Here is a 57,671-nt window from a genome sequence, read left to right as displayed (position 1 = left end):
TACGTTCCGGCATCGTCATCGGTGCAGGTATCGCCGCAATTGTCACTGTCTTCGAAGAAGGCGGGCGCTTCCACGAAATGCCCATCACCATCACCGTGGCCACTCTGCTGGGCTTCTTGCTCATGTACTCCGCCGGCTTTATGCGCTTGAAGCAGAAGTCGCCGATGTGGCGCTACATTGGCAACCTGGGAATCCTGCCGTCCATTATCTTGGCCATCGTTCTGGCTCCCCTAGTGGGCGAGGCCGCATGGCCGAACGTGGAATGGGGATTCTCCCAACCTGACTTCATGGGCGTGTGGGAAGGCTACACCGTCTTCGGTGTGGGCCTACCACCGGCGCATATGTTCTTCACCGCCATCCCGACGATGCTGGCTGCCTACATCGTGGTTTTCGGCGACGTGCTGCAGGCCAAGGCGATCCTCAAGGAAGCCGACCACATCCGTACGGACGAGGGCGTCGTGTACGACGAGAACCGTGCACACCTCCTGTTCGGTGGCCGCAACGCGTTCATGTCCATCGTGGGGCCCGACGTGGCCATGTGTGGCCCGCTGTGGGCCGCTATGCAGGTCATCATCGTGGAGCGCTACAAGCAGGGCAAGAAAGCCATGAAGTCGGTCTTCGCCGGTGTCGGTTCGGTGCGCCTGGGCGCGATCACGGGCTTGTGCTTCCTCCCGGTGGTCACGCTGGTGCAGCCCATCCTGGCCGTCGGCCTGGCCATGACGCTCATCATGCAGGGCTTCGTCTCCGTGCGCGTGGGCGTGATGGAGGCGAAGAACCAGAAGGACCTCGGCATCGCGGGCGTCGTCGCCGGCGTGCTGGTCACCCAGGGAGCCGCCTGGGCCTTTGCCGTCGGCATCCTGCTGCTGGTGCTGCTTTATGACAAGGACATGTTCAAGGACATGCCGGACGGCACGCTCAAGCCGCTTTAGTGCAGCAGTTTCACAAGCTTGTCGTGGTGGGCCGGGGGTAGAACCTCCGCGTCCACCACTTTTTTAGCCGCCGCCTTGTCTCCCATCTTGGCGGCAAAAGCCATGCCCATGGTGACGCCGTGATCGGGGGCAGGCTCAAAGGTCAGCGGTGCGTCGCGGCGGATGCGCCCGGGTTCACGGACGCGCAGGTAGGCCCCGGCGTCGCCACGCTGGGTAAAGGTTTTGACCCAGCCCTTCTCCCCCATCCAGCCGCTGAACGTGGCGCACGGCGAGCGCGGAACCGAGACCTCCAAGAGTGCACCGCCGACCCGCACGCGCTGGTTGATGAGCACGTCCTTCCACACCACGCCGCCGGTGGTGAGGTTCTCCCCGAAGTGACCCGACGGGAGTTCGCGGTGCAGGCGTTCTTCCCACCAGTCGAGTTCCTCGCGCGCGAAGGCGTAGACGGCTTTGTCGGCGCCGCCGTGGTGTTCGTGATCCCCGATGCTGTCCCCTGCCACCCCCGAGGCAGAGTCTGAGAGAGGCTTCTCGACGTCGAGGTAGGCCTCCGGCCGCTTATCAATGCCGGTGTAGGCGTGGCGGCCGGAAGGATCATCGCGGCGAAAAGCAACGTTGGTGGACACAACCAAACAAGTCATGCCCACCAACGTACCGCGAGATAGCTTTTACATGAACTGCTTGAGCAGCTTGTCAATCGCCTTGTTGTCGATCTTCACCAGGCCGGAGCCGAATGCGCAAGTGAAAGAAAGTGCCTGGTGTGCGGCCGGGTCTGCGGGACGGCCGGGGAAAATCGATTAGATTCAATGAAAGTTTGTTGACAGTTGCCCCGAAGACTAGAGGAAACCAGAATGCTCACTACCCTGTCCCGCCGCGCCGGTGCCGTGCTGGCTGCGGTTGCGCTCGTCCTGCCAGCAACGCCCGCCGTGGCCGCGCCCGCTGACAAACAGGTGGTCATCTTTGGCGATTCCTTCTTTGCTAACCCCACCTACCGGCAGGTCGGTGCTCTCCGGGCGAAGACGTCCAGCGACGTCAACCGCTGGGGCAAGCCCGGCCGCCCGTCCCCGCAGGACTGCCCGCAAGGCGCCAGCAGCGTCGGCGCGGAGCTAGAGACCTACCCTGGGGTGTCCGTGCGCGACTACTCTTGCTCCGCAGCGCGGGCGGCCGGCGGCTCGCACCGTCCGGACTTCGGTGAGCAGTTGGCCCACGCCAAGGCCACCGGCCGTCTCAACCGCGGCACCGACGTGGTGTTCGTGCAGTTCGGTGCCAACGACGCCGCCTCCCTCGCGCCGGGCGGGGCATCGTCCGAGGCCACCTACTCCGCGGTCATGACAAAGTACCTGCGGAGCATCCGCCGTACCGCGCCGGGTGCCCGCGTGGTTGTGGTCTCCTACCCATCCGTTTCCGCACCCAACGGCGCGATGTGCCCGGTGCGCACTGGCGCCAACCGCGGGGTGGGCGTGAACCTGGATGTCCTGTCCGTCATGCGTAACGTGGAAAACTTCGCGTTTCAGGAGATGCGTGGCGCCGCCCGCCGCGGCGGCGCCGAGTTCTACAACTTGCGCGCCAAGACCAAGTACCACAACATGTGCGCCCCCGAGCGCGAACGCTGGATTTCCGGTGTCTTCGAGTACGCCGCGCCGCACAACCTGTACAACCATTACACGCACCGGGGAAACCGGGGCGTCGCCAAGCTGCTGTACTCGGACATCGTCCGCCACTCCTAATGGCCCGCGGCTCACCTGTGGCTATTACACTGGTGAACCATGACTAACCCGAGCGAGTCCTACCGTTATACGCCGCAGCTGGCAAATGAGATTGAGAAGACCTGGCAGGCCTACTGGAACGAGCATGGCACCTTTCATGCGCCGAACCCCGTCGGTGACCTAGCCACGGACTCGCCCCTGCCTAAGGACAAGCTGTTCGTCCAGGACATGTTCCCCTACCCCTCCGGCGTGGGCCTGCACGTCGGCCACCCGCTGGGTTACATCGCCACGGACGTCTTCGCCCGTTTTAACCGCATGCTGGGCAAGAACGTCCTGCACACCCTCGGCTACGACGCCTTTGGCCTGCCCGCGGAACAGTACGCCATCCAGACTGGTACGCACCCGCGCACCACGACCATGGCGAATATTGAGAACATGCGCCGCCAGATCGGCGCGCTGGGCCTAGGCCATGACATGCGCCGCTCCGTGGCCACCACGGACGAGGACTTCTACACCTGGACCCAATGGATCTTCCTGCAGATTTACAATTCTTGGTTCGACGAGGAGCAGCAGAAGGCACGCCCGATTGCAGAGCTTATCGACGAACTCTCGTCCGGCCAGCGCACCGCCAAGGACGGCCGCACCTACGCCGACCTCTCCCCCGCCGAGCAGCGCGCCGCGGTGGACGAGCTCCGCCTGGTGTACCTGTCTAACTCCACGGTGAACTGGTGCCCGGGCCTGGGCACCGTGCTGGCCAACGAGGAGGTCACCGCGGATGGCAAGTCCGAGCGCGGCAACTTCCCCGTCTTCCGTAAGAATTTGAAGCAGTGGATGATGCGGATTACCGCCTACTCCGACCGCCTGCTCGAGGATCTTGAGGATCTGGACTGGCCGGAGAAGGTCAAGTCCATGCAGCGCAACTGGATCGGCCGCTCCCGCGGCGCCGAGGTGGATTTTGCCTGCGAGGGCCACGACATCACGGTGTTCACCACCCGCCCGGACACCCTGTTCGGCGCCACCTACATGGTGCTCGCGCCTGAGCACGAGCTTGTCGACGCCATCGTCTCCCCCGTCCCCTACGACGCCGACGTCGACGAGCGCTGGACCTATGGCCACGACGACCCCAAGGAGGCCGTGGAGGCCTACCGCGCCGCCATCGCCGCTAAGTCCGACCTGGAGCGCCAGGAAAACAAGGACAAGACCGGCGTCTTCCTGGGGGTGTACGCCACCAACCCGGTTAACGGCGCGCAGGTGCCCGTGTTCATCGCGGACTACGTGCTCACCGGCTACGGCACCGGCGCCATCATGGCGGTCCCGGCACACGACGCCCGCGACTACGAGTTCGCTACTGAATTCGGCCTGCCCATCCAGGAGGTCGTCTCCGGCGGCAACATCGCCGAAGCGGCCTTCACCGAGGACGGCACCCTGGTCAACTCCGCCAACGATTCTGGCTTGGACCTCAACGGCAAGAACAAGGCCGAAGCCAATGCGGAGGCCATTGATTGGCTCTCCCAACAGAACCTGGGGCAGGAAAAGGTGCAGTACAAGCTGCGCGACTGGCTGTTTGCCCGCCAGCGCTACTGGGGCGAGCCCTTCCCTATCGTCTACGACGCTGAGGGTGTGCCGCATGCCCTGCCGGAGGACATGCTGCCCGTGCAGTTGCCGGAGGTTCAGGACTACAAGCCGGTCTCCTTCGATCCGGAGGACTCCGATACGGAGCCGCAGCCGCCGCTGGCCAAGGCCAACGAGTGGGTCGAGGTGGAACTCGATCTTGGGGACGGCCCACAAACCTATTATCGTGACACCAACGTCATGCCGCAGTGGGCAGGTTCCTCCTTCTACCAGCTGCGTTACATCGACCCGACTAATTCCGAGAAGGTCGTGGACATCGAAAACGAGCGCTACTGGACGGGGCCGCGCTCTGACAACGATCCGGGTGGCGTCGACCTCTACGTCGGCGGTGTCGAGCACGCCGTGCTCCACCTGCTTTACGCCCGCTTCTGGCACAAGGTCCTCTTTGACCTCGGCCACGTCACCTCGCGCGAGCCGTACCGCCGCTTGTACAACCAGGGCTACATCCAGGCTTATGCCTACACCGACGCCCGCGGCGTCTACGTCCCGGCCGAAGAGGTTGAGGAGAAGGACGGCACGTTCTTCTACCAGGGCGAAGAGGTCAACCAGGAGTACGGCAAGATGGGCAAGTCGCTCAAGAACTCCGTCTCCCCCGACGACATGTGCCGCGACTACGGCGCGGATACCCTCCGCGTCTATGAGATGGCCATGGGCCCGCTGGATACCTCGCGGCCGTGGGCGACCAAGGACGTCGTCGGCGCGCAGCGCTTCCTGCAGCGCCTGTGGCGCCTCATCGTCAACGAGGACACCGGTGCGCTCGCTACGTCCGACGCCGCGCTGACGGACGAGGACACCAAGGCCCTGCACCGCACCATCGCCGGCGTGCGCGATGACTACGAGCACCTGCGCGTCAACACCGTGGTGGCTAAGCTCATCGAGTACGTCAACTACCTCACCAAGACCTACTCCAACCAAGCCGTGCCTGCCGACGCCGTGACTCCCCTGGTCATCATGGTCGCGCCGGTCGCCCCGCACATCGCCGAGGAGCTCTGGCGCCGCCTGGGCCACGACGACACCGTGACCTACGAGGCGTTCCCCACCTTCGACGAGAAGTGGCTCACCGACGACGAGGTGGAGCTGCCGGTGCAGATCAACGGCAAGGTCAAGGCCCGCATCATGGTGCCTGCCGACGCCGCCAAGGACACCATCGCCGAACTCGCCAAGGCCGACGCCCGCGTCCAGGAACTCACCCAAGGCAAGACCATCGTCAAGGAGGTCGTGGTCCCCGGCCGCATGGTGAACCTGGTGGTCAAGTAAGGGAATCTCGACGTATGGGGCGTGATCGATCTCACTGAGAAATAGCTGTCTATTTCGTGGCCGCGCCCTGAATTTCAGCGTATGCTCAAACACGAGAATTGAACCTCAGTAAGGCTCTGCCTCGCTTGCAGGGCTGAATGCTCCGGCCGGCACCTTCGGGTGCCGGTCTTTTTTCTACCCGAAGGGACTGTCTTGATGGATCCACGCCGTTATGTTGTCGGTATTGACGTTGGTAGCTACTCCATTGGCTTTGCTGCCGTGGAGTTGGATGACCAAGACCAGCCAACTGAGCTGCTGAGCATTGTGTCTCATCTCCATGATTCGGGGTTGGACCCTGACCAGCAAAAAACTGCTACCACGCGACTCGCATCATCGGGTGTCGCGCGTCGTACTCGGCGTCGTTACCGCCGCATCAAGAAGCGTATTCGCCGTCTTGAGACCTTCCTCAATGACCAAGGCTGGAAGACACTGCCCAACGAGTACTACGAGGATCCCTATTTCCCGTGGAAAGCCCGCATTGAGCTGGCCAAGCAACGTGTCGCCGATCCCGCGCGTCAGGGCGAGCTATTGTCAGTTGCAATCCGTCACATTGCTCACCACCGCGGCTGGCGTAATCCTTATCAGCGGGTACAGTCCCTTTATTCACCTCAAGGAACCAGCGATGCTTTCAAGGAAATCAAGGCTGGCATCGAGAAGGCTAAGAACGTTAAGTTGCCTGACGACGCAACCGTTGCACAGCTTATCGCCGTCGCCGATTTCGGCGAAGACCGCATCCGGGGCGGCGGAAAAAACAAGGACAAGAAGAAGGAACCAGAGCAGGTCAAGTCTGCACTCATAAGCGCGCGGCTTCAGCAGTGCGACCACGCCCTGGAAATCAACAAGATTTTCGAAGTCCAAGGACTCGATGATGCGCTCCGCAAGAAAGTTATTGACCTAGTTTTTGAAGCCGAATCCCCTAAGGGCGCTCAGGTAGGTCGCGTGGGCAAGGACCCCCTACAACCGAACAAGTACCGTGCTCTCAAGGCTTCCGACGCGTTCCAGCGGTATCGCATTGCTGCGCTCTTGGGCAACCTTCGCATCCGTGAAAACAACGAGTCTAAGCCACTTAATCCCAACCAGTTCAAGGTGCTGTTCGACTACCTAGTTTCGTTGCCTGCTAAGACCGAGCCGGAGTGGATCCTGGTAGCTGAGCAGTTGGATATCGACCGTGGCCAGCTGCAAGGTACCGCGACCATCACGGACGACGGTGAGCGCGCCGGCGCCCGGCCACCAGTCCACGACACTAACCGCATCATTGAAGGTTCGAAGGCAAAAGAGCTTGCCAAGTGGTGGAAGGCCGCGCCGCAGGAGCACCGTGACGCCATGCTCAAGGCGCTCTCCAATGCTGACAACATTGACTTAGATTCGCCGGAGGGCGCGGTTGTTCAAGCGTTCTTTGTTTCTGTATCCGAAGAAGAGCATGAGAAGCTCGACTCTCTTCACCTGCCGTTCGGTCGCGCAGCGTACAGTGAGGACACTCTCCGTCGACTCACTAAGCGCATGGTCAGCGAAGGAGTCGATCTTTACACGGCGCGCCGTCAGGAGTTTGGAATCCCCGAAGATTGGGCGCCGCCAGCACAACCTGTTGGCGAACCAGTGGGCAACCCGGCTGTGGATCGCGTCCTGAAGGAAGTCGCTCGGTGGTTAGATGCCGCCGCCGACGAATGGGGTGCTCCACAGTCAGTGGTCATCGAGCACGTACGTGACGGTTTCTCGTCCGAGTCCGTGGCCCGCGAAATCGACCGCGAAAACAACAAGCGTGCCAAGCGGAACAATGAGCTGTTCAAGGAACTCAACGACAAGTTGGGGACCACAGGAAAGCGTTCCCGTGCCGACCTGTGGCGGTACCAGTCCGTACAACGTCAGAATAGCCAGTGTGCCTACTGTGGTTCACCGATTACCTTCCAGAATTGCGAGATGGACCATATCGTCCCGCAGAAGGGCGAAGGCTCCACGAACACGCGGGACAACTTGGTCGCCGTCTGCCATCGTTGCAATCTTTCAAAGTCCAATGCCGTATTCTCCGTGTGGGCGAAGCAGTGCAATATTCCTGGCGTGAGCCTCAAGGAAGCCATTGATCGCACGCGGCATTGGAATCACGATCCTGGACAATCCTCCAAGGACGCAAAGAAGTTCACCCAAAAGGTTATCGAACGTCTGCGTCGTACGACTCAGGACGAACCTTTGGACGCTCGTTCAATCGAATCGGTGGCCTGGATGGCCAACGAGTTGCGGTCCCGCATAGCGTTCCGCTTCCAGGACACTGACACTAAGGTCAACGTCTATCGTGGCGCCATTACTGCGCAAGCACGCATGGCAGCCGGGATTTCCGACAACTTGCGCTTCGTCGATGGCACCGGAAAATCCCGTTTTGATCGACGTCACCATGCTGTGGATGCGGCCGTAGTGAGCCTCTTGACACCATACGTTGCACAAACACTCGCGTTGCGTTCAAACATGAAGCGTGAATCCGAACTTAAGCGAACTCCTCCGCAATGGAAAGAGTTCACCGGTTCCGATGCCGCTCACCGTGCCGCCTGGGCACGCTGGCAGCCGCGCATGCACAAGCTTGGCCAACTACTCCAGGATGCACTTACCAACGACCGCATCCCAGTGAAAACAAACCTGCGTTTGCGCATCGGTAATGGGCGTGCCCACGAAGACTCCATCGGCGCACTGGCGACGCTGAAAGTGTCATCCGCAATACCGGTTGAAGTCATTGATCGTGCTGCCTCCGAAGCTTTGTGGTGTGCCTTGACCCGCGAGCCTGACTTCGATTGGAAGGACGGCCTCCCCGCAAACCCGGAGCGTTCAATCCGCGTCAACGGCACGCATTTCGGTCCCGACGACGAGGTCGAGTTCTTCCCGGTTGCTGCTGGCGCCATCAAGGTGCGTGGTGGTTACGCAGAGATTAGCCGCTTCCACCACGCACGCATCTATCGCATTGACGGTGGCAAAAAGCCAGCGTTTGCTATGCTCCGTGTCTACTCACATGATGCTGCGAAGTTCCGCAATGAGGACGTCTTCACCGCCGAGCTGACTCAACAGACCATCTCCATGCGCCAAGCAGAGCCCAAATTGCGTAAGGCTCTACGCGAAGGCACTGCCACATATCTTGGTTGGATCGTCACCGACGACGAACTCCACATCAACCCCCATCCCTTCAACTCCGGCCAAGTAGGCAATTTCCAGCAGGAGATTGGCCCGACGACCCGCTGGCGGGTTGATGGATTCTATTCGAATTCGAGGTTTCGCTTGCGCCCGTTGCAGCTAAGTGCGGAAGGCCTAAAAGATAAGAATGGTGTGTTGAAATACCATGCGGATGTTGCAAAAGTCGTGGATAGTCGTGGGTGGATCACGGCCGTCAATGTGCTTTGGGGGGCCGGTGACGTCGTCGTTGTTCGCCGCGATGCGCTTGGTCGGGTTCGGCTGCGTTCGGCAGCGCACCTGCCAATTACCTGGAAGGCATAACAATGAATACAGGATGGCGGGTTATTGACTGCTCGGCACTCGAGGGAAGCATTCGATATAGGAGGGGTCGACTCGTCATCCAAAAGGGGCCCGATGAGTTTGATGTCCCACTGGCTCAGGTCGCCGTACTACTCATCGGAACTAAGACCGGGATTTCAGGAGCGGTACTCGCCAAGCTTAGTGAACTTGATGTTGCTGTTTTAGTGTGTGATTGGCGAAGCATTCCCGTTGCCGGTGCATTGCCATGGCGTGAGCATACGAGAGTCGGCGCGCGCCAACGAGCACAGGCAGAATTGGCGCTTCCCAAAAAGAAGGCCGCCTGGAAGGCCATTATTAAGGCCAAGATATACGGTCAGGCTAGAGCTGCTGACGCTATAGTGCCTGATACAGCACATCAATTGGCAGAGATTGTCAAGTCCGTACGTTCAGGAGATACGGACAATTGTGAAGCTCAAGCTGCTAGGATTTATTGGTCGCTTCTCCGCCGAGAAGGATTTTCAAGTCGTAATCCTGGGTCCCGCAGCGGAATCAATGGTGGCCTTGACTATGGTTACACTTTGTTGCGTGGCTATGGAATCCGCGCTGTTACTTCCGCCGGACTTGCCGGTTCCTTAGGTGTTTTCCATCGAGGGCGTGGAAACGCTTTTGCGTTGGTGGATGACCTTATTGAGCCATTTCGGCCGATGGTGGATTACATTGTTTTCCGAGAATGGGGAACAAGCGAAGAACTTACTAAGGAACTCAAGACTCAGATTGCAGCTGGTTTTGAACGGCCTTTCTCTCGTAGCGGCAAAACAATTCCAACGGTGTTTGTCGAGTTCGCACAGCTTTACGGAAAATATGTCGAGTTGGATGTGCCAACATTAGATGTTCCCAAATGGGATGGCGAGCTCAATGCCAGCGAAAGGTAAAGAGCCAGTGTGGTGCATTGTAATGTTTGATTTACCAGTAGGTACCAAACGTGAACGATCGGAAGCCACTCGATTTAGGAACCAATTGCAAGACCTTGGGTTCGGTCGCGCACAATTCAGTGTCTATGTCCAATACTTCCCACTCGCTGCAAGGGTCGCAAACGTAGTTAAGATACTCAAAACGCAGCTCCCGCGCGGCGGCGACATCCGAATTATCAGCGTCACTGACGTTCAGTGGGCAAAAGCGATTCGCTTTTCTCGTGCGCAAGAAGCCAAAACGGAAGAAACTCCAACACAAATGACCATTTTTTGACGAAGGGACCCCGAAAAGACCCCAGTTAAAGGCGATTTTTCGACTTAACTGAAGTCTATCAGGGGTTTCGAGAATTGAACCCCAGCATGCATCAACCCTTGGCGGGATGCAGATGAAGTCTATCAGGGGTTTCGAGAATTGAACCCCAGCGTAGAAAAATCTTCACGCACCTGCACCCGAAGTCTATCAGGGGTTTCGAGAATTGAACCCCAGCTCCGAGTCTGTGACGGCTGGCCCGTTTGGAAGTCTATCAGGGGTTTCGAGAATTGAACCCCAGCTCCGAGTCTGTGACGGCTGGCCCGTTTGGAAGTCTATCAGGGGTTTCGAGAATTGAACCCCAGCAGTTGCCGGAGCTTGCGGCGGCGGAAACGAAGTCTATCAGGGGTTTCGAGAATTGAACCCCAGCACAGAAAAGGAGACAACCGTGACTAACAGAAGTCTATCAGGGGTTTCGAGAATTGAACCCCAGCAGAGCGAGCAGCTCGCGGTAACGCATCCGAAGTCTATCAGGGGTTTCGAGAATTGAACCCCAGCAGTACCAGGAGATTAACCTGGACGAGAAGAAGTCTATCAGGGGTTTCGAGAATTGAACCCCAGCGTTCCAGCTCCATCCAGATGCGATGGTCGAAGTCTATCAGGGGTTTCGAGAATTGAACCCCAGCAGTCCGTGACGATGAAGATTCCTTTCCCGAAGTCTATCAGGGGTTTCGAGAATTGAACCCCAGCGCACGCAGGATGGCAAGGATACGGGTGTGAAGTCTATCAGGGGTTTCGAGAATTGAACCCCAGCTCGTGTGGGGTCATGGTTCTAGTGCTTTGAAGTCTATCAGGGGTTTCGAGAATTGAACCCCAGCGATGAGGGGCAGTGGGTAGGTGTCCTGGGAAGTCTATCAGGGGTTTCGAGAATTGAACCCCAGCCTGCCGCACCGCGGTATGTCGCTGAACTGAAGTCTATCAGGGGTTTCGAGAATTGAACCCCAGCGGTTGCCCTCCGTTATCCCAGGCCATGCGAAGTCTATCAGGGGTTTCGAGAATTGAACCCCAGCGCTGGTAGCGAGCGCGCCGGTCAGCCAGGAAGTCTATCAGGGGTTTCGAGAATTGAACCCCAGCATGGAAAAGGGCTTGTTCCGTCGCCGACGAAGTCTATCAGGGGTTTCGAGAATTGAACCCCAGCCTCGGTGACGCGGGGGTGAAACTTCATGGAAGTCTATCAGGGGTTTCGAGAATTGAACCCCAGCCATCGACGCACTCAACGCGGGGGACACCGAAGTCTATCAGGGGTTTCGAGAATTGAACCCCAGCCTTCACGGGCGCGGTTCCACACGTTCGCGAAGTCTACCAGGGGTTTCGAGAATTGAACCCCAGCCCTCTAGCTCATCTGCGATGGCTGGGAGGAAGTCTATCAGGGGTTTCGAGAATTGAACCCCAGCACGTCGCCCAGTACTCGTGGATGCGGCGGAAGTCTATCAGGGGTTTCGAGAATTGAACCCCAGCTCCACCTGGACTCACGCAACTCTAAGTTGAAGTCTATCAGGGGTTTCGAGAATTGAACCCCAGCTGATGCAGTGATTCGTCTGGTGCGTAACGAAGTCTATCAGGGGTTTCGAGAATTGAACCCCAGCATGGGCCGAAGGTTGGGATCATGGGGCGGAAGTCTATCAGGGGTTTCGAGAATTGAACCCCAGCCGGTGCGTGGATGATGGGCGTATCCCGGGAAGTCTATCAGGGGTTTCGAGAATTGAACCCCAGCATGTACCAGGACGCGGTTCCCCGCGGTGGAAGTCTATCAGCGGTTTCGAGAATTGAACCCCAGCGATGAGTCTGGGTTGCTGGCGCGGCTTAGAAGTCTATCAGGGGTTTCGAGAATTGAACCCCAGCTGAGGACGCGGGCGTACTGGTCACGATTGAAGTCTATCAGGGGTTTCGAGAATTGAACCCCAGCGGATGACCGTGATGCTGTTGCTCGTAAGGAAGTCTATCAGGGGTTTCGAGAATTGAACCCCAGCTGGTCCGCGATGACGGCCATCTCACCTGTGAAGTCTATCAGGGGTTTCGAGAATTGAACCCCAGCCTAGATAGGGAGCGGGACGATGAGTAGAGAAGTCTATCAGGGGTTTCGAGAATTGAACCCCAGCTGGTGGTTGACGGGTGGTTGGTGTTCATGAAGTCTATCAGGGGTTTCGAGAATTGAACCCCAGCAGAGGTATTTACGGCGGGGCTTCCCGGTGAAGTCTATCAGGGGTTTCGAGAGCTGACCCCCGGTGTTCTCTCCGTTTTCGTAGCCCTGCGTGCTTGGAGTGATTGGGTCTCGCGGAACCGGCTAAGCAGCGGAGCGGTCCTGATGGTTCGCTTGTTTTGGTGAGAGTTGGAAATGATTCTTCAGTGGGAAAACGCCAAAAATGGATTCCAAGTGATGCAGTTGACAAGGGAAAATAGTGGCCTGACCTCTACTGTTGTTCTCAGTGGGAATTGAGAAAGCTCAGTGGGAATCTTGTTGTAAATTCCCACTGAGTATTACAACTCTGCACATGAAGGTGCCACTGAGGGTGTAAGTGAGTCCTAATGACCGAACGCGCCCAGGGCTTCGCCGACGCGCTTGCCGGAGTGGATGCAGCCGCCGAGGAAGGTGCCTTCCAGGGCGTTTTTGCCGTGCATGCCTCCGCCGCCGAAACCGGCGGCCTCGCCGCAAGCGTACAGGCCGGGGATGGGTTGGCCGGTGTCAGTGAGGCACTGGCCGTCCAAGTCAGTCTCAATGCCGCCCAAGGTTTTGCGAGTGAGAACCTTGAGTCGAACGGCGATGAGGGGACCGTGGGCGTCGTCAAGCAATTTGTGTGGGGGAGCGCAACGAACGATCCTATCGCCGAGGAAGCCGCGGGCGGTGCGGATGTAGTTGACTTGGATGTCCTTGCTGAACGGGTTGTTCAGCTGGCTGTCGCGATCCTCAACAACCGTGCGGAGTGCGGCCGGCTCGATGGAGGGGGCGTCGGCAGGCGCCAGATCGTTCATCTGTTGGACGAGGTCATCGAGGTTCTCAGCGATGCACCAGTCGATGCCGTTATCCATGAACGCGCGGATGGCCACGTGGGTGCCGGGGGAGAGCTTGCCCGCGAGCTTACGGAACGACTTGTCCGTCAGATCCGGGTTTTGCTCCGAGCCGGAGAAGATGAACTCCTTGTCCGCGATGGTCTGGTTGAGCAGGAACCACGAGTAGCCGTGCCCCGTGCGGCCGATGTGGGACAGCGCGGCGAGGTTGTCGGAGCCGGGGAAGAGGTTGGTGGGAAGGCGCGTGCCGGAGGCGTCCAGCCACAGCGACGACGGGCCGGGGATGATACGAATGCCGTGGTCAGGCCAGATGGGCGACCAGTTGGTCATGCCTTCGGGGTAGTGCCACATGCGGTCGGTGTTGACTAGGTGGGCGCCGGCAGTGGCGGCGACGTCGATGCCGCGGCCGTCCACATGCGCGGGCACGCCGCGGACGAGCTCCGGCGGGCAGGTGCCCCAGCGCTGCGTGGGCCAGGAGGCGCGGACTTTGTCCAGGTTACCGCCGATGCCGCCGGTGGCAATGACCACGGCGGCGCCGCGGAGTTCGAAGTGCTTGACGACGCCCCGTGGGGAGGCGGCGCCGCGCTCCAGATCGTCGCAGGGCTCGAGGACGGAGCCCTTGACGCCGGTGATGCGATGATGGGTGGGGTCAACGATCAGCTCGTCCACCTGATGGCGAAAGTGGAACTCGACGCGACCCTGGCGCTCGAATTCCTCCAGCGGCTCACGGAAGACGCGGACAACTTCGGGCCCGGTGCCCCAGGTCAAGTGGAAGCGCGGGACGGAATTGCCGTGCCCGGAGGCGTCGCCGGCGCCGCGCTCGGCCCAGCCCACCGTGGGCAGGACGTTGAGGCCTAGGTTTTTGAGGTAGGGGCGCATCTCGCCGGCGGCAAAGCGGACGAACTCCCGGCCCCAGCGGCGCGGCCAATCATCGTGCGGGGCATCGTCGTACGCAGCGGAATTCTCCCAGTCGCGCCAGGCCAGCGCCTCGGAGTCGGTGATCCGCATGAACTTCTGCTCGGGCGAGGCAACGTAGAACAGGCCGCCGAGGGACCAGAAGGCCTGGCCGCCAAGGTTGGCGCGGTTCTCCTGGTCGAGGAAGATGACATGCTTGCCTGCGCGGGCGGCCTCGTAGCCCGCGACCAGGCCGGCCAGGCCGGTGCCGACGATGATAATAGAGTGTTCGTTCACGCCTATTAATCTACGGCATTATTGGTATGAATTCAGCGCTGGCGCTGGTCGCAGTGGGGGAGTGCTGCCTAACTCACACTCACTCCGGACGAGGCGGGGGCACCGGAGCGCCCTTGGGGGGAAGCACCTTCGGGTAGCTGCCCGAGGTGCGTACTGGATCCTTGGGCGCGTTCCCGGTGGCATCGGCAGGTACGGTGCTTGCATTCGTTGCCTCGCGCCATGGGGTCGGATCCCAGTTGGTGGCAACCAGCTTGGTCTGCGAGAACCAACCGAGAGCAAGTACTGCGAGGCCGACGAGGGCGATCAGCACGAGGCCCACGGCGCCGTCGGCACGCGATGCCCAACCGATGAGCATGCCGAACCAGCCGAAGTCCGCATCACCGAAGGTGGTGTTGGCCTCACCGAAGGAACCCAGCACGCCCAGTAGGAACGCGGGAAGGAACGTGATGAGGAGACCATTGGCGAGGCCACCAAAGATGGCGCCGCGGCGACCGCCCGTGGCGTTGCCGTACACGCCTGCCGCGCCGCCGGTGAAGAAGTGGGGAACGAGGCCCGGGAGGATGAGGGCTACGCCAAACGCCGGGTTGAGCCACGAGCTGAGGATAGCCAGGCCGATAAGGCCGCCGGTGAACGACGTAATAAAGCCAATGAGCACGGCGTTTTGGGCGTAGGGGAAGACGATAGGGGCGTCGAGTGCGGGGATAGCGCCGGGAACAACCTTCGCCGCGATGCCTTGGAAAGCCGGGACGAGCTCACCCAAAATGGTGCGGACGCCGAACAAGATGACTGCCACTGCTACGCCGAATTGCAGGCCTTGGGTGAAGGACTGCATGAGGTAGTTGCCAACGTTGGTGGCCCCACCTTCGAAAGCCTTGAAGGCCTCTTCCGTGCCAGCACGAGCAATAAAGAGCAGCGCCAAAACGATGTACATCAACGCCATGGACAGTGCGGTGGCAACCATGGAATCGCGGAGGAACCGCAGGCCCTCCGGAAGCTTGAGCTCCTCGGTGGAGGGCGACTGCTTTGGCCCCTTGCCACCGACGAGCTTGCCGACGGCGCCTGCCGCAACGTAGCCCGCGGTGCCGAAGTGGCCGATGGCGATAGAGTCATCGCCGGTGACGCGCCGGGTCCACGGGTGGGCGATGGCGGGCAGCGAGACCATGAGGATGCCCAAAAGGACCGCGCCGAGCCCGATGACGACCCACGGGGAGTAGCCTGCAGGCGCCATGACCATCGTGAGCATGGTGGCCATGAAGAGAACATGGTGGCCGGTCAAAAAGACGTAGCTCATCGGGGTAAACCGAGCCAGGACCAGCGACACGACGAAGCCGAGGATCATGATCCAGGCCACCTGAGAACCGAACTGTTCCTGGGCGATACCCACGATGGCCTCGTTGGTGGGCACCACACCCTGCGCGCCGGTGGCGCCTTGAATCATCGTGCCGAGTGGTTCCAGCGAGGCGACGACGAGGTTGGCGCCGGCGCCGATGAGGAGGAATCCGAGCGTCGCCTTGATAGCGCCACCCAGCACCTTGCCGGTTCCGCGTTTCATGGCGGCCAGGCCCACGGCGGTGATGATGCCGATGAGGAATGCCGGAACGGAAAGAATCTCGTTGACGAGGAAGTTTGCGATTGAAATGAGAATGTCCATGACTGTTCCTTAGACGTCGTAGAGCTCGCGCAGGGCGGCATCGACTTCGATGTGAGACGTGAAATCTTTGATGACATAAACTGGAACGCCAACGTCACCTAGCGTGGCAGCAATCTCTCCGGAGGTGAGGAGGAAATCAGCTTCCTTTGCTCGGCCTTTGGCGGAGATAGTGTCTGTTGCTTCGACGTTGATGAGCGGGCCCCAGCCCCACTCGTCCAAGACCTGTTCCAGGGTGTTCTTGAGGAATAAGGAAGTGCCGAGGCCATTGCCGCAGACGGTGAGTACCTTTCCTTTGGATTCCACGGAGTCGGCAGCGGTGTCATGGTGCGCGTCTACGCTTGCGGTGGCGGCGGTAGACGCAACGGACTTCTTGCGTGCTTGCTCTTCGAGCAGATCGCGGAGTTCATCTTCTGAAGTCACCGAATCAAGACGCTGCCGAATCGCGGGTTTGCCCAAGAGTCGGGCGAGTTCCTTCATGGCAGCCAAGTGCGTGGAAGCGTCTTCGGCAGCCAGGGCGACGACGAGCGTGACCGGATCATTGGAGTCGTGCCCGAACTCGACTGGGGAGTCCACGCGGAGCCAGGACATGGCGGTGCGATGAACCGCTTCCGATGGGCGGGCATGTGCAAAAGCGAAGCCGGGCGCGACGACGATATAAGGTCCGTTTTCTTTGACTGACTGGATCATCGCAGTGGTGTAGTCGCTGGAAATTGCGCCAGATCGTTCGAGCAGGTTTCCAGCAGTAGAAATAGCTTCCTCCCACGTCGCCGCGGAGCCGTGCAATTCAACGGCTCCTTGGGCGAGCAGGTCATTCAAGGTGGACATAGGCGGTCCTTCCTAGTGGTAGGGGCCGGTGCTTGTTATTACCGGGTTGTTACTAATGGTATTACCACTGTGGAGCCCAATGTCAAAGCAGGTCAGTTAATTAAGTGTGGGCTAGGGCCTGAGTGTAGAGCGGAGTGATTCAAAGTCTTTCAAGTGCGAAAGCCCGTTTTCTCCAGTCCGATCGGCAGCTTCTTCACATAATGCCTCTACAAGCGCCATTGCTGGAACCAGGGTGTCTGAGGGCCCGTGGGCTGCGACTCTCGCTGAAAGGACTACATCAGCAAAGGTTGCGATAGGGGAAAGCCACCTATCAGTCACCAATACTACTTTTGCATTTCGGTCTTTTGCGAGCTTCGCACGCCGTTCTGTCGCCACATCGTAGCGCCGGAAATCAAAGGTAACCCACAAGGTTTTTGCCGAAATTCCATTAATCACCGCGGTAGCCGCGACATCGTTACTTGGCAGAGTGACCACTTGCGCCCGGAAAAGGGAGAGTTGCGCGGTGAGGTGATGAGCCAGGAGTTTAGAAAAGTCTCCGCCATCAGCGATAATGGGCATCTTTGAATTTGAAAGCCATTCGATGGTCTGGTGGACTTCGGACTTTCGCAGATGTTCGAATGTAGCTTTAATGCCTTCGATGTAGCTATCGAGTGATTGCCCGAGAATTGAGTCCTCGGTTCCTGGTGGCTCGACATCGTCAGTGTGGGAGTTCCCTAGCGTCGCAAGCGAGGCAGCAGAATTTTGCCTTTCCTGCAGTTCTTCTTTTATTTCCTGTTGGAATTCTCGAAAGCCGCCATATCCGAGGGCTTGCACGAAACGTACCGTTGTCGCTGAACTAACTCCGGCGGAATTGGAAAGATCATTGACACTTTCCAAAGCCGCAAAAGGGTAGTTTGTGAGCAGTGAACGTGCAACACGCTTTTCAGAGGAAGACAACCCTTCAAAGGCTTGATTAATCTTTTCTGTGACACTTGGCTTTTCGATCATGAAGGCTTTATCTCTATCCGTTTATTGCAGTGCCTCGGCAGCAGCCGCGTAGCCAGCGATAAAGCACTGCGCAGTTCTAAGAACAGCTTCCTCTGGGGGAAGGAACTTGGCATCGTGAAGCGAAGGAATATTACCCGTTTGTGTCCCTACAAAACACATCAGGCTGGGAACTAGGTCGCCGTAGTAAGAAAAGTCGTCAGCGCCCAGTGAACGCATCGGCTCGAACGTTGAGAGGCCGATTGCATGTGCAGTGTGCACGAAATGGTCTGCGAGATTGTCGTCGTTAATTAAGGCAGGCTCCCCGGGTGAATATTCGACATTGGCAGCACAACCAAAAGCTTTAGCCGTGGCGCGAGAGAAGTCCTCAACGGCCGATACTATAGCCTGATTGGTCTCCCTATTAGGCCCACGAACAGTAGCGAGAATAGTACCTTGTCCAGGCAGGACATTCGCGGCGCCGGAACCGACATTTATTGACCCGATGCTCACGAGGGCGGGAAGCATAGGATCAACCGTTCTACGAACAATCTCGGCGATAGCCGTAGCTATCTGTGCGGTGCAGACCGCGACGTCGTTTGCTTTGTGAGGGTAGGCCCCGTGCCCGCCTTGTCCTTGTACAGAAATCGATAATTCACCAGCGGCAGCATTGACGAACCCGCCACCTGAAGAAACAGAACCCAGCGGAACGGCGGGATGAACGTGCGCTCCTATTGCGCGTTTGACGCGGTAGGCGTCAAATACCCCAGATTCTTTTATATCTAGGGCCCCAGAGGGGTAAGTCTCTTCACGCGGTTGAAGGAAGGGAACAAGGGTATAAGGGAGCGCGAGCTTCTTCGCCGCACGCACCACCGCAGTAAGTGCAGCTAGATGTACGTCGTGACCGCAGGCATGCATCGCGCCATTGATGGACTTCCACGCCACAGGCGTTTCTTCCAAGACCGGAAGGGCGTCTAGTTCCGCACGCACTGCGATGGCGGGGCCGTCTGATGGCCCAAGCGCGGCAATCGCGCCCGTCCCCGCGACAGTCTCGAAGGTGAGCTCCATTGCTTCCGTGACAAGGTCGGTTGTTGTTTGCTCTTGTCCACTAAGACATGGTGACTGGTGGATAGTCTGTCGCAACAAGTTAGCGCGATCGAGCTCGGCGTGGAGATGAACATTCCATTGTTCAATGAGTGTACTGGTTTCAATCTTCATTCAATTCCGCCTAACAGGGATCAACCAATGGGAAGGAGTGGTTTTGGCTCAAAGGAGTAAACGCGCGCAGCATTGTGGGTGGCGATTAGATCGGCGACCCTTGTGCATTCTTCTAAGGGCCATCCTGAATGGACATGAAACTGACTTAGGGCTCTAGTCAAGCCTTCTCTAAAGAGGGCGGTGCCTAAGTAATACAGTTCGGGCAGGCCAAATGCATCGGTGCTGAAAAGGATTTTTCCGAATGGAGCCGTTTCGAGTGACTCAGCGATAATCGCGGCAGAGCGGGCACCGGTGTAGTTAATCGCAAGTCCCACGTCAAAATAGACATGGGGGAACACGTCAGCGAGATACCCCGCCTCTCGGTGGAACGGATAGCAGTGCAGAAGGGTGAATTGCGCCCCAGATCCAATTGTTTGACGTAAGAGCGTAGTCAGGTGGAGAGGATTGCAGCGAAGCAGATCCACGTCATCGTCACCGTAACCGATGTGGAACTGAATCACCTTCTGCCGGTCGATGGCGAACCATAAGAGATAACGAATCAAATCTGGTTCAGACAGGCGAAATTGGCCTTCGGTTTCCAAGAATCGATGTGTTGCGTTCTTTACATCCTCTACTCGTGGGCGAGAGGGATCAAAATCCAATCCGATGCGGTACGCCGCGATTGACTTGACGCCAAACGAGTCGTTGATGCGCGATTCAAGAGTCTCGTCCAGCTGGTTGATGTAGTAGTCAACCACTTCGTGGTCGATGGTCTGGCCAGGGGATTGGGTCCTGAGGCGTTCTGCGACTTCTTCTGCAGTTCGTTCTAGTCGCACAATTTCGATACATCGATTATCAGTAAGAACATTGAAATCCTGAAAACTGGTAATCATATCGCCTGCGTGGCCGGTGTCTACTCCGTAGGCAGATATCTTGCTCGCTTCTAAGAACTTGCGATTGACAGCTTCGCTACCGGCAGCTTTTCGCGCTTCAATGTATTCGTCCGGAGAACTAAACGGTGGCAATCCCAAAAGAGGCGAGCATTGAGCCCTGATGCTAAAACCAATCTGTGAATCGAATCTAGTGGTACCCGGAGTGGGTGGACTTGAAGATTCCGAGATCAATGCTTCAAAGTTGGTACGGTCTAATTCAAAATCAACAACGCCATGGCAGTGGTGATCGAACAACGGAAGCCCATTGATATGTTGCTCGAGGTCCTCCGATGGACGACTAAATGTGTTGTTGTCGGCAGCTTGATCAGTAGACATCTGCGTACACCTCGCACTGTTCGTCAAATGACTTGCCCGTGAGTTGGTCGATCTCATCCCGTTTAACTTTAAGGAACGTTTCTACCCACGCCTCGCTGAACCAAGATCGCACGGTCGGATTTTCTTCGAATAACTCTAGTGCCTTTTCCAGAGAGGAGGGGAGTTCCGGAAGATTCTTGTGAATCCCGTCAAGATCCAAATCCCCCTCTACAATTTGCACCGGATCCAGGTCTTCTTCGAGGCCTGCTAGACCTGCGCGAATGATACATCCCATCAGGATCCAAGGGTTGGCGCCGGCGTCTGCTCCACGGAATTCAAAGTGGACCTGTGGGGCTGGATCTTTGCCATTGATCTCATTGGTTGGGCAAATTCGAACCAGTGCTTCACGGTTTTGTAGGCCACAAAATGCTCGTGCGGTGGACCAATTGTCGGGCTTTAAACGTAAATAGCTGATAGTGAGCGGGGCAAAGATTGCCGTCAGCGCCGGAGCATACTTAATAACGCCTGCATTGAATTTCGCAGCAAAATCAGACACGCGTCCCGGACGTTCTGGGTCGAACGAAATCGCTTCACCGTTGCGGCCGTACAAACCGTAGTGCACATGAACACCAGAGCCACCTGTTTCTGCAGTCGCTACGGGGCTGAAGGTGACTTCGCTATCGAAGGCGCGATATACGTTCGTAGTGATGTCGCGGAGAAGAAGCGCACGGTCCGCTGCAGTAAGGGGATCGGAGGGCTTCATCGTTAACTCGTACTGGTGCTCGGCGTACTCCGGTAGCCAGCATTCTGGCTCAAGACCTGCATTTTCCAGAATTTGAAAAAGGGTACTGCTGATGGGTTCAGCAGTGATGAAATTGGAGAACGAAAATGGGTGCGGATGACGTGAGGCTGCGCGTTCGACGAACTCATGCTCGAATGAGGCAGTCATCGAGACATCGTGAGTTTCCTCGAGCTCTTTCAATGCGTTCTTCAGGAACGTGCGGCTACACGACTCCCAAGGGCTGCCATCGGTATTGACAATGTCGGTGAAGCAATAGTTGATATCAGATTGTCCGGGAATCCCGGAGATGGTGGTGAGAGAGGAGGCATCGGCTTTTAAACGGACATCGCCCGATGAGCCATAGGGGATTCCACCGACGATGTGGCCGAGAGGCCCAATGCCGAGGTTTGCCGGCACCCAGCCGACGCTGGAATCCGGTGTGAAGTCTTTATTGTGAATTGCACGGCCTTTAGTGCGTGCCGAGATATCACAGGTGGCAAGGAAGGTGAAGATGTTCTTCTGGTCGGCTGCGTCCGTATTTTTCATGGTTGACCTTTCTTTCGTTAATTTTTGAGAGAACTGTTTAGTCTGCATGGAACGACGCCATCTTTCTGCCGATACGCTTGGTGAGATTGGGCCTCGAAAGAACGATAACGAGGCCGAGTAAGCACCAACCGCCCGCAATCCATGGGAAGTAGGTGTATGGAGGTTCTTGCCCCACAATCTGGACGAAGAACACAAACACGAGGTAAATCAGCGAAATAATGGGGAAGATGACTTCGAATGTCGGGATGGTCGAAGTCCTGCTGCAGATGTACTTGATCGCACCCACTGAGGCCATGCCGTAGGCGATGACCATGCACAGGGTTCCGATGGTGGCATACCAGTAGTAGGCTTCAACGTTTGTTGCGCCGAATAAGCCGAGGACGACGGTCATCAGCACAGTGGCCGTATTCGTAAAAATAACCGCGTGAGTAGGGACTTGTGTGCGCGGATTCTGCGTTGCGAAAGAGTGAGGGCCAAAACCATCACGGGCGAGTGCGAAAAGCAGTCGCGATGTAGCGGTCGAAGAACTTAGGTAGGCGCCAAACGCGACAGCAAACGCAATTACTGACAAAAGAATTGAGTACCAACTGCCGACGTACATGGATGCCAATTCAGTGAGCGTGGAAGAAGCGTTAGCGAATTTTTCGATTCCTGCAGCATCTGTTCCGTAACCAAGGGTCTGGGCAAACATGATGAAGACGTAAACGGTGCCTCCAACGGTGATAGCCGCTAAGAGAGACCGAGGAATAACTTTCTTGGGTTCTTTAGTCTCTTCGCCAAGCGCAGAGCCAGATTCAAAGCCTGCCCAGGAGATGAATGCGAACACCGAGGCCGTCAAAATCCCATCCCACGTTGCTTCCCTTGGGGAGAACGCCGCCCAGTCAACGCCGGTAGTTACTGGGGCGTTGGGGCTGCCTACCTTGCTGATGATTATTACCGCCAGTATCAGCATGACCAGGATTCCAACGAGGCCAATTATCAAAGTAATTCGGGCGGCAACTTGCGAATTGCGGAGGTTTAGGAAGAGGCCGCTTAGACCCACAAGTATGGGAACTGCGATCCAGAGTTTCCCGGGAGGCGTTGCTCCCAATTCGAGTGCCATCGCTTCAAAAAAGACTGAGCAAGCGCCGAGGATGCACGCAGTCAAAAAGGTGTAGGTACCTAGCAATGCGAAACCGCCGAAGAAGCCTGCTTTAGGGCCCAGCGTAATTCCGGACAGCGCGTATACGCTGCCTGCATGCGTGAATTCGCGTAGAAGTCGGATGAATGCGTATCCAACGAAAAGTGTGCCAATGAACGCAACAAAGAATGTCAGCGGCACAGCTTTGCCGACTAATCCTGCTACGCCAATTCCATTTAAGGACATGGCCATGACTGGCCCCATGAAGCCGACCGAGATCGCTGTTACTTCCCAGCTGTTTAGTTTCCTAGCTTGAACCGGGGGCGAGTTTGTTCGAGACTCAGCGTCATGAGTTTTTGAGTTCTCCATTGAAAATCCTCAAGAGTGCGGTTTGTACGAAGTGTTACAAAAAATAAAAATTGTTCCGGAATGTACGCCACTGTACGTGATGCACGTCTCTTTGTCACGGTTTTGAGACTCAAAACGAAAAGATTGAATCGCTGGAAGGTCGATTCGGGTTAGTTCCAAGAGCCTCGGAGGATGGCTAAGTGAAAGAATCCGTCGATTTTTAGCATTAGGCACGTGCTGAAGGGCGTCTCATTGAAAGAATTGCGGGATTTTTACATTTGATGGCCCTTGGTTGCCTGTGTTTGGCAAACCATTGCGGGACCAGTGGTGGCCGGGTATGCCTTAGTTATGGACACAAACACGTCGGGTTCCGGTGGGGACCTGCTCAAAGACGCGCTGTGGCGCTTGGATGTGGCGGAGCGTGCGTTGAAGGACGCGCGGCAAAGCTTGGACCGCCTCGCTGATTCGCGGGCGGGCGCCGCTGCCGCCCCGCAGGTGGTGCCGCCCCGTCCGGAGACGGCGCCAGCGTCCCAGCCGATCCCCGCGTACTCGCAGCGACAGCAGGAGCAGCCGCTGCCGTACGCGTCGCAGGTGCAGGTGAAACAGAGCTCGCCGAAGGATCGGGAGTCCCTGCTGATCCGCGCGGTGGCGATCGGTGGCACGCTCATCACACTGGCGGGCGTGGCGTTCCTGGTGGCCGTGGCCATTCAAGCCGGCCTGCTTGGCCCGGTGGGGCGCGTGGTGCTCGCGTACGCCGTGGCGATTGCGATGGGCGCGGCAGCCTGGCGCTTCCGGAGCAGCGCGCCGCCGGCCGCGGTGACGGCGCTGCTGGCCACGTCGCTGTACACCGGCTTGGCCACCACGTTCCTTACCGTCACGTGGTTGGGGTGGCTCCCAGGGTGGCTGGGCGCGGTCATCATGACGGTGATCTACGGCAGCCTGGGCTATTACGGTCAACGCTTCGCCGTGGGCTTCGGGGCGAGCGTGTCGACGCCCGCGTGGCTCGCCGTCGGCGCTGCTGTTGCGGCGTTCTTCTACCCGATGGCGCTGCACAATGACCTTGGCGCGCTGCTGATTGTGCTGTTGCCGCTGACGATGACGGGGCTGTCGGTTTGGCACCGTCAGGTATCGCTCCGCCTGGTCACTGCGGTGGCGTGGGTGTTCGCCATGCTGGGCGTGAGCATGGGCGGCGGCGCGGCGCGCGTTCCGGACATCGCGCTGATGGCGTTGTGTCTGGGCGTGGCCATTGGGCTGGTCACGATCACGGTGTTTGCGCCGGCGACGAAGGCAACGGCGGGGGAGCGGGGCGTCGACAAGCCCGCCGCTGTGGACAGCGACCCCGCGCTGTTGATGGGCGGGATTGTGGCCCCGGCGCTGCTCATCTGGTTGGCGGAGTACAACATCACCGACTCCATGGAGCGGTGGTTCGTGGTCCTGACCCTGGGCGTGATGACGGCGCTGGCCTGGGAAGGGCCGCGCGTCATGCGCCGGGTGGGACTGGCGGCATTGCCGGTCTACTTTGGTGTGTCGTTTCAGGTGATCTTCTGGGATGCTACGGGCGACGGCACGGAGTTCGTGACGGATTCGCCGCTGACTCTGCTGCTGCTTCCGGTGGTGTTCTTCGCCGCCTTCGCGTTGCTGCTGCGCTGGCTGGATACGGACTGGCTGGCGGCGGCGTGGATGTTCGGCACGGTGTTGGTGTGTTACCCGCTGTTCGTGGGCACCGTCTTCGAACCAGGTGTGCTGCAGATGGTGGAGACCGCTGGCATGGCGGTCATCGTGGGTGCGTTCCTGGCGGTGGCTTATGCGCGCCGGGCGGAGTTTACGGCGACGTGGTCACAGCCCATGTACGCGGTGGCCGTGGTCTTCGCGCTGGTGCTGTCCATGATGGCGGTGGTCGGCGTGTGTGGTTATGTGGGTAGTTTGATCGGCGCCGCGGATGGCCGCGAGGCCGCCTACCGCGCGGCGCACGCGCTGGTGTCTATCGCGTGGATGGTGCTGGCCGCGCGTCTGCTGTTGCGTCGCGACGGCCAGTGGTCCACCCTCGGCGGGATCCTCGCGGTGGTGGCGGTGGCTAAGCTCATCTTCTTCGACATGGCCGCCATCGCCGGCCTGTTCCGCGCCGTCGCCTTCCTGGTCAGCGGCATCGTGCTGCTGGTGATCGCGGTTAAGCGCGCGCAGGTGGGGGCAGGCGACGAACGCGGCGGGCAGGGCTAGATTGTTCTCCTGTACTGCGTTGACATGGAGTTTCTCTACGACTGCTTGGCCGCGTAGGTGGTGTCCACCTTCTCCACGAGGGTGAGCACATCGTAGGTGGCCACCATGACGTCGTCCTGGTTGAACAGGGCTGCGTCCCAGCGCACCTCGCCGTACTCGTCGGTCACGCGCGGGGTGATCTGCTTGGCCGTGAGCTCGATGCGGATGGAGTCATCGTAGGTGACAGGCTCCACAAACCGCAGGTTCTCCAGGCCGTAGTTGGCCAGCACCGGACCCGGCGCCGGCTCCACGAACAGACCCGCCGCCCAGGAGACCAGCAGGTAGCCGTGGGCCACCCGGCGCGGGAAGAACGGGTTGGCCATCGCGGCTTCCTCGTTGGTGTGCGCGTAGAAGGTATCGCCGGTGGTCTCCGCGAAGTCGAGGATCTCCTGCAGGGTCACCTTGCGCAGGTCGGAGGCGAACTGATCGCCGATCGTGAGCGTGGCCAAGTCCTTGCGGAACGGGTGCACGCCGGTCCCGGCGTCCACGTCGGCCCGGGTGACCTTATTAACCGCCGCGCCGCGGTGCCATTGGCCGGTCACCGCGGTGAGGTGATCCGGGGTGCCCTGCACGGCGGTGCGCTGCATGAAGTGCTTGATGCCGCGCACGCCGCCGAGTTCCTCGCCGCCGCCCGCGCGACCCGGGCCGCCGTGGATGAGGTGCGGCAGGGGAGAGCCATGGCCTGTCGACATCCTGGCGTCGTCGCGGTCGAGGAAGTGCAGGCGGCCGTGGTGCGCCGCGATGCCGCGGCCGATGGTGGCGGCGATGTCGGCGTCGTGAGTGATCACCGAGGCGACGAGCGAACCGGCGCCGAGCGCGGCCAACTCCACGGCCTCCTCAGTGGTGTCGTAGCCGATGACGGAGACCACCGGGCCGAAGGCCTCCACCGAGTGCACTTCCGGGGTCCGGTTGTCATCGAAGGTGAGGATGGTGGGCGTGAAGAAAGCGCCGTCGAGTCCTTCCGGGGCGTCCTGGCCACCGTAGACCACCTGCCCGCCGGCGTTTGCTAGGGCGGCGACGGCAGACGCGACGTCGTCACGCTGCTCGGCGGACACCAACGGGCCCATCGTGGCGTGTGCGTCGCGCGGATCGCCGAGCACGACCTTGTCCTCTAGGCGCTGGGTGAGGGCCTCAACGAAGGGCTGGACCAGGTCATGGGGCACGATGGCGCGGCGGATGGCCGTACACTTCTGGCCCGCCTTCGCGGTCATCTCCCCGAATACGGCCTTGACATAGGCGGCGAACTCCGGGGTGTCGGCGGTGGCGTCGGCGCCCAAAATAGCAGCGTTGAGCGAGTCCGCCTCAGCAGTAAAGGTCACGCCGCCCTCGATGACGTTGGGGTGCGCGCGCAGGGAATGCGCAGTGGCCGCAGAACCGGTAAAAGCCACGTGGTCGCGGTAATCCAGGTGGTCCAGCAGGTCGCGCGCCGAACCGGAGATGAGCTGGATGGAGCCCTCCGGCAGCACGCCGGATTCCACCATGAGGCGCACACACTCGGCGGTGACGTAGCCGGTCGGTGTGGCGGGCTTGACCAAGGTGGGAACGCCCGCGATGAACGCCGGGGCGAATTTTTCCAGCATGCCCCAGACAGGGAAGTTGAAGGCGTTGATCTGCACCGCGATGCCCGGGATGGAGGTGTAAATGTGGCGGCCGATGAACGAGCCGTCCTTGGAGAAGTTTTCCGGCTCGCCGTCGGTAACCACGTGGGCGTTCGGCATTTCACGGCGGCCCTTGGAGGAGAAGGTAAACAGCGTGGAGATGCCGCCGTCGATGTCCGGGAAGTTGTCCCGCTTGTTCGCGCCTGTCTTGTGCGCGAGCTCCTTCAGGACGTCGGCATGCTCCTGCAGGTAAAGCGCCAGCTCCTTAATCTTCAGCGCGCGCTCGTGGATGGTGAGCTCCTGCAGGCCTTGGCGTCCGGTGGTGCGGGCGTAATCGATGGCCGTGGCGACGTCCAGGCCCTCGGCGCTCACACGCGCGACGAGTTCGCCTGTCGACGGATCGTGGACCTCTTTGACCCGCTGCGGGTCCTGCGGGGTAACCCACTGGCCTTGGAGGAAGGAGGGGACGATGGTGGAAGTGGTCATGGGAGCGTTCCTTTCGGTCTAAGATTGCGGGCTATGTGGGAGATTAAGCTTGGACAATTGGACGAGAAGATGGGCGTGGAAGTGGTGGAGCAGTCCGCCGAAAAGGTGGTGGCCACCATGCCTATTGAGGGAAACCGCCAGTCGCTGGGCCTGCTGCACGGCGGGGCCATGGTGGCGCTCGCGGAGACCGTGGGCAGCTGGGCCGCGGTGATTCACGCCTCCACGATGGGCAAGGTAGCGGTGGGCGTGGACATTAACGCCACTCATCACGCCTCCGGCATGGAGGGCACGGTCACCGCCACCGCCACCGCGATTCGCCTGGGGCGCACGCTGTGCAGCCACGAGGTGGTCATCACTGACGATTCCGGGAAGCGGCTGTGCACCGCGCGGATCACCAACGCTGTGGTGGAACCGCGCAGCTAACGCAGCTTTCGGCTTAGTTCTCTGTGTAGTTATAAAAACCCTTGCCGGACTTGCGTCCGAGCTCGCCGCGGGCGACCATGTCGCGCATGAGTTGTGGCGGGGCGAAGCGCTCGCCCAGGGTGGACTCGAGGTATTCCGTGATGCCGAGGCGCACGTCGAGGCCGACGATGTCCGTGAGCTCCAGCGGACCGATGGGGAATTTGTAGCCCAGTACCATGGCGTTGTCGATGTCGCGCGGGCTGGCAACGCCTTCTTCGACCATGCGGATGGCCTCCAGCGCGATGGCCACGCCCAGGCGCGAGGACGCGAAGCCGGGGGCGTCCTTGACCACCACGGCGGTCTTGCCCAGGCCGTCGACCCAGCCGCGCGCGGTGTCCACCAGGGTCTCCGGGGTGGACTCGGCCACGACGACCTCCACGAGCTTGGAGGCCGGCACCGGGTTGAAGAAGTGCAGGCCGATGACGTCGTTGTCCACGACGTTCGCCAGCTCCGTCACCGACAGCGAGGAGGTGTTGGTGGCAATGACGGCCTCCGGGGCGGCGGCCGCGATGTCTTGGAATGCCTTGGTTTTGAGCTCCATGGACTCCGGCACGGCCTCCACCACCAGGGCGTGACCGGCGAAGTCGGCGGCGTTGGTGGAGACGTTGAGGCGCTGCATCCACGACTCCACGGTGCCTTCCGCGCCGCGGTCGATGGAACCCTTGACCGCCTTTTCTACGCGCTGGGTGGCGGCGGCCGCGGCGTCGTCGTTGATGTCCACCACGGTCACGGAGGCGCCGGCCTGCAGGAAGGCGTGCGCGATGCCGGCGCCCATCCGGCCGCCGCCGAGCACGCCCACCTGGGTGGGGATTGCTGATGAAGTAGTCACGATGAGTTACGGTCCTTCCCTAGTTGCTATTTCTTCTTCTTGGCCAAAAACGCCTGCATGCGGTCAAACTTGGCTGGGGATTCGAACAGCACCGCCTGGGCGATGTTGTCCACCGCCGGGTGTGCGGAATCCGGCATGGTCAGCAGCTGCTTGCTCAGGCGCACTGCCAGCGGATCGAGCGCGGCGATGCGTCCGGCGAGGTCCCGCGCGGCGTCGAGAAGCTCGTCTGGCTCCGCCAGCTCGTTGACCAGCTGCGCGGCATGTGCCTCCGCGCCGCTGAGGATGCGCCCGGCCATGAGGATCTCGCGCGCCAGCGGCAGGCCCACGCATTCCTTGAGCCGCCACAGCGCGCCCGCGCCGGCGATGATGCCGAGGTTGGCCTCCGGCTGGCCGAACTTCGCGTTTGGCGTGGCCACCCGGAAATCCGCGGCCAGTGCCAATTCCAGGCCGCCGCCCAGGGCAAAGCCGTCCACGGCCGCGATGACCGGGGCGGGCAGCTGCGCCAACCGTTGGAAGATGCCGGAGTTGATGCCGCGCAGCGCGTCCTCGCGGCGCCGCTCGCGCAGCTGGGCGATGTCCGCGCCGGAAGCGAAGATGCCGCGCGGGCCCTTGGAGGTCTCCGCCACGCAGCCGGTGATGATGAGGATGCGGGGCTCGCGCTCCAGCTGGGCGCACAGTTCGTGCAGCTCGGCGACCATGTACTCGTCAATGGCGTTGCGCACCTCAGGGCGGTTGAGCGTGGCGACGACCGCCTGCTCCTCACCCTCGCCCAGGGTGACGGTAGTGACGTCGATAGCCATCTACTTCACCCTCTCCAGCGCAATCGCGGTGCCCTGGCCGACGCCGACGCACATCGTGGCGATGCCCTTGGTGGCGTCCGCCTCTTCCAGGCGGGACAGCAGAGTGATGGTGATGCGGGCGCCGGAGGAACCCAGCGGGTGGCCCAGCGCGATGGCGCCGCCCCAGGCGTTGGTCTTGTCCTCGTCCAAGCCGAGCTCGCGGATGCACGCCAGCGACTGGGAGGCAAACGCCTCGTTGAGCTCGATGGCGTCGACCTCGTCCAGGGACCAGCCGGTGCGCTCGAGCAGCTTCTTCGTGGCCGGAACCGGACCGGTGCCCATGATCTCCGGCGGCACGCCCGCGGCGGTGTTGCCTGCCACGCGGGCGCGGGCGGTGAGCCCGTATTTCTCGATGGCTGCCTCGGAGGCGATGATGACGGCAGAGGCGCCGTCGTTGAGCGAGGAGGCGTTGCCGGCGGTGGTGACTTGGCCCAGCGACGTCACCGGGCGCAGCGTGGCCAGCTTGTCGGCGTTGGTGTCCGGGCGCGGGCCCTCGTCGGTGTCCACGACGGTGACGTTGCCCTTGCGGTCGGTGATTTCCACCGGGACGATCTCGGAGGCGAACTTGCCTGCGGCGATGGCGTCCAGCGCGCGGGTGTGCGAGCGCAGCGCGAACGCGTCCGCGTCCTCGCGGGAGATAGTGAAGGTCTTGGCCACCTCTTCGGCGGTCTCCGGCATGGAGTAGGTGAACTTGCCGTCGTTGCGGTCCTTGAACTTCTCGTTGACAAAGCGCCAGCCGATGGCGGTATCGAAGACCGCGCCCGGCTTGGCGTAGCCCTTCTCGGGCTTTTCCATGACCCAGGGGGCGCGCGACATGGACTCCACGCCGCCGGCGACCACGATGTCGGCCTGGCCGGACTCCACCAGGGCCGTGGCCAGGGCAATCGAGGACATGCCGGAAGCACATAGACGGTTGATTGCCATGCCCGGCACGGTGTCCGGGAAGCCGGCGAGCAGCCAGGCCATGCGGGCGACGTTGCGGTTTTCCTCGCCCGCGCCGTTGGCGTTGCCGAAGATGACTTCGTCCACGGCCGCCGGGTCGACGCCCGCGCGCTCCACGGCGGCCTTAATGGTCAGCGCCGCGAGGTCATCCGGGCGCATGGACGCCAGCGCGCCGCCGTAGCGGCCCACCGGGGTGCGGGCGGTGGAAACGATGAAAGCTGAGGTAGTCATTGTGTGGTTCTCCTTTTATTTGCCCTGGAAGACTGGCGGGCGCTTCTCGTTGAAGGCGGCGAAGCCCTCGAGGTAATCGGCCGACGAGCACAGCTCGCCCTGGGCGACGTTTTCCTTGTCCACGGACTCCCACAGGCCGGCCTTGTCATCGCGGATCTGGTGCACGAGTGCGCGGGAGGCGAGGAAGGCGCGGGTAGCGCCCTGGGCTGCGGCCAGAGCCTTGGCGCGGGTAAAGCCTTGGAGTTCGCTCGCCGGGATGGCGCGGGAGAACAGTCCCGCGGCCACAGCCTCGGCGCCGGACATGAGCTCGCCGGTGACGATGAGGTCCATGGCGCGGTGCGCGCCGAGCCTCTCGACGAACAGGGCGTGCCCGCCGGAATCCAAGGTGGCGCCGAGGTTGGCAAAGGGGGAGCCGATCTTGGCGTCCTCGGCCACGTAGACGATGTCGGTGGCGATGGCCAGGCCCAGGCCGACGCCTAAGCACGCGCCCTGCACGGCGGCGAAGGTGGGTGCGGGGAACTGGCTCATGGACTTCAACACCGGGGTGACCTTGTTCGCTAGGTAGTCGGTGGCGTCGTCGTTACGCGGGTCGAGGCCCTTGATATTGCGGCCCGCGCTAAAACCCTTGCCCTCGCCGCGCAACAGCAGCGCGCGGACGTCGCCGGCTTCCGCCGCGCGGGCGGCCTCGGCGTAGGCGGCGGAGAGCTCCTGAAGGTCGGCTTCCGCGAGCGAATTCATGGCCTTCGGGTTGTTGAGCACGATCTCCGCGAGCTTGCTCTCGGCGTCGATATGCAGGTCAATCACTGTTTTACCTTTCTGCACCGGGTGCGGGGAGTGTTAAGCGTCGTAGTCCACAGACACGGAGTCGGTGAGTGGGCGGGCCTGGCAGGTCAGGATGTACCCCGCGGCGATCTCGTCGGGCTCGAGCGCGTAGTTTTCGTCCATCTCCACCTCGCCTTCGGTGACCTTGGCGCGGCAGGTACCGCACACGCCACCGGCACAGGCGAACGGGACGTCGGAACGCACGCGCAACGCCGCGTTGAGGATGGATTCGTTGGCGCTCGTCGGCGACTGGGCGGAGCCGGACAGGCCATCGAGTTGGAACTTGATCTCCACGTTGTCGCCCTCGGGATCCACATCCACGGGACGGCCGGTCTGGCCCTGGTTGCCGGAAGGCTTGCCGGTGGTAAACAGCTCGTAGCGGACGTTGTCGCGCTCCACCTCGCGGGCATCGAGCTCGTCGCGCACCAGCTGGACGAGCTCGAAGGGGCCGCAGAGGAACCACTCGTCCACCTTCTCCGTGCGGACCACGTTGTCCAGCAGCTTCTGTAGTTTCTCGGCGTCGATGCGGCCGGAGAACAGCGGGTTGACGCGCTGCTCGCGGGACAGCACGTGGTGCACCGCGAAGCGGGTGGGGTAGCGGTCCTTGAGGTCGCCGATCTCCTCGGCGAACATGACGTCGCCGCCACCCTTGTTGGCGAAGATGAGCTCGAAGGTGGTCTCCGGAGACGAGGACAGGACCGTCTGTGCGATAGCCATGATGGGGGTGATGCCGGAACCGGCGGCCACGGCCACCAGGTGCGGGTTGTCCAGCTTGTCCACTGCTTCCTTGATGGCCTCCGGATCGTTGAGCCCGGTCATATGAGTCTTGGAGGTGAATGCGCCCTGCGGGTTCATGACCTCCAGCTCCATGCCCGGCTGCAGGGTCTCGTTGGCCCAGGTGGAAAAAATACCGCCGCGGTCGCGCTTGATGGCTACCTTGACCTCACCCTTGACCGGCGCGTCGCAGATCGAATAGGAACGGCGGACTTCCTGGCCGTCAATCGTCGCGCGCAGCGCCACGTACTGGCCAGGGATGTAGTCGTAGTCATCGTGCAGCTCCGGCGGGACCGCGAAGCTGACCTCCACGGCGTCGTCGGTGAGCTTGCGCACCTGGGACACGGTCAACGTATTGAACGTCGCCTTCTTACGGGCCGGGGCTGGGGTAGTGGTGGGAGTAGTCATTTAGTGCACCTTGAAATAGTCGAAGGGTTCGTGGCAGTCGTCGCACGAATACAGCGCCTTGCAGGACGTGGAGCCGAACTGCGCGAGCTTAGTGGTATTCGCGGAATCGCAGCGGGGGCAGCGAATGGCCGGCGGCGGACCAAGGGTGAGCGGCACGGGGCCAGTAGCGGCGGCCTTGCCGGAGGGCGGGGCGATGCCGTACTCGCGGAGGTTCTTCTTGCCTTGCTCCGTGATCCAGTCGGTGGTCCAGGCCGGCTGCAGCACCAGCTCCACCTGGGCGTCGGCATAGCCCGCTGCGCGCAGCGCGGCCGTGACCTCGGTGGTGATGTGCTCCATGGCCGGGCAGCCGGAGTAGGTGGGCGTGATGGTGACAATCGCGGTATCGCCTTCGCGGCGGGCACCGCGCAGGATGCCCAGGTCGGCGATGGAAATTACTGGAATCTCCGGGTCCGGGACCGTGGCCGCCACGTCCCACACCGCGGCGTCAGCGGCGTCCGCGGGGCGCAGGGGGTTGTTCGGGTCCACAATCGGCTCGGCGGGGATGCCGTCATCCGGGATGGTCACCATCGTTGTCCTCCTTGTCTTACCAGGTCTTACCAGGTCGCGCCGGGGTGCTGGCGGGCTAGGGATTGCATCTCGGCCAGGATGTATCCACGGTGCTCAGAGAACTGGCCGGTGCGGCGCCCGGAGCGGGCGGACTTCGCGGCAGGAACCTCGAGCTCCGCTGTGGCGAGCACGGCCTGAACGTGCTCGTCGTACTGCGCGCGCAGACTGGACGGCAGCACCGCGATGTTCTGCTCAGCAAGCTCGGTGTGCACGTCCAAGTCCTCGAAGAGCTCGTCCACGTACGGCCACATGTAGTACAGCCCCGCCTCCAGGCGGCGCTTGGATTCCTCGGTGCCCAGGCCCAGGCGCAGGATCCACTGGTTCGCGTGGTCCACGTGGTACTGGACCTCCTTGAAGGCCTTGGCCGCAATCGCCGCCAAGGTCTCGTCCGCGGAGTCCATCAGGCGCTGGTACAGCAAGTACTGGTAGTGCGAGAACAGGAACTGGCGCGCGATGGTCTGGCCGAAGTCGCCGTTGTCCTGCTCCACCAGGCGCACGGAACGGAATTCCTCCTCGTTGCGGAAGTAGGCCAGGTCGTCTTCGGTCTTGTCCCACGCGGTGCCCGCGTAGGTGAGCAGAAAGCGCGCGTGGCCAATGAGATCGAGCGCGATGTTGCCCAATGCGATGTCCTCTTCCATCTCCGGGGCGCGGGAGATCCACCAGCCCAGGCGCTGGCCGAGGATTAACGCGTCGTCGCCAAGCATGATGGCGTACTGCGCCACGCCCTCAGAGGCCGGGGTGCCGGACTCTTTGACGCGCGCCGCGATGTCCTCGGCGGTGATGCCGTTGCCCTGGGACTGCTTAGTGGCCGAATCGGCCGCTGCGAAACCGCTCACAGGTGAGGCACCCCCTCGGACTTGGCGTAGTAGGTGGCGTGACGGTAGGCCTTGCCCTGCGGGGACTCGAAGAAGCCACCCTTGGAATCCGGATCGGAGGCCGCGATGGCCTCGGAAGGCACGACCCACACGGAGGTGCCTTCGTTGCGGCGGGTATACAGATCACGTGCGTTACGCAGCGCCATGGTGGCGTCGGGCGCGTGCAGGGAGCCGGCGTGGACGTGGGAGAGGCCGCGGGAGCCGCGGACGAAAACTTCCCACAGCGGCCACTGGTTACCGGTGGTGTTGGTGTCGGTCATGGCAGAAACCTTTCGTGCTTAGGCGGTGAGTGCGGAGTCGGTGCCGTGGTATTTCTCGGCGTAGGCGCGGGCGGCCTCGCGCACCCAGGCGCCGTCTTCGTGCGCTTGACGACGCCGTTGCATGCGTTGGGTATTGCAGGGGCCCTCGCCCTTGATGACGGCCTTGAATTCGTCCCAGTCCAGCTCGCCGAAGTCGTAGTGGCCGCGCTCTTCGTTCCACTTGAGGTCCGGGTCCTCGAACTGCAGGCCCAAAGCCTCGGCCTGGGGGACGGTCATGTCCACGAAGCGCTGGCGCAGCTCGTCGTTGGAGAAGCGCTTGATGTTCCAGGCCATGGATTGCTGCGAGTTCGGGGAGTCATCATCCGGCGGGCCGAACATCTGCAGCGCCGGGCCGTAGAAGCGGTTGATGGCCTCCTGAGCCATCTGCTTCTGCTCGGGCGTGCCGTGGGAGAGCTCGTAGAGGATCTCCCAGCCTTGGCGCTGGTGGAAGGATTCTTCCTTACAGATGCGCACCATGGCACGGCCGTACGGGGCGTAGGAGGCGCGGCACAGCGGGACCTGGTTGCAGATGGCGGCGCCGTCCACCAGCCAGCCGATGGCGCCGATGTCGGCCCACGTGCGGGCTGGGTAGTTGAAGATGGAGGAGTACTTGGCGGTGCCGTCGAGCAGCTGCTGCACGAGCTCGTCGCGCGGCGTGCCCAGGGTCTCGGCGGCGGAGTAGAGGTAGAGCCCGTGGCCGGCCTCGTCCTGCACCTTGGCCATGAGGATCGCCTTGCGCTTGAGCGACGGGGCGCGGGATATCCAGTTGGCCTCCGGCTGCATGCCGATGATTTCGGAGTGCGCGTGCTGGGAGACCTGCCGGGTCAGTGTCTTGCGGTAGGCGGCGGGCATCCAGTCGGTGGGTTCGATGCGTGAGTCGTCGGCGATGAGCTGGTTGAACAGCTTCTCGCCGGTCGCGTCGTCGGCGGCGGACGTACCCCCGACGGCTTGAAGGGAGCGGGTGGTGTCGGTGGAACTCATGAGGGTTCTCCTTTGAGTGCATAGCTGCACAATGGCGAAACAGCGAAACTTACTGAATGGTTGGTAAGTATATGAGGGATGTGTGACCTACGTCAAGCCTTCATGTGACCTAGGTCGCGCGCCGCGGCAGGACGCGGAAGGTCCCGCGGAACTCCGCGATGGCCTGGCCGTCACGCCGCAGGACTACGTCGACGATTCCGTTGCGTCCCCACGACTCGCGGAGGATGGCCTCGCCGGTCACCACGTCGCCCTCAAACGCGGGCGCGATGTAGTGGATGGAGTTGTAGGCTGCCACGGCGGGTTCGCCGGGGGAATTGCAGGCGTCGGCGAACAGTGAGTCGGCGAAGGTGTAGAGGAACCCGCCCTGCGCAGTGCCGTGGCCATTGCACATTTCGGGGCGAACCTCGAAGCTGCCGGTGCAGCGGCCGAGGCTCAGATGGTCGATGCGGGCGCCCAGCCATGCCGTGGCGCGATCGGCGGCGAACATGCCGCGGACGTGCTCGAACTCCGGGCCTTCGGCCACGCCGTCGGCCAGGATCGGGGACTCGTTGTGAGGGGTTGTCATGAACGGTTGCCCTTCAAGTCGTAACTAATCTTCGGTGGTGGCAACCGGATTCTTGGTCAAGCGGGTGTGGTGAATTGCGATGATACCGAAATTTTTTAACGGACGTTCGGGAAATGCTGCAAAAGTTTGGTTGAATGTGTGGCATGGATTCCATAACCCGTCCCCCGCAGGCTTCTTCCGTGCCCTCGTCCGCCCGCCCCGCGCAGCGCGGGCGTCCGGGGCATTCACGTGATGACGTGGTGCGCGCCGCGGTGAAGGAGTTCAACGTCCGCGGCTTCGAGGCTACGACCATGGGGCACGTGGCGGAAAGCCTCGGGGTGTCCAAACCGGCGCTCTACCACCACATCGAATCCAAGGAGGCGATTCTGGAGGAGTCCGTGGGGCGTGCGCTCGACGGTCTGGAGGCCGTGTGGGACCAGGCCAATGTCGGGGATTATCCGGCGGTAGAGCGCTTGCGCATGCTTATCGATGGTGCGGTGGAGGCGCTGTCGGTGGATCCGGAAGCGGTGGTCTTGCTGCTGCGCTTGCGGGGCAACAGTGAGGTGGAAAAGCGTGCGTTGGAGCGGCGTCGCCGAATCACCAGGGTGGTGATTGAGCTGGTGTCCCAGGCTCAGGAAGAGGGGGATATCCGGGATGATGTGGACGCCAGCGTCGTGGGGCGTCTGCTGTTTGGCCTGGTGAACTCGCTGGCCGAGTGGTTTCGAGTGGGTGGCCGCTTGGGTGCCGACGACATCGCACGCACTCTCAACCTCATGTTCTTTGAGGGCGTGCGCACGCAGCGGTAGGTGCTGTTAGCCGCGTTAAGCCCCGCTTAACGCGGCTTCGCAGTCTTGGCAGTAGCGATCTTTTTCTGCATGACGAGCAGGCGCTTTTCTAGATCTTATGTGAACTAACTCAAACTCACACCGCAAATGTGTTGTATCGCATAGTATGTGGGTGTAGTCTACGTCACATGGATTACCTGAATGACCGTTAAGTAGTTAATGGGTGCGTTGAGGAATCCCACCAACGACCGGATTGCGGGTGTGGTGCCCGAAGCAACCCAGTTCGTAGAAAGGGACTTTTGACACATGACCGCTACGTTTGACATCTTTTCCGACCATAACGGTCCCCAGATGGGCATCGAGTACGCCTCGCTGGACGAGATCAAGGCACTCCAGCTCGCGCGCGCTAAAAACGAATTGCGCCACGCCTACTACAATGTGCCTCACTACCGAAAGGCGTTTGACGAGCTCGGCGTCCACCCCGACGACTTCAAAGAGCTGTCCGACATGTCCAAGTTCCCGTTCACGGACAAGGAGACGCTGCGCAACGAGTACCCCTTCGGCATGTTCGCCGTAGGCAACCACCAAATCTCCCGCATCCATGCTTCCTCGGGCACCACGGGCCGCCCGACCGTGGTGGGCTACACCAAGAACGACGTCAAGGTCTGGTCCGAGCTGGTAGCCCGCTCCCTCCGCGCCGGCGGCCTGCGCTCCACCGACAAGGTGCAGATCACCTTCGGCTATGGCCTGTTTACCGGCGGACTCGGCGCCCACTACGGCGTGGAGGAACTGGGAGCAACCGCCATCCCCACCTCCGGCGGCCAGACCGAGCGCCAGATCCAGATCATGCGCGACTTCCAACCGGACGCCATCCTGGGCACCCCGTCCTACGTCCTCAACCTGCTTGATCGCATGCGCAAGGAAGGCATGGATCCGCGTGAGTCCTCCCTGCGCGTGGGAGTATTCGGCGCCGAGCCATGGACCGAGGGCATGCGCCGCGAGCTAGAGGAAGGCTTTGGTATTGACGCCACCGACATCTACGGTCTCTCCGAGGTCATGGGCCCAGGTGTTGCCCAGGAATGCATTGAAACCAAGGATGGTCTGACCGTCTGGGAAGATCACTTCTACCCGGAGATCATCGATCCGGAGACCCTGCAGCCGGTGCCGGACGGTGAGTATGGCGAGCTTGTCATCACCTCCTTGACCAAGGAAGCGTTCCCCATCGTGCGTTACCGCACGCACGACATCACCCGTCTGCTACCGGGCACCGCGCGCTCCATGCGCCGCATCGACCGTATTTCCGCTCGTAATGACGACATGATCATTCTCCGCGGCGTGAACTGCTTCCCATCGCAGTTCGAGGAGATCATCACCGAGGATTCCACGCTGCGCCCGCGCTACCAATGCGTACTGAGCAAGCGTGGCCGCATGGACCACCTCACCCTGGTAGTCGAGCACGCCGAGTCCGCTTCCGCCTCGGACATCGACACGGCCGCGGATCGCCTGCGCAAGCAGATCAAAGACCGCATCGGCGTCAGCGTGGACATTGATATCCGTGACCACGTGGATTCCGGTGAGGGCAAGGCAAAGCGCATCGTGGACAACCGCGACCAATAAGTCCCTTACCCCTAACCCACACAAGAAAAGAGTGACCCCTGATGACTGCTACAGACACAGCCCGTCCCGTGGCCACCAAAGAAGGGCTGACCAGCGAACACCGCAAGGTGCTGGGCGGTTCCCTTGTAGGTACCACCATTGAGTGGTTCGACTTCTTCATCTATGCCCAGGCCGCCGGCCTCATCTTCGCCGCGCAATATTTTGACCCGGTGGGCAATGAAAACGAGTCGCTGGCGCAGATCATCGCGTGGGCCTCTTTGGGTATCAGCTTCCTGTTCCGCCCGCTCGGCGCCATCGCCGCCGGTCACCTGGGTGACCGCCTCGGTCGCAAGCCGGTGCTCGTGGTCACTCTGCTGGGCATGGGCGTGGCCACGGTGGCCGTGGGCTTGCTTCCGAACTATGACTCCATCGGCATGTGGGCTCCCGTGGGCCTCATCATCTTGCGGGTCATTCAGGGCCTGTCCGCTGGCGGCGAGTGGGGCGGCGCGGCGATGCTGTCCGTGGAACACGCCCCGCACGGCCGCCGCGGTTACTTCGGTTCCTTCCCGCAGGTTGGCGTCCCGCTGGGTATGCTGTTGGCCACTGTCTTCATGCTGGTGCTGTCTAAGCTCCTGACCCCAGAACAGTTCACGGAGTGGGGCTGGCGCATCCCGTTCGTTTCCTCGGTCGTACTCATCGGCCTGGGTTTCTACATCCGCAGCCTGGTGGAGGAGTCCCCGGCGTTCGCTGAGATGGAGGAGCTGAAGAAGAAGTCGTCGGCGCCGCTGGCGGTCTTGTTCAAGGAACATGCGATGACCGTTCTGAAGTGCGCGCTCATCTTCGCCTCCAACAACGCCATCGGCTACTTCGCCATCGCCTACTTCGTGTCTTACGGCACCAAGGTCGTGGGCTATGAGCGTACCGACGCCCTCTTGGTCACCCTCCTGGCGGCCTTCTCCTGGCTGGTGGGCACCCTGTATTTCGGCGGCTTCTCGGATCGCTTCGGGCGCAAGGCTACGTTCACCTGGGGCTACGTGGCCATGATCCTGTGGTCCTTCCCCACGTGGTGGTTGGTGGATTCCGGCAACCTGGCGCTTTTCTCCGTCGCCGTGGGCATCTTGGGCCTCATGCTGGGTGCCACCTACGCCCCGCAGAGTGCGCTGTACGCAGAGATGTTCCCCGTCCACGTCCGACTCTCGGGAGTGTCCATCGGCTACGCCTTCGGCTCGATCATCGGTGGCGCGTTTGCCCCCATGATCGCGGAGATGCTCTACGCCGAGTTCGGGACGTCCGCGGCGATTGCCACTTACGGCGTTGTTATTAGCATCATCTCGCTCATCGGCGTCCGCATGGTGCCCAACGGCATCCAAGACCGCGACCTGCACACCTAAACCCCGAGGCATTTCAAGACGAGTGCCTAGGAACTGTGCAGAAACCGGGCACCTGCCTTTCAGCTAGCGTTGTTACCGTGCGACATCATGCACGCCGTTTATTCTGGAACTACCGCGACTAACAACCAGCCGAAGCAGGTGCCCATGAGCGATCCCAGCGGCACGACGGGCCGACGCAAGCGCGCGGAACGAGAGCGCTCCCTGCGCCTCGACGTCGTCTTGGTCGGCCTCATGACCGCCCTCATGGTCCTGCTGATGACTTGGGGCAAGCCGTTCATGGAAATCCCTGGCTTCATGGAAGGGCGCTCGCACTTTACCCGGAACCTCGATCTGGAGTTCTTCAACGGCTTCGACCACCCGACGCGCTGGTGGGCGCCCTGGACGAACACCTTAGGCAACATCGCGATGTTCTTCCCCGTAGGAATCGCAGGGTACTACCTCACGCATTCGCGCTGGGCGACAGTATTGTTGGCAGCCCTTTACAGCGTCATCATTGAAGCTGGGCAGTACCTCTTCGTCGTCGGCTTCAGCGACGTCGATGATCTCGCCTGCAATACCCTGGGCGCGGCTATTGGCGCGGTGATGGTCTCAATGCTCAACAGGAAGCACCAGCAGTCCTTGATGAACGTGCTGGTGCCAGCGTTGGGGGCGGCGTTGATGTTCTTATTCGGCGCTCTGATTCTGGGTCTTGTTACGGCCTAAGAGCGAGCCCATGCCGAGGGCTATGAGCCCGAAGGTGATCCACGCGATCATGATCCACACCTGCGGTGCAACGCTTGCTTCTGGGAAGAAAGCTAAGCTGCGCAGCATGCTGGCGCCTGCGCCGTTGGGGAATAGCTGACCGAAGCTTCCCCAAGCGCCGGGGAGGAATTCTTTGGGGAATGCAGCCCCGGCCAGTGGGTTGCCCAGCAGCATGATAGTGAATACGCCCAGTCCGAGACCCACACGGCCGGCGAGGAACTTCAGCCCCACGATGAATGAGGCAATGGCCCCAGAAGTCAGCATGAAGGTAGCGGCGATGCCCCAGAAGGAGCCGGGAATGAGGTTGAGCCACACATTGGTGACGAGGGCAAGCGCGAGACCGCCAAGTACGGAGTAGATGCTCAACCCTAGGAGGCCGTCTCGGCCACGGCGCGCGCTGAAGGCTAGCAGCGCGCCGCCGATCAGCCCGCCGAATGCGATGGGAGCAATGGCCATGTTGAGTCCCATCCCGTTACCTGCCTCGGCAGGGATGGGCGCCACGTCGGTAACGGTGACTTCTGGGGCGGGAGCTTTGTCAGCGGGAATGCCTTTGGCGGCAGCTTGTGCTTTCGCTTGCTGGGTCAGCATGCCGTTCATCCCATTAGCCACGTTTTTCATGACGGTATCGGTGGTTTGCCCGGCGCCGGAAGCGGTAAGTACCTCGGGTTTCTCGCCGAGGATGATAGCGCCGTAAGCCTCACGTTCCTGAATGAGCTGTTCAGCGGAGGCGCGGTCACTGGCATCAACGAATTCGAAAAGGCCTTCTTGTTTCTGGTTCAGGGTCTCTTCCACTTTTGTGGTCATGGTTTCAGGGCCGACAACGGCCACGGCAATGTCTTTGGGCTCCATGGTGGCAAAAGGCCACATGAACATGAGGGCGATGAACCCTGCGAGTACCGGGGCTAAGACGCTGGCGAGCAGCGCTTTGGTGGAGGGGCGAGAGGTGGAGTTATTCATGGAGTTTCCTTTACGCGACAGAATTTCAACCTACATTGAATAACTTAAACTCAACGGATGTTGAAGTCAACACGTGTTGAAAAATGCGGAAGGTGGGTATGCTAAAAACCATGAAAGAACGAGAAGGGAACGCCAATTCCCTGAAAAAGGCATTGCGCGTCGGGCGTCGCCCTGGCGAGTCCACAGCGCGAGAAGACATCTTGGACGCCGCGTGTGAGCGCTTTGCAGAAGTCGGCTATGAAGCCACCACCATTCGCTCCGTAGCCACCTCTGCAGGAGTGGATCCGGCTCTGGTCATGCACTACTTCAAAAACAAGGAAGGGCTATTTCAGGCTGTAGCTGTAGACTTTGAGCAGATTCCTGAAACCCTGTTCTCCGTCGGCAGCCTCGCTCACTTCGCAGAAGACTATTTCCGGATGTGGGAAGACCCCCACTGGGGAAACCGCATCCGAGCAGTGGTCCGCAGCGCCGTGGGCTCCTCCCGAGGTACGGAGCTCATGCAACAGATCTTTATCCCCGCCGTCCAAAAAGCAATGCCTCTTGGCGGCAACGAGGAAGAAAAGACGCAGAAATTGACCACAGTAGGCACACTGCTCATAGGAACTGCATTAGCCCGCTACATCATGGAAGTTCCCATGTTGAAGGATCTCGGGCCGCAACAGTTGGCTGAAAGGTTGGCTCCCGCTTTACGAGCCATTGAAGCGTCCTAGTCGCTCAGCGACGTCCCGTGCCGCCTGCTTGGCATAGGGAGCGACGCCGGTGATGGTGGCGGAGCCCGGTCCGGTCCAGGTGCCGTAGCCGACGAGGATGAGGCCGTGGACGTGGTCCTTGACGTCTTCGCCGTCCAGGAGGTGGCGGATGGGGCGCAGCGCCGGGCGGAACCCGGTGCACCAGATGAGGTGCTCCGCGCTCACGTCGTCGAGCGAGCTGAACATCTCAGTGGCCTGCAATAGCCCGGCGTCGCGGGCACGAAGCACTGGCGTCACCATGACGATATCGCCCAAATTGGTGTCCGCGCCGGGATCGGGCTCACCGCGGGCCACGGCCAGCATGCGCTCGCGGTTGCGCTGGAACAGCACGCGGCCGTCCACGTCATCGGGCATCCAGCGCGGGGCGCCGCGGGTGTACCAGGTGACGTCGCCTACGGCGTCGTCAAGCGCCAGCTCGGCCGCAATCTGCGCACCCGAATTGGCGCCACCCACCACTGCCACGGTCTGGCCCGCGAACGCGTCCGGGCCGGGGTAGGTCACCGAATGCCACTGCGTGCCCGCAAACCTGCCGGGCAGCGCGGGGACAAACGGCGCGGTCCACGTGCCGGTGGCGGCCACCACGCTGCGCGCGCGGAAGGTCGCGCCGTCCGCGGTACGCACGGTGAACGCATCGTCCTCCGCGTCATAGTCCACGCTCGCCACCGTCACCGGGCGCCGAACGGGCAGGTCATAGCGCTGCTCGTAGCGGGTGAGGTAGTCCACCACGTGCTTCGCCGGCGGGAAGCCCTCGAAGTGCGGCATCGGCCACCCGGGAAGGTTGGAGGCGTTGGCCGGGGAGAACAACGTCAGCGACGGCCACATGGTGCGCCACGCCCCGCCGGGCCCGGGTTGCTCATCCAGGATCACGAAGTCTAGCTTGTGTTTGCGCAGGTAGTAACCCGTGGCCAGTCCGGCCTGGCCGCCGCCGATGATGAGTGCGTCAAACACGGACATTAGCTCCTACTGTAGACCGAACTGGCCGGTCACTGCTGGAGCGATGTTGTGATAAATGTGCTTGACCTCCTGGTATTCGGCGAGGCCGCTGGGGCCGAGCTCTCGGCCATTGCCGGACTGTTTGAACCCTCCCCACTCGGCCTGCGGCAAGTAGGGGTGGAAGTCGTTGATCCACACGGTGCCATGACGCAGACGTGCGACGACACGTTCTGCTTTTGCGATGTCCGAGGTCCACACTGCACCGGCAAGACCATAGGTAGTGTCGTTGCCGATGGTGATGGCCTCGTCTTCGGTGGAGAAGGTCTCCACCGTCACGGTAGGGCCGAAGGCCTCGTCGTGCACGCAATCCATGTCGCCGGTTGCGCCGTCAATAACGGTGGGCAGGTAGAAGATGCCTGTGCCCAAGTCTGAGTTGCCGGTGCCGTGGGAGCTGTGGGTGTCGGCGGCTTCCGCGGCGCGACCACCGCAGCGGATGGTCGCACCCTGTTCGCGGGCGCGCTGGACATAGTTGTCAATCTTGTCGCGTTGCTGGGTGGAGATGATTGGGCCAGTTTCCGCTCTAGGGTCAGTGGGGCCACCGAGGCGGATGTTGTCCGCGCGGCGTACCAGCTCATCGACGAAATCGTCGTGGATGGATTCCTCAACGATCAAACGTGCACCAGCGGAGCACACCTGCCCAGAGTGGAAAAACGCGGCGCTGAGTGCATTGTCGATGGCGGCATCGAAATCGGCGTCGGCGAATACGATATTGGGGTTCTTCCCTCCGAGCTCGAGGGCAACGCGCTTGACGGTGTCCGCAGCGTTACGGGCGATGATCTTGCCGGTTTCCAGGCCACCGGTGAACGAAACCATGTCCACGTCGGGAGATTGGGACAGCGGATTGCCGCATGCAGCCCCGGAACCAGTGATGAGGTTGCCCACGCCCGCCGGTAGGCCAGCCTCCTCGAGCGCTGCCATGAGAAGCATCGCGGTGTGCGGGGTTAGCTCTGCTTGCTTGAGCACGAAGGTATTACCCGCAGCAATCGCCGGGGCTACCTTCCATGACACTTGGAGCAGCGGGTAATTCCATGGGGTGATGAGGCCGCAAACACCGACGGGTTCGACAGCGATGCGGGAACGCACGTTGTCGTCACCAGCGTCAACAACGCGGCCAGCATTGTGGCCAGCAAGCGTACAAAAGTACTCAAAGGCGTTAGCGATATCGGACATGTCCGCTTCGGATTCTTCGAGCCTCTTTCCAGTGTCAGCTGACTCGGCCTTCGCGAAGATTTCCGTCCGCTCGCGGATGAGGGCTGCTACCCGCAGGAGAATTTTTCCACGTTCGCTTGCGGGAACACTGCCCCATTCACCCTTGTCGAACGTTGCGCGGGCCACCGCAATAGCGCGCAGGGTGTCCTTTTCAGAAGCCTCGGACACTGAGCCCACGACGGTGCCGTCGGCGGGGCAGACAATGGTTCGAGTGTCATTGTCTGACGCAGCTTCCCAGCGACCATCGATGTAGAGGCTTCGTGGGGAGTCACCGGCGTGAACGTCGGCAAGCATCGCTTCTGCAGTGGGATCGAAAAGTTCCGATTGGGTGGTCAAAAAATCACTACCTTAAGGAGTTCTATCAATGTGCGTGACGTGGTGCCTAGCCTAGCGCTGAGCTAGGCTTCGGTGTCTTCGCGCCAAGTTCTGATGGGGGATGCACCGTCTGAGAGGTCCGAACTCCCAGTCTCGTCCCGGTGCATGAAAAGGAATTCCTGGTGGCGCTCAAAGAGATCTAGCAAGTTGTTTATCAGCTGATTCTCTGTGTAGCCGTAAATGTCGTAGCCCAGGGAACCGTTGAGGTTATATACCTCCAACCGGTAGTAGGCGTCCTTGCGAGTCTCGTGTGTCTCTACTTCGGCGAACTCGGGAAGCTGCTCACTAACAGGGAAGAGCTGATAGCGGAAAGCCTTTTCGTTTGGCACCCGCACCGTGAGGTCCAGATGGTTGAGATCCAGCTCGGGAATGACAGAGGTCAGCAAGGTTGCTTCCTTGCCGCGCTTTCGCATTTCGACGGCGACCTTTTCTAGTGCCGGAGCGGCGACCTCGTCAATGTAGCGTGCCATGTCGGCCTTGGTAGGCCAAGCGTTGGCTCGATCGAGGCGACGGATCCACATCTCGTCGCTATCGGAAGTAGAGTCAATGCGCCCAGACATCGCTGAGGGTAATGCCATGGCGCGGGCTTCTTCGTGGTAGCGCTCCAGCCGCAGGGACTTCCACAGTGACGCCATGATGAAGTACATGACAACAGCGAATGGCAGGCCCATGACGACGGTCGCGGACTGCACTGTGGGAATGCCATCGATCTGCAGCAGGGTGATGGTGAGGACGCCGACGGTCACCGACCAGAAAATGCGCATCCAGCGAGGTCCATCCTGTCGGCTGTCGGTGATCTTCGAAGTGAAGTTACTCATCACTAAGGCACCGGAGTCGGCGGAAGTGATGTAGAGCAAGAGGCCTACAAGTGTCGCAATTCCGATGAGGAAGGTAGCACTGGGGTACTGGCCTAGGAGGTCGTAGAAGCCCTGCTCAGGTACTTCCGCTGCAGCTTCACCGAAAGCGCGGTTGCCACCGTTACGAACGAGGTCGATAGCGGAGTTTCCAAAGAAGCTGAGCCACATGAGAATGAACAAAAAGGGGAAGATGAGCACACCAACGATGAACTGGCGCAACGTACGGCCACGGGAAATACGAGCGAGGAAGAGTCCAACAAAGGGGGCCCAAGCAATCCACCACGCCCAGAAGAAGAGGGTCCATGACTCCATCCATGCGCTGGTTTCATCCGGGGTCGGGCTGAAGGCGTACGTATCAGCAGTCCAGCTAGGGAATGACGAAATGTAGTCACCGATGTTCATTATTAATGCATCGAAGAGGAATGCTGTTTTACCTGCAAGAACAACGTAGACCATCATGCCAATGGCGAGAAAGACATTCAGCTCACTGAGTCGCCGGATACCTTTGTCAACGCCGGATACCGCAGAAAGAGTTGCGACGAAGATCGCGAGTGCCACGAGGGCTACTTGGAGTCCAGCGCCTTGTTCCCAGCCGAAGATGAGATGGATGCCGTAGGACAACTGTACAACGCCGATGCCCAGCGATGCTGCGACGCCGAAAACGGTGCCAAGCATTGCAGCGACGTCTACAGTGTCGCCGATGGGTCCGTGGATGCGCTTGCCAAGGAGAGGGTATAGCGCGGAACGGATTGCTAGCGGCATGTTTAACCGATAAGCAAAGTAGCCAAAGGCCATTCCCATGAGCGCGTACATAGCCCAACCAGTGATGCCGTAGTGGAAAAGAGCGAAAACCACGGCGTCTTCGGCAGCTTTCATGGTCTCCGGGTCTCCAGTTGGCGGCGCCATGTACTGTGTGAGGGGTTCCGCGACCGAGAAGAACATAAGGTCTACGCCGATTCCGGCGGCGAACAGCATGGACGCCCAGGAAAACAGACCAAACTTGGGGCGAGAGTGATCCGGGCCTAGTTTTACCTGCCCTGAGTGACCGGCCGCTACTATGAGGACAAACACCACGGAAAGAGTAGCGGTGAGGATATAAAACCAACCCAGGTTGGTGGCAATCCAACTAGTGACAGATCCCAGGGTTGCTTGGGCTGATTCGCGACCGAAGAAAGCATATCCGGCCATAGCAAGGATGCCTATGGCCGAAAATCCAAACACGGGCCAATTTGGCTGTGGAGTCTCCACCTCACTTGCGCCGACGTCGTCACCTGTCTCAGCTCGGTAGGAGCCGACTAAGGCTCGCATGCGATAGGCATCAGTCTTGCGTCGTGGCTGGGGTGTGGTAGATGTCTCAGGGTCGATATCTTGAGCGGAGTTCTCGCTCACTTAATGCTCCTTCCGATGTGACTATATTTCGGTGATAAGCACAAAAACTGGCTACATCATCGCTGCGCACGGCTTATTTACTCGGTGTAAACGTGTGCAATGTTCTCAATGTGAGCACAGGTTGTGTACAGCTTTTGTTGCGTTGGCACACGAATATTGCAGCGTAGTCGAACATAGCGCACTTCTCGACAAGGTCAATTTGGAAGACCTAGACTGGCTTATGCTTCAAACTCTGAACTTAGTAGTTTCAGAGGTTTTCTACGAGAAAGGACGACAGTGGGTTTTCTACAGAATGCCGTAGGTAAGAAAAAGAAGTATGTCACCGATGAGGTCTGTGACATGGTGGTGGTGGGAGGCGGCTCTGCCGGTTCCGTTATTGCACGCCGGGCGTCAGAAGACCCTGCTACTCGCGTCCTTGTCCTAGAGGCGGGGCGCCCCGACTCCCTGTGGGATTTGTTCATCCACATGCCTTCGGCTTTCTCGTTCCCCATCGGCGACAAGAATTACGACTGGCAGTATGAGTCCGAGCCTGAACCAGAGATGCATGGTCGCCGCGTCTATCACGCTCGCGGAAAGGTACTGGGAGGCTCATCGTCGATTAACGGAATGATTTTCCAGCGTGGTAATCCCATGGATTACGAGAAGTGGGGTGCCAATCCGGGCATGGAGAAGTGGGACTTTGCCCATTGCCTGCCATACTTCAACAAGATGGAGACCGCGGCGGCCGCTGACGACAATGACCCGCGCCGCGGCCACGAGGGGCCGCTGTACCTCTCCCGCGGTCCTGCGACCTCCCCGCTGTTTCAAGCGCTGTTTGAGTCCGTGCAGGAAGCCGGATACGAGCTCACCAACGACGTCAATGGTTACCGACAGGAAGGCTTCGCGCCGTTTGATCGAAACATCAAGCACGGCAAGCGACTATCTGCTTCACGCGCTTACCTGTATCCGGTTATGGATCGAGAGAATTTGGAAGTGCGCACTCGCGCCTTCACGACGCGGATTCTTTTTGAGGGAGAGAAGGCTGTTGGTGTCGAATACGAGCATGAGGGATCTACGCGTCGTGTCTATGCCGATAAGGTTGTCCTGACTGCCGGTGCTATCAACACTCCGCAGCTGCTTGAGGTATCTGGTGTGGGCAACCGCGAGCTGCTGGAATCCCACGGCATTGAGGTGGTTAAGGAACTGCCGGGTGTGGGCGAAAATCTTCAGGATCACCTTGAGGTGTACATCCAGTACTCCACCGAAACCGAACATTCCTCCCAGCCGTTCCTGGATAAGTGGCGATGGCCGTTCATCGGTCTGCAGTGGCTGGCCACGAAAAAGGGGCCGGTGGCGACGTCACACTTTGAGGCAGGCGGGTTTGTTCGTTCTAACGATGATGAGGCCTACCCGAACCTCATGTTCCACTTCCTCCCATTGGCTGTGCGTTACGACGGTCAGAAGGCAGACTGCAAGCACGGCTTCCAATTCCACGTCGGTCCGATGTTTTCCGATACTCGCGGACACGTGCACATTAAGTCCGCAGACATCAAGGACAAGCCAGCCATCTTGTTTAACTACCTGAAGACGGAGCAGGACAAGCGCGAGTGGGTCGAGGCAGTGCGCGTCGCTCGCAACCTGCTGGACACCGAGGCCATGGCGAAGCACGGTGCCAAGGAATTCAGCCCGGGGCCGACGGTACAAACTGATGAGGAAATCCTCGAATGGGTTCGCAGGGATGGCGAGACCGCGCTGCACCCGTCGTGCACCACGAAGATGGGCCCAGCCGACGATCCGATGGCCGTGGTGGATCCGGACACGATGCAGGTCCACGGCGTGGACGGCCTGTACGTGGCGGACGCGTCCGTCTTCCCGTCGGTGACCAACGGCAACATCTACGCTCCCACCATGATGGTGGCGGAAAAGGCCGCAGACCTCATCATGGGCCGCACGCCGCTCGAGCCGAACAACGCGCCGTACTACAAGGCCAAGTCCGGAATGCCGCTGTACGCAGAAGGTGAGAAGGTGCGAGACCACAAGACCGCACCGATGGCGGATTACTAAATGATCTTGCGCTCGCGAGCCACGGACACCGCAGCGGTGCGGTTGTCCACGCCCAGCTTTTGATAGATGTGGATGAGGTGCGTCTTCACGGTAGCGGTTGAGATGAACAACTGCTTGGCAATCTGCGGGTTAGAGGCGCCCGAGGCCAGGGCTTGGAGGATCTCGGTCTCGCGGGCGGAGAGCGCCTCGAAGGGGCGGGAGACGCGCTCGGCTAGGGCGGCGGCGACGATCGGAGACAGCGTGCGGCGGCCGGCGGCGGTGGCCACCACGGCGTCGTGAAGCTCCTGCTCCGGGGCGTCCTTGAGCAGGTAGCCCAGCGCACCGGCCTCCACCGCGGCGAGGATGTCCGACTGGGAATCATACGTGGTGAGGATCAACACCGGCGGCCCGCCGGAGTTTTTGAGGTGCGCGGTGGTGGCGATGCCGTCCATGACGGGCATTTGGATGTCACACACCACCACGTCCACGGACGAGAGCTTGTCCGGGTCAGTGGTCACCGCGGTCCCGTCGCCGCCCTCAGCCACCACGGCGATGTCGGGGAAGCTGTCCAGGATGGCGCGCAGCCCGGCGCGCACCACGGGGTGATCATCGATGAGCATGACATTAACCATGGCGGTGCTCCGTTGGGTTCGTCGATGATTTCGTCATTGGCTTCGTCTGGGCGGGAGGCGGGGCGAGCGGGATGAGCGCGGTGAGCGCCGTGCCCTCGCCCACGGTGGACTCAATGGTGAGGGTACCGCCGCTGAGCTCCACGCGGCGGTGCAGCCCGGTCAGCCCGTAGCCGATGGCACCGGTCATGCCGCGGCCGTTGTCGATAACGTCGATGGATAGCTCCGCGGGGGAACCCTTCCCGCCCAACGCGGTGAGTGTGACTACCGCCTTGGTCGCGTCGGCGTGCCGCATGACGTTGTTGAGTCCCTCCTGCACCACGCGGACGATGGTGTTCGCGGTGTCTTCGGAAAGCCGCGACGAAGAGGTGGGCAGGCTACCGTCGCGGTGGAGGGTGATCTCCAACGGCACATCCACGGCACGTTGGCGGGCGCGCGCGGCGGCGATGACGGAATCAATGCGATCGTTGACCGTGTGCGCGGGCGCGGACGCGAGGTCTTGAACGAAGCGGCGGGCCTCCTCCAAGTTGGTGCTGGCCTGTTCCTCGATGGTGGCCATCTGTTCGGACAGGCGCGCCGGGTCGTGCGAGTTGGCCTTGGCCGCGCGGGCGAGCAGCACGATGGAGCTTAAGCCCTGGGCCACGGTGTCGTGGATTTCGCGGGACAGGCGCTCGCGTTCTTCCAGTCGGCCGGCGTTGTGCTCGGAACGCGCCAGCTCATCTTGGGTCTCACGCAGCTGCTCGGCCACCTGGCGGTGGTGCGCAGCTTCGGCCAGCAGGCCGCGGTAGGCGTAGTAGACCGCCACCGCGAAGCAGAGGCCGATGAAGGGGCCAATCGCCATGGCCAGCTCCCAGTCATTGGGGAAGCGCCAGCGGGGGATGAACGCCGCCGCGGCCCAGAGCCCCAGCACCGCGAGGATTCCGGACCAGCGCCGCAGCAGGTGGAGGTACAAAAACGCGATGGGGAACGCCAACCACATGAAGTCTTGGGCGTGCACCATGAGCCCGAGCCAGAGGAAAGTGACGGTGGCCAGCCACAACCAGGCGGGTCGCCACCACATGCCACTGGCGTAAACGCCGGCCAGCAGGACCGTAATGAGTCCGGCAAGCGGGGTCAACGAGCCGTCGAGAAGCGAGGCCACCGCGCCGAAGGCCAGCAGGAAATAAAAGGTGGCGTGCAGGCCCCCGCGCAGTCCAGTGAGCACCGTACGCAGCGGCGACGCCGAAGCATTCGCAGCAGCTGCGGGCGTGGGGGAGGCGCAGGTAGGGGAGTCGCGGACGTCCATGACAGTCCAGATTAATCCGAGACTGGTGGACGCCGCATCAACCAACTGGTTGAGCCCAAGACCAACCTGCGCGCCGATTGTTTCACGGACGCAGGCGACGACTATGAAAGCTATGTTCCTAGCACTGAAAGATATCCAGCACGCGCGCGGCCGCTTTGGGCTCATGGTCGCCGCTACCGGGCTCATCACCCTGCTGCTCGTCATGCTGACCGGTTTGACCGGTGGGTTGGGCAAGCAGAACACTTCCGCCTTGGAGGCCCTGGGCGCCGCTGATGACGCACGTTTTGTTTTCAGCTCCGACGAGCCTTCGTTCACCGACTCTTCGTTTACTGAAGAAGCCGCCAGCCACTATCCCGGCGCGCAGCCGCTGGGCACCGCCCAGACCAAGCTCGAATACAAAGACACCGCGCTTGGCATCGGCCTGTTGGGCCTGCCGGAGGGCACGAACGTCCCGGAGGGTAGCGCCGCCGTGCCTGCCGACGGCCTGGTGATCTCCCAGCAGATCGCCGACGAGGTGGGCGTTGCCACGGGCGAGTGGGTCAGCGTTGGCGGTGTGGACATGCAGATCGCCGCTGTCACCTCCGACCTCCACTACTCTCACTCCCCGGTGGCGTGGGCCAGCTCCGAGACCTGGGCCAAGGCCGCGCACGCCGGGCAGGACGTGGTGGGCACCGTACTCTTGGCGCACGACGCCGACCTTGAGGCGCAGGCCGGCCACACCGTCACCGACACGAAGGGTTCCCTCAAAGGCCTGGCCGCCTACCAGTCCGAGCGTTCCTCGCTGATGATCATGCAGGGCTTCCTCTACGCCATTTCCGCCCTGGTCACCATCGCATTCCTGAGCGTGTGGACCGTCCAGCGTAAGCGCGACATGGCGGTCCTGCGCGCCCTGGGCGCGACCAGCGGCTACCTGTTCAAGGATTCCCTGGGCCAGGCCGCGCTCGTCCTCGCCGTCGGCGCCATCGCGGGCGCAGTACTGGGCTACGGCCTCGGAATGCTCGCCCAGCAGGGCGTCCCCTTCAACCTCACTGCCGCCACCATCCTGATCCCTACGGTGGGCATTTGGCTATTGGGCATGCTCGGCGCCTTGCTCGCCGTCCGCCAGGTCAAGTCCGCCGACCCCATGACCGTTCTGGGAGGAACCGCCTAAAATGACGCACTCGCACTTCGCCCCAATCTTGTCTCTGCACAACATCACCGTCTCCTTCCAAGACGGGCTCAGCCGCAACACCGTGCTGTCCGACGCCTCCTTGGTCGCTCACGCTGGCCAGGTCACCGCCCTGGTGGGCGAATCCGGCTCAGGCAAGTCCACCCTGCTGTCCGTGGCCGCCGGGCTCGTGGTGCCCGATTCCGGCACCATGAGCGTCGGCGAGCGCACCATGACCGAATCCGAAGCTGTGCGCTCGCAGATCCGTCGCGAGGACATCGGCATGGTCTTCCAGCAACCCAACCTCCTGCCGGCGCTCACCGCGCGCGAACAACTGCTGATTACCGACCACATCCGCGGCACTAAGCCCCGCACCGAGCGTGCCGACGCCCTGTTGGCCCAGGTCGGGCTCGAGGGCCTCGGCGATCGCCGCGTCACGCAGTTGTCTGGTGGTCAGCGCCAGCGCGTGGGTATTGCCCGCGCGCTCATGGGCGCGCCGAAGGTATTGCTCGCCGACGAGCCGACCTCCGCGCTGGACTCGCGGTTGTCCAGGGAGGTCATGGAGCTCCTCGTCCGGCTGTCTCGCGACAACGAGCTGGCCACCGTCATCGTCACCCACGACCGCAGCCAGCTGGCCATGATGGACGCCGCGGTAGAAATCACCGACGGCCACACTCGCGTGCTGGCGCGCAGCGCGGCCTAGCGACGCGCCGGATGAGCGGAGTTGATCTTCGCGATGGCCTGCGGGATCGCCTCGGCGATGCGCAGCGCGGAGGTCGGTCCCATCCCATCGGGCGTGGTGGCAGCGACCGCGGCGGCGTAGGCATGCACGTCCACCGCCTTGCTCACCGCGGCGGACACCGCGCTGGAGCGCGCGCTGTCTAAATCAGTGACGCTGAACTCAGGTAGTTCTTCCATGTACAGCGAATAACTCTGCGCGCGCGCCAGGTCGTCGGCGTGGAGCTGGGCGACGAAGGCACCTATGAGCCCCGTGAGCACATCGCCGGAGCCGGGGGTGGCGGCAAAGGATGTGCCGGCATTAGACGCGACAAAGAAACCGTCCGGTGAGCACACGCAGGTGATTCGGCCCTTGTAGACCAGGACGACCCCGAGTTGCGTTGCTAGCCGACGAATGCGCTGAGCGAGGGACACTGTGTCGTCGGCGCCCGCGGCTTCGCCGAATACGGCGTCGTACAGCCGAGCAAACTCCCCAGCGTGCGGGGTGAGAACGGCCGGGGTGCCGCGTTGGGCGAGCAGCTCTCGCAAGTCGGCGTACTCAGCCAATAGAGTTAGCGCATCGGCGTCCACCACGATCGGCACCGGCTGGCCAAGCGCCAACTCCAGTTCCTTCCGGGCCGCGTCGTCCGTGCCGCGGCCGGGGCCGATGACTAGCGCTTGGGCTCGCCCCGCGTCGACAAGCGATCGGTGCAATACCACTTCGGGGAAGCGCTGGACGACGAGTTCGGGCTGCGAACTCACCGCGCGCACCATGGCCGCAGTGGCCCGCACAGCGCCCGCTACGGCCAGGACACCCGCGCCAGGGTAGGTGTCACTGCCCGCCATCACGGTGGTCACCCCACCGGTGTACTTGTCGTCCCGGAGTCCCGGCTCCACGCCCTTGATGGAGGTGTAGGTTTCCCGGGTGGAGACGATGCAAAACGGGGCATCGCTAAAGATGTCTTTGCCCGGGGCCGGTGGGAGAGTATTGGTGAGAAGTGACCAATCGAAAGGCGCCTGGATCGTGGGCAAGTATCCGAAAAGGCCCAGGGGCTCGAAGTCCGTACCACAAGCACCCGCGAGAATACTGCCGAATCCACGCTCGGTTCCCGGCAGAGATAAGTCCGCGATGAGGATCTCGCCGCACTCGGGCGCCACGAGCTGGCCGGTCTTCAGGCCGCCGAAGGTCACGGTGACGTCGGCGGTGACGTAGCGCTCGGCACGCTCGCCGGAATCTGCGTCGATGCCGGTGGGCATATCAATAGCGAGGATGGGTTGTGCGGTGAACGCGGCTGCCTTCATTACGTCGTGCGCAGCAGGACCGAGGGGCCGCGCGGAACCGAGCCCAGCGATGGCGTCGATGATGAGGGCGTGTTCCAGTGCTGCCAACCGGGGGTTGTCATCGGGGCTTAAGACCGTACCGCCGGCTGCGCGGAAGGTGTCGAGTGCCCGCGGGTGCGCAGTACCGTCGTCGGCGACGAGTAGGGCGCTGACGCTTAATCCGCGCAGCGCCAGCGCCGCGCCGGCGTACAGGCCATCGCCGCCGTTGCCACCCGGTCCGGCGAGGATGAGCACGTCACCGTTGGAAGGCAGGCGCGGGCTGTGGGCGGCGTGCATCACCCTCGCGACGTCGGCAACGGCGCTGGCGGCGACTTGCATGAGCTGGTCCTCGGACTCTTCAGCTCGAAGCAGCGCGGCTTCGGCGCGGCGGATGTCTTCGACAGAGTAAGCGGGGAACATGGTTCCCAACGTACCGGGGTTTCACAAGGTTTACTGGGGCTGGCAGGTGGGGCACCAGAACAGGTTGCGCCCCTCCATGGTCTGCACGGCGATGGGTGTGCCGCATTGGTAACAGGGCAAGCCCGCGCGACGGTAGACGTAGACTTCGCCGCCGTGATCGTCTTTGCGCGGGGCGCGCCCCATGGCCTCCGGGGTGTGTTCGGGGCGCACGGTGTCGATGCGGCCGTCGATAACGCCCTGGGCCATGAGGGTGGTGAGGTCGTCCCAGATGGCGTCGAAGTTGGCGCGGTCGAGGTTGCTGCCGGAAATAAATGGTGAAAGCCCTTGGCGGAACAGTGTTTCGGCGCGGTAGATATTGCCCACTCCGGCGAACAGTTTCTGGTCCATGAGAAGTGACGCGATGCTGCGGCGCGAGCGGTGCACCCGCGGCCACAGTGCCTCGGGGTCGGCGTCATCGCGGATGGGATCCTCGCCGATCTTGCTGAGTGCGAGGCTATACTCGTCGTCGGTAATGGCCCGGCACCACTGCGGACCGCGGAGGATAGCGGCTTGGGTCGCGGTGGCGATGCGGAGGCGCTGCTGGCCCCAGCTGGATTCGGGGTCTTCGAAGCGCAAAGAGCCGATGAGACCAAGGTGGATGTAGACGATGTGCTCCGGGACGTTGGCGGCGAAGTGGATGAACAGGTGTTTGCCGCGTGCCTCCGCGTAGTCGATGCGCGTGCCGTCGAGAAGCGCTGCCTCGGCCGCACAACGCCCTTGCGGGCTGGACACGGCCACCGGGGAGCTGCGAAACTCCGCGTTCAGAATGTTGGCAAGGCGGTGAATGACGTGTCCTTCTGGCATGGGCTTTAGTCTAGCCCGTGGGTCAAAAGACCAGCCCAGGTGGCTGAAATAAGGGTGAACTAAGTGTTGTGAGACCCTTTTGTTACTCCATGGTGCCCAACCAGTAACCAACTTGGCTAAAAAATTGCAGTGGGCATTCAGGCCTTTTCAAGGTTGAACCGCTTAAATAATTGTCAGCGGCGGATAGTTGCGAATCCGTCCGGAATTTCAGTTAAGTTCCCAGCACCGAGTTCCCTTGAGGCATCTTTTGAGCTCGGTGGTGGGGAGTGGCCCTGGCGAATGGCCCTAAACTTCACCGCCCTGAGAGAGAGTGGACGAACCCCGCGGCTTGATATTTATTTATCGCCGCGGGGTTTGTTTTGCTAAAAACCTGATCAAGGGGACTAGACTCGGCGTGCGGAATATTGACAGCGCGCAGGACAGCGCGCACGCGAGGCAGGAACGCAACGTATGACGCACAAGATCGGCTTTGACCGCGAGAAATATATCCAGATGCAGTCGGAGCACATCGGTGCCCGCCGCGAGGACATCGGCGGCAAGCTCTACCTGGAGATGGGCGGCAAGCTCTTCGACGACATGCATGCCTCCCGAGTCCTCCCGGGATTCAGCCCGGACAACAAGATCGTGATGCTGGAACAGCTCAAAGACGAGCTGGAGATCCTCATCTGCCTCAATGCCCAAGACCTGCAGCGCCAGAAGATTCGCGCGGACTTGGGCATTCCTTATGAAGAGGACGTGCTCCGCCTCATCGACGCCTTCCGGGGGCAGGGCTTCCTGGTGGATAACGTGGTGATGACCCGCATGGAGGACGACAACACCATTGCTAAGGCCTTCCGCGAGCGCTTGGAACGCCTGGGCTTGAAGGTGGCCACGCACTACAGCATCCCCGGCTACCCCTCGAATACTCGCCTGGTGGTCAGCGAAGACGGCTTTGGCCGCAACGAATACGTGGAGACCACGCGCGACGTCATCGTGGTCACCGCCCCAGGGCCGGGCTCCGGCAAGATGGCCACCTGCCTGTCGCAGGTCTACCACGACCACAAGCGCGGCATCGACGCCGGTTACGCCAAGTTTGAGACCTTCCCCATCTGGAACCTGCCGCTCAACCACCCAGTCAACGAGGCCTACGAGGCGGCCACGGTGGACCTGGATGACCGCAACGTCATTGACCCCTACCACCTCGCGGAATACGAGGAGAAGGTCACCAGCTACAACCGCGACGTTGAGGCGTTCCCCCTGTTGAAGAACATGCTGGAGAAGCTCACCGGGTCCTCGCCGTATAAGTCACCCACGGACATGGGCGTGAACATGGCGGGCTACTGCATTACTGACAACGAGGCATGCGCCGAGGCCTCCCGCCAGGAAATTATTCGCCGCTACTACAAGGAACTGGTGAACGAGGCCCGCAACGAGCTGGACTCCACCTTCTCCGATCGCGTGGCCATGGTCATGGGCCGCCTGGATCTGGACAAGGAAATGCGTGCCGTGGTGACCCCGGCGAACCAGCTGGCGGAGGAAACCGGCGGCCCTGCCGCCGCGCTGCAGCTAGCCGACGGCTCGATCGTCACCGGCAAGACCTCCCCACTGTTGGGATGTTCCGCGGCCGTCGTACTCAACGCGCTCAAGAAGCTCGCCAAAATCGACGACGAATTGCACCTGCTGTCGCCAGAGTCGATCGAGCCGATTCAGACGCTCAAGACCGAGCACCTGGGCTCCCGTAACCCGCGTCTGCACACCGACGAAGTACTGATTGCGCTGTCTGTTTCTGCAGGCACTGACGAGAATGCGCGGCTGGCTCTGCAGCAACTGCAGAACCTGCGCGGCTGCGATATCCACACCACCACCATCCTGGGTTCGGTGGATGAAGGCATCTTCCGTAACCTCGGCGTGCTGGTGACCTCGGAGCCGAAGTTCGCGAAGAAGGCTTTGTTTAGGAAGTAAGCCGCGGTGCCTCTCAGTGATGAGTTATCTGGTTGCAGGTCGACAATCTATCGCAACTTAAGGCTTAAGTTACGATAGATTGCTTCCCGGCGACCACTTAAGCGCTAGGTTGTAACGTGGCGTGTGCACTGCGTCCGTGGGGGAAACCCCGAAGACAACGAGGATAGTGTTGAACATCACTGCAGGT

Annotated in this window: 45 protein-coding genes and 1 CRISPR repeat array (1 of these 46 only partly in view); of the genes, 17 read left to right on the top strand and 28 right to left on the bottom strand. The window is 61.2% G+C overall.

Features of this window, described 5'->3' with window-relative positions; genetic code table 11:
- Nucleotides 1-929 carry the 3' portion of a permease family protein gene (locus H0194_RS05525; protein WP_185174976.1) on the top strand. 436 nt of this gene lie to the left of the window's left edge, so only the last 929 of its 1,365 coding nucleotides appear in the window; its start codon lies beyond the left edge, outside the window; its stop codon occupies nucleotides 927-929.
- Here H0194_RS05525 and H0194_RS05520 read toward each other — a convergent pair.
- A complete protein-coding gene (locus H0194_RS05520; RefSeq protein WP_185174975.1) occupies nucleotides 926-1,567 on the bottom strand; it encodes an MOSC domain-containing protein in 642 nt (213 codons plus the stop codon). The two genes, H0194_RS05525 and H0194_RS05520, sit on opposite strands and share 4 nt — an antisense overlap.
- Nucleotides 1,568-1,777: 210 nt before the next feature.
- Here H0194_RS05520 and H0194_RS05515 point away from each other — a divergent pair, with 210 nt between their 5' ends.
- From H0194_RS05515 to cas2, 5 genes are all read left to right on the top strand, one after another.
- Complete coding sequence (locus H0194_RS05515; protein WP_185174974.1) at nucleotides 1,778-2,653, top strand: GDSL-type esterase/lipase family protein; 876 nt, start codon at nucleotides 1,778-1,780, stop codon at nucleotides 2,651-2,653.
- Nucleotides 2,654-2,692: 39 nt separating this feature from the next.
- A complete protein-coding gene (leuS, locus tag H0194_RS05510; protein ID WP_185174973.1) occupies nucleotides 2,693-5,521 on the top strand; it encodes a leucine--tRNA ligase in 2,829 nt (942 codons plus the stop codon).
- 195 nt (nucleotides 5,522-5,716) lie between these two features.
- Entirely contained in the window at nucleotides 5,717-9,031 is a 3,315-nt protein-coding gene (gene cas9, locus H0194_RS05505) for a type II CRISPR RNA-guided endonuclease Cas9 (RefSeq protein WP_185174972.1), read from the top strand.
- A gap of 2 nt (nucleotides 9,032-9,033) precedes the next feature.
- The gene (gene cas1 / locus H0194_RS05500; RefSeq protein ID WP_185174971.1) at nucleotides 9,034-9,942 is read left to right on the top strand and encodes a type II CRISPR-associated endonuclease Cas1; all 909 of its coding nucleotides are present in this window, start codon (nucleotides 9,034-9,036) and stop codon (nucleotides 9,940-9,942) included.
- Entirely contained in the window at nucleotides 9,899-10,255 is a 357-nt protein-coding gene (gene cas2 / locus H0194_RS05495) for a CRISPR-associated endonuclease Cas2 (protein WP_343061247.1), read from the top strand. Before cas1 ends, cas2 begins: the two co-directional genes overlap by 44 nt.
- Nucleotides 10,256-10,305: 50 nt before the next feature.
- Nucleotides 10,306-12,518: a CRISPR direct-repeat array (repeat unit 36 nt; unit sequence GAAGTCTATCAGGGGTTTCGAGAATTGAACCCCAGC).
- Nucleotides 12,519-12,814: 296 nt separating this feature from the next.
- Here the strand turns inward: cas2 and H0194_RS05490 are convergent.
- The 8 genes from H0194_RS05490 to H0194_RS05455 form a co-directional block, all read right to left on the bottom strand.
- Nucleotides 12,815-14,488, bottom strand: a complete 1,674-nt coding sequence (locus H0194_RS05490; protein ID WP_185174969.1) for an FAD-binding dehydrogenase — start codon at nucleotides 14,486-14,488, stop codon at nucleotides 12,815-12,817.
- Between the two features lie 79 nt (nucleotides 14,489-14,567).
- Complete coding sequence (ulaA, locus tag H0194_RS05485; protein ID WP_185174968.1) at nucleotides 14,568-16,139, bottom strand: PTS ascorbate transporter subunit IIC; 1,572 nt, start codon at nucleotides 16,137-16,139, stop codon at nucleotides 14,568-14,570.
- Nucleotides 16,140-16,148: 9 nt separating this feature from the next.
- On the bottom strand, nucleotides 16,149-16,964 hold the full coding sequence (locus H0194_RS05480; RefSeq protein WP_185174967.1) for a PTS sugar transporter subunit IIAB: 816 nt from the start codon (nucleotides 16,962-16,964) through the stop codon (nucleotides 16,149-16,151).
- A gap of 111 nt (nucleotides 16,965-17,075) precedes the next feature.
- Nucleotides 17,076-17,951, bottom strand: a complete 876-nt coding sequence (locus H0194_RS05475; protein WP_185174966.1) for a MurR/RpiR family transcriptional regulator — start codon at nucleotides 17,949-17,951, stop codon at nucleotides 17,076-17,078.
- Between the two features lie 21 nt (nucleotides 17,952-17,972).
- Nucleotides 17,973-19,145, bottom strand: a complete 1,173-nt coding sequence (locus tag H0194_RS05470; RefSeq protein ID WP_185174965.1) for a M20 metallopeptidase family protein — start codon at nucleotides 19,143-19,145, stop codon at nucleotides 17,973-17,975.
- Nucleotides 19,146-19,165: 20 nt separating this feature from the next.
- Complete coding sequence (locus H0194_RS05465) at nucleotides 19,166-20,392, bottom strand: amidohydrolase family protein (protein ID WP_185174964.1); 1,227 nt, start codon at nucleotides 20,390-20,392, stop codon at nucleotides 19,166-19,168.
- The gene (locus H0194_RS05460; protein WP_246388789.1) at nucleotides 20,382-21,746 is read right to left on the bottom strand and encodes a type I glutamate--ammonia ligase; all 1,365 of its coding nucleotides are present in this window, start codon (nucleotides 21,744-21,746) and stop codon (nucleotides 20,382-20,384) included. The genes H0194_RS05465 and H0194_RS05460 overlap by 11 nt, the downstream gene beginning before the upstream one ends.
- Complete coding sequence (locus H0194_RS05455; protein ID WP_185174963.1) at nucleotides 21,736-23,187, bottom strand: APC family permease; 1,452 nt, start codon at nucleotides 23,185-23,187, stop codon at nucleotides 21,736-21,738. Before H0194_RS05455 ends, H0194_RS05460 begins: the two co-directional genes overlap by 11 nt.
- Nucleotides 23,188-23,514: 327 nt before the next feature.
- Between H0194_RS05455 and H0194_RS05450 the strand changes: the two genes are divergently transcribed.
- A complete protein-coding gene (locus H0194_RS05450) occupies nucleotides 23,515-25,383 on the top strand; it encodes a DUF2339 domain-containing protein (protein WP_185174962.1) in 1,869 nt (622 codons plus the stop codon).
- 35 nt (nucleotides 25,384-25,418) lie between these two features.
- Here H0194_RS05450 and paaZ read toward each other — a convergent pair whose 3' ends face one another.
- Nucleotides 25,419-27,506 (bottom strand): phenylacetic acid degradation bifunctional protein PaaZ, encoded by a 2,088-nt coding sequence (gene paaZ, locus H0194_RS05445; RefSeq protein WP_185174961.1) that lies wholly within the window; start codon nucleotides 27,504-27,506, stop codon nucleotides 25,419-25,421.
- 33 nt (nucleotides 27,507-27,539) lie between these two features.
- Between paaZ and H0194_RS05440 the strand changes: the two genes are divergently transcribed.
- A complete protein-coding gene (locus H0194_RS05440; protein ID WP_185174960.1) occupies nucleotides 27,540-27,929 on the top strand; it encodes a PaaI family thioesterase in 390 nt (129 codons plus the stop codon).
- Nucleotides 27,930-27,942: 13 nt separating this feature from the next.
- On the opposite strand, the gene H0194_RS05435 is transcribed toward H0194_RS05440, so the two are convergent.
- The 10 genes from H0194_RS05435 to H0194_RS05390 form a co-directional block, all read right to left on the bottom strand.
- The gene (locus H0194_RS05435; RefSeq protein ID WP_185174959.1) at nucleotides 27,943-28,797 is read right to left on the bottom strand and encodes a 3-hydroxyacyl-CoA dehydrogenase family protein; all 855 of its coding nucleotides are present in this window, start codon (nucleotides 28,795-28,797) and stop codon (nucleotides 27,943-27,945) included.
- A 26-nt stretch (nucleotides 28,798-28,823) separates the two neighbouring features.
- Nucleotides 28,824-29,597 carry an enoyl-CoA hydratase/isomerase family protein gene (locus H0194_RS05430; RefSeq protein ID WP_185174958.1) on the bottom strand — a complete coding sequence of 258 codons (774 nt, stop codon included), beginning with the start codon at nucleotides 29,595-29,597 and terminating at the stop codon, nucleotides 28,824-28,826.
- Nucleotides 29,598-30,809: a thiolase family protein gene (locus H0194_RS05425; RefSeq protein ID WP_185174957.1), complete on the bottom strand. Its 1,212-nt coding sequence runs from the start codon at nucleotides 30,807-30,809 to the stop codon at nucleotides 29,598-29,600.
- 15 nt (nucleotides 30,810-30,824) lie between these two features.
- Entirely contained in the window at nucleotides 30,825-31,613 is a 789-nt protein-coding gene (locus H0194_RS05420; RefSeq protein ID WP_185174956.1) for an enoyl-CoA hydratase/isomerase family protein, read from the bottom strand.
- A 33-nt stretch (nucleotides 31,614-31,646) separates the two neighbouring features.
- Nucleotides 31,647-32,813, bottom strand: a complete 1,167-nt coding sequence (paaE, locus tag H0194_RS05415; RefSeq protein ID WP_185174955.1) for a 1,2-phenylacetyl-CoA epoxidase subunit PaaE — start codon at nucleotides 32,811-32,813, stop codon at nucleotides 31,647-31,649.
- Complete coding sequence (gene paaD, locus H0194_RS05410; protein ID WP_185174954.1) at nucleotides 32,814-33,380, bottom strand: 1,2-phenylacetyl-CoA epoxidase subunit PaaD; 567 nt, start codon at nucleotides 33,378-33,380, stop codon at nucleotides 32,814-32,816.
- A 26-nt stretch (nucleotides 33,381-33,406) separates the two neighbouring features.
- Complete coding sequence (gene paaC / locus H0194_RS05405; protein WP_185176771.1) at nucleotides 33,407-34,255, bottom strand: 1,2-phenylacetyl-CoA epoxidase subunit PaaC; 849 nt, start codon at nucleotides 34,253-34,255, stop codon at nucleotides 33,407-33,409.
- Nucleotides 34,252-34,554, bottom strand: a complete 303-nt coding sequence (paaB, locus tag H0194_RS05400; RefSeq protein WP_185176770.1) for a 1,2-phenylacetyl-CoA epoxidase subunit PaaB — start codon at nucleotides 34,552-34,554, stop codon at nucleotides 34,252-34,254. The genes paaC and paaB overlap by 4 nt, the downstream gene beginning before the upstream one ends.
- Nucleotides 34,555-34,572: 18 nt before the next feature.
- Nucleotides 34,573-35,574, bottom strand: coding sequence for a 1,2-phenylacetyl-CoA epoxidase subunit PaaA (gene paaA / locus H0194_RS05395; protein WP_185176769.1), 1,002 nt, complete (start codon nucleotides 35,572-35,574; stop codon nucleotides 34,573-34,575).
- Between the two features lie 109 nt (nucleotides 35,575-35,683).
- Entirely contained in the window at nucleotides 35,684-36,139 is a 456-nt protein-coding gene (locus tag H0194_RS05390) for a hotdog fold thioesterase (protein ID WP_185176768.1), read from the bottom strand.
- Nucleotides 36,140-36,282: 143 nt separating this feature from the next.
- Between H0194_RS05390 and H0194_RS05385 the strand changes: the two genes are divergently transcribed.
- From H0194_RS05385 to H0194_RS05370, 4 genes are all read left to right on the top strand, one after another.
- Nucleotides 36,283-36,924 carry a TetR/AcrR family transcriptional regulator gene (locus H0194_RS05385; RefSeq protein WP_185176767.1) on the top strand — a complete coding sequence of 214 codons (642 nt, stop codon included), beginning with the start codon at nucleotides 36,283-36,285 and terminating at the stop codon, nucleotides 36,922-36,924.
- 285 nt (nucleotides 36,925-37,209) lie between these two features.
- Complete coding sequence (locus H0194_RS05380) at nucleotides 37,210-38,520, top strand: AMP-binding protein (protein ID WP_185176766.1); 1,311 nt, start codon at nucleotides 37,210-37,212, stop codon at nucleotides 38,518-38,520.
- Nucleotides 38,521-38,561: 41 nt separating this feature from the next.
- Entirely contained in the window at nucleotides 38,562-39,890 is a 1,329-nt protein-coding gene (locus H0194_RS05375; RefSeq protein WP_185176765.1) for an MFS transporter, read from the top strand.
- An 87-nt stretch (nucleotides 39,891-39,977) separates the two neighbouring features.
- Entirely contained in the window at nucleotides 39,978-40,592 is a 615-nt protein-coding gene (locus tag H0194_RS05370) for a VanZ family protein (protein ID WP_185176764.1), read from the top strand.
- Here H0194_RS05370 and H0194_RS05365 read toward each other — a convergent pair.
- Nucleotides 40,554-41,588 (bottom strand): ABC transporter permease, encoded by a 1,035-nt coding sequence (locus tag H0194_RS05365; protein WP_185176763.1) that lies wholly within the window; start codon nucleotides 41,586-41,588, stop codon nucleotides 40,554-40,556. The genes H0194_RS05370 and H0194_RS05365 overlap by 39 nt on opposite strands.
- Before the next feature lie 98 nt (nucleotides 41,589-41,686).
- Between H0194_RS05365 and H0194_RS05360 the strand changes: the two genes are divergently transcribed.
- On the top strand, nucleotides 41,687-42,298 hold the full coding sequence (locus tag H0194_RS05360) for a TetR/AcrR family transcriptional regulator (protein ID WP_185176762.1): 612 nt from the start codon (nucleotides 41,687-41,689) through the stop codon (nucleotides 42,296-42,298).
- Here H0194_RS05360 and H0194_RS05355 read toward each other — a convergent pair.
- From H0194_RS05355 to betT, 3 genes are all read right to left on the bottom strand, one after another.
- Nucleotides 42,275-43,291 carry an NAD(P)-binding domain-containing protein gene (locus H0194_RS05355; RefSeq protein WP_185176761.1) on the bottom strand — a complete coding sequence of 339 codons (1,017 nt, stop codon included), beginning with the start codon at nucleotides 43,289-43,291 and terminating at the stop codon, nucleotides 42,275-42,277. The genes H0194_RS05360 and H0194_RS05355 overlap by 24 nt on opposite strands.
- A gap of 6 nt (nucleotides 43,292-43,297) precedes the next feature.
- A complete protein-coding gene (locus tag H0194_RS05350) occupies nucleotides 43,298-44,833 on the bottom strand; it encodes an aldehyde dehydrogenase family protein (RefSeq protein WP_425486462.1) in 1,536 nt (511 codons plus the stop codon).
- A 104-nt stretch (nucleotides 44,834-44,937) separates the two neighbouring features.
- Complete coding sequence (betT, locus tag H0194_RS05345; RefSeq protein WP_185176905.1) at nucleotides 44,938-47,079, bottom strand: choline BCCT transporter BetT; 2,142 nt, start codon at nucleotides 47,077-47,079, stop codon at nucleotides 44,938-44,940.
- A 420-nt stretch (nucleotides 47,080-47,499) separates the two neighbouring features.
- On the opposite strand from betT, the gene betA reads away from it, so the two are divergent.
- Nucleotides 47,500-49,203 (top strand): choline dehydrogenase, encoded by a 1,704-nt coding sequence (betA, locus tag H0194_RS05340; RefSeq protein WP_185176904.1) that lies wholly within the window; start codon nucleotides 47,500-47,502, stop codon nucleotides 49,201-49,203.
- Here the strand turns inward: betA and H0194_RS05335 are convergent.
- Both H0194_RS05335 and H0194_RS05330 read right to left on the bottom strand, forming a co-directional pair.
- Complete coding sequence (locus H0194_RS05335) at nucleotides 49,200-49,814, bottom strand: response regulator (protein ID WP_185176759.1); 615 nt, start codon at nucleotides 49,812-49,814, stop codon at nucleotides 49,200-49,202. The genes betA and H0194_RS05335 overlap by 4 nt on opposite strands.
- Nucleotides 49,807-51,096: a sensor histidine kinase gene (locus tag H0194_RS05330; RefSeq protein WP_185176758.1), complete on the bottom strand. Its 1,290-nt coding sequence runs from the start codon at nucleotides 51,094-51,096 to the stop codon at nucleotides 49,807-49,809. Before H0194_RS05330 ends, H0194_RS05335 begins: the two co-directional genes overlap by 8 nt.
- Nucleotides 51,097-51,199: 103 nt before the next feature.
- Between H0194_RS05330 and H0194_RS05325 the strand changes: the two genes are divergently transcribed.
- The gene (locus H0194_RS05325) at nucleotides 51,200-52,246 is read left to right on the top strand and encodes an ABC transporter permease (RefSeq protein WP_343061343.1); all 1,047 of its coding nucleotides are present in this window, start codon (nucleotides 51,200-51,202) and stop codon (nucleotides 52,244-52,246) included.
- A 1-nt stretch (nucleotide 52,247) separates the two neighbouring features.
- On the top strand, nucleotides 52,248-52,946 hold the full coding sequence (locus H0194_RS05320; protein WP_185176757.1) for an ABC transporter ATP-binding protein: 699 nt from the start codon (nucleotides 52,248-52,250) through the stop codon (nucleotides 52,944-52,946).
- On the opposite strand, the gene H0194_RS05315 is transcribed toward H0194_RS05320, so the two are convergent.
- Both H0194_RS05315 and H0194_RS05310 read right to left on the bottom strand, forming a co-directional pair.
- Nucleotides 52,943-54,700 (bottom strand): NAD(P)H-hydrate epimerase, encoded by a 1,758-nt coding sequence (locus H0194_RS05315; RefSeq protein ID WP_185176756.1) that lies wholly within the window; start codon nucleotides 54,698-54,700, stop codon nucleotides 52,943-52,945. The two genes, H0194_RS05320 and H0194_RS05315, sit on opposite strands and share 4 nt — an antisense overlap.
- Before the next feature lie 30 nt (nucleotides 54,701-54,730).
- A complete protein-coding gene (locus H0194_RS05310; protein WP_185176755.1) occupies nucleotides 54,731-55,543 on the bottom strand; it encodes an Fpg/Nei family DNA glycosylase in 813 nt (270 codons plus the stop codon).
- Nucleotides 55,544-55,993: 450 nt separating this feature from the next.
- Between H0194_RS05310 and H0194_RS05305 the strand changes: the two genes are divergently transcribed.
- Nucleotides 55,994-57,484: a DUF1846 domain-containing protein gene (locus tag H0194_RS05305; protein ID WP_185176754.1), complete on the top strand. Its 1,491-nt coding sequence runs from the start codon at nucleotides 55,994-55,996 to the stop codon at nucleotides 57,482-57,484.
- Nucleotides 57,485-57,671 lie beyond the last annotated feature (187 nt).

Origin of the sequence: Corynebacterium incognita (genome assembly GCF_014217255.1) — a bacterium.
Lineage (GTDB): Bacteria > Actinomycetota > Actinomycetes > Mycobacteriales > Mycobacteriaceae > Corynebacterium > Corynebacterium incognitum.
This window is presented reverse-complemented; position numbering and strand designations above follow the sequence as displayed.

Excerpts from the sequence above, each read along its gene's own strand:
- H0194_RS05370 (WP_185176764.1), top strand. The coding sequence starts at position 39,978 with ATGCACGCCGTTTATTCTGGAACTACCGCGACTAACAACCAGCCGAAG.
- H0194_RS05465 (WP_185174964.1), bottom strand. The coding sequence starts at position 20,392 with ATGTCTACTGATCAAGCTGCCGACAACAACACATTTAGTCGTCCATCG.
- H0194_RS05520 (WP_185174975.1), bottom strand. The coding sequence starts at position 1,567 with ATGACTTGTTTGGTTGTGTCCACCAACGTTGCTTTTCGCCGCGATGAT.
- paaB (WP_185176770.1), bottom strand. The coding sequence starts at position 34,554 with ATGACCGACACCAACACCACCGGTAACCAGTGGCCGCTGTGGGAAGTT.
- cas1 (WP_185174971.1), top strand. The coding sequence starts at position 9,034 with ATGAATACAGGATGGCGGGTTATTGACTGCTCGGCACTCGAGGGAAGC.
- H0194_RS05315 (WP_185176756.1), bottom strand. The coding sequence starts at position 54,700 with ATGTTCCCCGCTTACTCTGTCGAAGACATCCGCCGCGCCGAAGCCGCG.
- H0194_RS05350 (WP_425486462.1), bottom strand. The coding sequence starts at position 44,833 with ATGCTTGCCGACGTTCACGCCGGTGACTCCCCACGAAGCCTCTACATC.
- H0194_RS05385 (WP_185176767.1), top strand. The coding sequence starts at position 36,283 with ATGGATTCCATAACCCGTCCCCCGCAGGCTTCTTCCGTGCCCTCGTCC.
- H0194_RS05320 (WP_185176757.1), top strand. The coding sequence starts at position 52,248 with ATGACGCACTCGCACTTCGCCCCAATCTTGTCTCTGCACAACATCACC.
- paaD (WP_185174954.1), bottom strand. The coding sequence starts at position 33,380 with ATGGTGACCATCCCGGATGACGGCATCCCCGCCGAGCCGATTGTGGAC.
- ulaA (WP_185174968.1), bottom strand. The coding sequence starts at position 16,139 with ATGGACATTCTCATTTCAATCGCAAACTTCCTCGTCAACGAGATTCTT.
- H0194_RS05380 (WP_185176766.1), top strand. The coding sequence starts at position 37,210 with ATGACCGCTACGTTTGACATCTTTTCCGACCATAACGGTCCCCAGATG.
- betT (WP_185176905.1), bottom strand. The coding sequence starts at position 47,079 with ATGCGAGCCTTAGTCGGCTCCTACCGAGCTGAGACAGGTGACGACGTC.
- H0194_RS05390 (WP_185176768.1), bottom strand. The coding sequence starts at position 36,139 with ATGACAACCCCTCACAACGAGTCCCCGATCCTGGCCGACGGCGTGGCC.
- H0194_RS05470 (WP_185174965.1), bottom strand. The coding sequence starts at position 19,145 with ATGAAGATTGAAACCAGTACACTCATTGAACAATGGAATGTTCATCTC.
- H0194_RS05480 (WP_185174967.1), bottom strand. The coding sequence starts at position 16,964 with ATGTCCACCTTGAATGACCTGCTCGCCCAAGGAGCCGTTGAATTGCAC.
- paaA (WP_185176769.1), bottom strand. The coding sequence starts at position 35,574 with ATGAGTTCCACCGACACCACCCGCTCCCTTCAAGCCGTCGGGGGTACG.
- H0194_RS05440 (WP_185174960.1), top strand. The coding sequence starts at position 27,540 with ATGTGGGAGATTAAGCTTGGACAATTGGACGAGAAGATGGGCGTGGAA.
- H0194_RS05450 (WP_185174962.1), top strand. The coding sequence starts at position 23,515 with ATGGACACAAACACGTCGGGTTCCGGTGGGGACCTGCTCAAAGACGCG.
- H0194_RS05455 (WP_185174963.1), bottom strand. The coding sequence starts at position 23,187 with ATGGAGAACTCAAAAACTCATGACGCTGAGTCTCGAACAAACTCGCCC.
- H0194_RS05475 (WP_185174966.1), bottom strand. The coding sequence starts at position 17,951 with ATGATCGAAAAGCCAAGTGTCACAGAAAAGATTAATCAAGCCTTTGAA.
- leuS (WP_185174973.1), top strand. The coding sequence starts at position 2,693 with ATGACTAACCCGAGCGAGTCCTACCGTTATACGCCGCAGCTGGCAAAT.
- cas2 (WP_343061247.1), top strand. The coding sequence starts at position 9,899 with ATGTTCCCAAATGGGATGGCGAGCTCAATGCCAGCGAAAGGTAAAGAG.
- H0194_RS05335 (WP_185176759.1), bottom strand. The coding sequence starts at position 49,814 with ATGGTTAATGTCATGCTCATCGATGATCACCCCGTGGTGCGCGCCGGG.
- betA (WP_185176904.1), top strand. The coding sequence starts at position 47,500 with ATGGTGGTGGTGGGAGGCGGCTCTGCCGGTTCCGTTATTGCACGCCGG.
- H0194_RS05515 (WP_185174974.1), top strand. The coding sequence starts at position 1,778 with ATGCTCACTACCCTGTCCCGCCGCGCCGGTGCCGTGCTGGCTGCGGTT.
- H0194_RS05365 (WP_185176763.1), bottom strand. The coding sequence starts at position 41,588 with ATGAATAACTCCACCTCTCGCCCCTCCACCAAAGCGCTGCTCGCCAGC.
- H0194_RS05310 (WP_185176755.1), bottom strand. The coding sequence starts at position 55,543 with ATGCCAGAAGGACACGTCATTCACCGCCTTGCCAACATTCTGAACGCG.
- H0194_RS05305 (WP_185176754.1), top strand. The coding sequence starts at position 55,994 with ATGACGCACAAGATCGGCTTTGACCGCGAGAAATATATCCAGATGCAG.
- H0194_RS05355 (WP_185176761.1), bottom strand. The coding sequence starts at position 43,291 with ATGTCCGTGTTTGACGCACTCATCATCGGCGGCGGCCAGGCCGGACTG.
- H0194_RS05425 (WP_185174957.1), bottom strand. The coding sequence starts at position 30,809 with ATGACTACCTCAGCTTTCATCGTTTCCACCGCCCGCACCCCGGTGGGC.
- paaE (WP_185174955.1), bottom strand. The coding sequence starts at position 32,813 with ATGACTACTCCCACCACTACCCCAGCCCCGGCCCGTAAGAAGGCGACG.
- cas9 (WP_185174972.1), top strand. The coding sequence starts at position 5,717 with ATGGATCCACGCCGTTATGTTGTCGGTATTGACGTTGGTAGCTACTCC.
- H0194_RS05330 (WP_185176758.1), bottom strand. The coding sequence starts at position 51,096 with ATGGACGTCCGCGACTCCCCTACCTGCGCCTCCCCCACGCCCGCAGCT.
- H0194_RS05430 (WP_185174958.1), bottom strand. The coding sequence starts at position 29,597 with ATGGCTATCGACGTCACTACCGTCACCCTGGGCGAGGGTGAGGAGCAG.
- H0194_RS05375 (WP_185176765.1), top strand. The coding sequence starts at position 38,562 with ATGACTGCTACAGACACAGCCCGTCCCGTGGCCACCAAAGAAGGGCTG.
- H0194_RS05325 (WP_343061343.1), top strand. The coding sequence starts at position 51,200 with ATGAAAGCTATGTTCCTAGCACTGAAAGATATCCAGCACGCGCGCGGC.
- H0194_RS05360 (WP_185176762.1), top strand. The coding sequence starts at position 41,687 with ATGCTAAAAACCATGAAAGAACGAGAAGGGAACGCCAATTCCCTGAAA.
- H0194_RS05460 (WP_246388789.1), bottom strand. The coding sequence starts at position 21,746 with ATGCAGACTAAACAGTTCTCTCAAAAATTAACGAAAGAAAGGTCAACC.
- paaZ (WP_185174961.1), bottom strand. The coding sequence starts at position 27,506 with ATGACCACTTCCACCATCGTCCCCTCCTTCCTCCAAGGCCAGTGGGTT.